The sequence below is a fragment of the Allomesorhizobium camelthorni genome, from assembly GCF_011045125.1.
Taxonomy (GTDB): domain Bacteria; phylum Pseudomonadota; class Alphaproteobacteria; order Rhizobiales; family Rhizobiaceae; genus Allomesorhizobium; species Allomesorhizobium camelthorni.
Window position 1 is genome coordinate 1 of sequence record NZ_JAAKZF010000021.1, and the last position, 56,486, is coordinate 56,486.

At 63.3% G+C, this 56,486-nt stretch carries 52 protein-coding genes and 1 other annotated feature (1 of these 53 running past the window's edge); of the genes, 36 read left to right on the plus strand and 16 right to left on the minus strand.

The window, feature by feature from the left end:
* Nucleotides 1-238: 238 nt before the first annotated feature.
* Entirely contained in the window at nucleotides 239-1,093 is an 855-nt protein-coding gene (locus G6N73_RS16130) for a universal stress protein (protein ID WP_165029321.1), read from the minus strand.
* 10 nt (nucleotides 1,094-1,103) lie between these two features.
* The gene (locus G6N73_RS16135) at nucleotides 1,104-2,588 is read right to left on the minus strand and encodes a SulP family inorganic anion transporter (protein WP_165029323.1); all 1,485 of its coding nucleotides are present in this window, start codon (nucleotides 2,586-2,588) and stop codon (nucleotides 1,104-1,106) included.
* Between the two features lie 70 nt (nucleotides 2,589-2,658).
* Nucleotides 2,659-2,714 (minus strand) — a sequence feature (sul1 is cis-regulatory element that is thought to sense ions involved in sulfur or methionine metabolism; They are found in Alphaproteobacteria).
* A gap of 173 nt (nucleotides 2,715-2,887) precedes the next feature.
* Between G6N73_RS16135 and G6N73_RS16140 the strand changes: the two genes are divergently transcribed.
* The 14 genes from G6N73_RS16140 to G6N73_RS16205 all read left to right on the plus strand — a co-directional run bounded on the left by G6N73_RS16140 (nucleotide 2,888) and on the right by G6N73_RS16205 (nucleotide 18,024).
* Nucleotides 2,888-4,135 carry a Gfo/Idh/MocA family protein gene (locus G6N73_RS16140; RefSeq protein WP_165029325.1) on the plus strand — a complete coding sequence of 416 codons (1,248 nt, stop codon included), beginning with the start codon at nucleotides 2,888-2,890 and terminating at the stop codon, nucleotides 4,133-4,135.
* Between the two features lie 174 nt (nucleotides 4,136-4,309).
* Nucleotides 4,310-5,605 (plus strand): ABC transporter substrate-binding protein, encoded by a 1,296-nt coding sequence (locus G6N73_RS16145; RefSeq protein WP_165029327.1) that lies wholly within the window; start codon nucleotides 4,310-4,312, stop codon nucleotides 5,603-5,605.
* A 15-nt stretch (nucleotides 5,606-5,620) separates the two neighbouring features.
* Nucleotides 5,621-6,592: a carbohydrate ABC transporter permease gene (locus G6N73_RS16150; protein WP_165029329.1), complete on the plus strand. Its 972-nt coding sequence runs from the start codon at nucleotides 5,621-5,623 to the stop codon at nucleotides 6,590-6,592.
* Entirely contained in the window at nucleotides 6,593-7,453 is an 861-nt protein-coding gene (locus tag G6N73_RS16155) for a carbohydrate ABC transporter permease (RefSeq protein WP_425484093.1), read from the plus strand.
* 27 nt (nucleotides 7,454-7,480) lie between these two features.
* Nucleotides 7,481-8,521, plus strand: a complete 1,041-nt coding sequence (locus G6N73_RS16160; protein WP_165029331.1) for a Gfo/Idh/MocA family protein — start codon at nucleotides 7,481-7,483, stop codon at nucleotides 8,519-8,521.
* Complete coding sequence (locus tag G6N73_RS16165; protein WP_165029333.1) at nucleotides 8,518-9,600, plus strand: Gfo/Idh/MocA family protein; 1,083 nt, start codon at nucleotides 8,518-8,520, stop codon at nucleotides 9,598-9,600. The genes G6N73_RS16160 and G6N73_RS16165 overlap by 4 nt, the downstream gene beginning before the upstream one ends.
* Nucleotides 9,600-10,745 carry an ABC transporter ATP-binding protein gene (locus G6N73_RS16170; RefSeq protein ID WP_165029335.1) on the plus strand — a complete coding sequence of 382 codons (1,146 nt, stop codon included), beginning with the start codon at nucleotides 9,600-9,602 and terminating at the stop codon, nucleotides 10,743-10,745. The genes G6N73_RS16165 and G6N73_RS16170 overlap by 1 nt, the downstream gene beginning before the upstream one ends.
* Before the next feature lie 88 nt (nucleotides 10,746-10,833).
* Entirely contained in the window at nucleotides 10,834-11,526 is a 693-nt protein-coding gene (locus G6N73_RS16175; RefSeq protein WP_165029337.1) for a TetR/AcrR family transcriptional regulator, read from the plus strand.
* 142 nt (nucleotides 11,527-11,668) lie between these two features.
* The gene (locus G6N73_RS16180) at nucleotides 11,669-12,820 is read left to right on the plus strand and encodes a Gfo/Idh/MocA family protein (protein WP_165029339.1); all 1,152 of its coding nucleotides are present in this window, start codon (nucleotides 11,669-11,671) and stop codon (nucleotides 12,818-12,820) included.
* Nucleotides 12,820-13,986, plus strand: coding sequence for a dihydrodipicolinate synthase family protein (locus tag G6N73_RS16185; RefSeq protein WP_165029341.1), 1,167 nt, complete (start codon nucleotides 12,820-12,822; stop codon nucleotides 13,984-13,986). The genes G6N73_RS16180 and G6N73_RS16185 overlap by 1 nt, the downstream gene beginning before the upstream one ends.
* Nucleotides 13,987-14,060: 74 nt before the next feature.
* On the plus strand, nucleotides 14,061-15,062 hold the full coding sequence (locus G6N73_RS16190) for a Bug family tripartite tricarboxylate transporter substrate binding protein (protein ID WP_165029344.1): 1,002 nt from the start codon (nucleotides 14,061-14,063) through the stop codon (nucleotides 15,060-15,062).
* Between the two features lie 55 nt (nucleotides 15,063-15,117).
* Nucleotides 15,118-15,624 carry a tripartite tricarboxylate transporter TctB family protein gene (locus tag G6N73_RS16195; RefSeq protein ID WP_165029346.1) on the plus strand — a complete coding sequence of 169 codons (507 nt, stop codon included), beginning with the start codon at nucleotides 15,118-15,120 and terminating at the stop codon, nucleotides 15,622-15,624.
* 8 nt (nucleotides 15,625-15,632) lie between these two features.
* Nucleotides 15,633-17,192 (plus strand): tripartite tricarboxylate transporter permease, encoded by a 1,560-nt coding sequence (locus tag G6N73_RS16200; RefSeq protein ID WP_165029348.1) that lies wholly within the window; start codon nucleotides 15,633-15,635, stop codon nucleotides 17,190-17,192.
* The gene (locus G6N73_RS16205; RefSeq protein ID WP_165029350.1) at nucleotides 17,185-18,024 is read left to right on the plus strand and encodes a sugar phosphate isomerase/epimerase family protein; all 840 of its coding nucleotides are present in this window, start codon (nucleotides 17,185-17,187) and stop codon (nucleotides 18,022-18,024) included. Before G6N73_RS16200 ends, G6N73_RS16205 begins: the two co-directional genes overlap by 8 nt.
* A 15-nt stretch (nucleotides 18,025-18,039) precedes the next feature.
* Here the strand turns inward: G6N73_RS16205 and G6N73_RS16210 are convergent, their stop codons facing one another.
* On the minus strand, nucleotides 18,040-19,083 hold the full coding sequence (locus G6N73_RS16210) for a LacI family DNA-binding transcriptional regulator (RefSeq protein WP_165029352.1): 1,044 nt from the start codon (nucleotides 19,081-19,083) through the stop codon (nucleotides 18,040-18,042).
* A 159-nt stretch (nucleotides 19,084-19,242) separates the two neighbouring features.
* Between G6N73_RS16210 and G6N73_RS16215 the strand changes: the two genes are divergently transcribed.
* The 6 genes from G6N73_RS16215 (at nucleotide 19,243) to G6N73_RS16240 (ending at nucleotide 25,395) form a co-directional block, all read left to right on the plus strand.
* A complete protein-coding gene (locus tag G6N73_RS16215; protein ID WP_165029354.1) occupies nucleotides 19,243-20,277 on the plus strand; it encodes a Gfo/Idh/MocA family oxidoreductase in 1,035 nt (344 codons plus the stop codon).
* A gap of 9 nt (nucleotides 20,278-20,286) precedes the next feature.
* Nucleotides 20,287-21,189 carry a sugar phosphate isomerase/epimerase family protein gene (locus G6N73_RS16220; RefSeq protein ID WP_165029356.1) on the plus strand — a complete coding sequence of 301 codons (903 nt, stop codon included), beginning with the start codon at nucleotides 20,287-20,289 and terminating at the stop codon, nucleotides 21,187-21,189.
* 62 nt (nucleotides 21,190-21,251) lie between these two features.
* Nucleotides 21,252-22,484 (plus strand): ABC transporter substrate-binding protein, encoded by a 1,233-nt coding sequence (locus G6N73_RS16225; protein WP_165029463.1) that lies wholly within the window; start codon nucleotides 21,252-21,254, stop codon nucleotides 22,482-22,484.
* 114 nt (nucleotides 22,485-22,598) lie between these two features.
* The gene (locus tag G6N73_RS16230) at nucleotides 22,599-23,501 is read left to right on the plus strand and encodes a carbohydrate ABC transporter permease (protein WP_165029358.1); all 903 of its coding nucleotides are present in this window, start codon (nucleotides 22,599-22,601) and stop codon (nucleotides 23,499-23,501) included.
* Nucleotides 23,498-24,328 carry a carbohydrate ABC transporter permease gene (locus G6N73_RS16235; protein WP_165029361.1) on the plus strand — a complete coding sequence of 277 codons (831 nt, stop codon included), beginning with the start codon at nucleotides 23,498-23,500 and terminating at the stop codon, nucleotides 24,326-24,328. The genes G6N73_RS16230 and G6N73_RS16235 overlap by 4 nt, the downstream gene beginning before the upstream one ends.
* Nucleotides 24,325-25,395 (plus strand): ABC transporter ATP-binding protein, encoded by a 1,071-nt coding sequence (locus tag G6N73_RS16240; RefSeq protein WP_165029363.1) that lies wholly within the window; start codon nucleotides 24,325-24,327, stop codon nucleotides 25,393-25,395. The genes G6N73_RS16235 and G6N73_RS16240 overlap by 4 nt, the downstream gene beginning before the upstream one ends.
* Before the next feature lie 59 nt (nucleotides 25,396-25,454).
* Here G6N73_RS16240 and G6N73_RS16245 read toward each other — a convergent pair whose 3' ends face one another.
* The 13 genes from G6N73_RS16245 to G6N73_RS16305 form a co-directional block, all read right to left on the minus strand.
* Nucleotides 25,455-26,324, minus strand: coding sequence for an ABC transporter ATP-binding protein (locus tag G6N73_RS16245; protein ID WP_165029365.1), 870 nt, complete (start codon nucleotides 26,322-26,324; stop codon nucleotides 25,455-25,457).
* Nucleotides 26,321-27,385, minus strand: a complete 1,065-nt coding sequence (locus G6N73_RS16250; RefSeq protein WP_165029367.1) for an ABC transporter ATP-binding protein — start codon at nucleotides 27,383-27,385, stop codon at nucleotides 26,321-26,323. The genes G6N73_RS16245 and G6N73_RS16250 overlap by 4 nt, the downstream gene beginning before the upstream one ends.
* On the minus strand, nucleotides 27,382-28,245 hold the full coding sequence (locus G6N73_RS16255) for an ABC transporter permease (RefSeq protein WP_165029369.1): 864 nt from the start codon (nucleotides 28,243-28,245) through the stop codon (nucleotides 27,382-27,384). Before G6N73_RS16255 ends, G6N73_RS16250 begins: the two co-directional genes overlap by 4 nt.
* A gap of 4 nt (nucleotides 28,246-28,249) precedes the next feature.
* The gene (locus tag G6N73_RS16260; RefSeq protein WP_165029372.1) at nucleotides 28,250-29,251 is read right to left on the minus strand and encodes an ABC transporter permease; all 1,002 of its coding nucleotides are present in this window, start codon (nucleotides 29,249-29,251) and stop codon (nucleotides 28,250-28,252) included.
* 90 nt (nucleotides 29,252-29,341) lie between these two features.
* Entirely contained in the window at nucleotides 29,342-31,231 is a 1,890-nt protein-coding gene (locus G6N73_RS16265) for an ABC transporter substrate-binding protein (RefSeq protein WP_165029374.1), read from the minus strand.
* A gap of 211 nt (nucleotides 31,232-31,442) precedes the next feature.
* A complete protein-coding gene (arfA, locus tag G6N73_RS16270) occupies nucleotides 31,443-32,951 on the minus strand; it encodes an arabinosylfuranosidase ArfA (RefSeq protein ID WP_165029376.1) in 1,509 nt (502 codons plus the stop codon).
* A gap of 140 nt (nucleotides 32,952-33,091) precedes the next feature.
* A complete protein-coding gene (locus G6N73_RS16275) occupies nucleotides 33,092-34,066 on the minus strand; it encodes an ArsR/SmtB family transcription factor (RefSeq protein WP_165029378.1) in 975 nt (324 codons plus the stop codon).
* 33 nt (nucleotides 34,067-34,099) lie between these two features.
* A complete protein-coding gene (locus G6N73_RS16280; protein ID WP_343044639.1) occupies nucleotides 34,100-34,597 on the minus strand; it encodes a sarcosine oxidase subunit gamma in 498 nt (165 codons plus the stop codon).
* A gap of 40 nt (nucleotides 34,598-34,637) precedes the next feature.
* Nucleotides 34,638-37,592 carry a sarcosine oxidase subunit alpha family protein gene (locus G6N73_RS16285; protein WP_165029382.1) on the minus strand — a complete coding sequence of 985 codons (2,955 nt, stop codon included), beginning with the start codon at nucleotides 37,590-37,592 and terminating at the stop codon, nucleotides 34,638-34,640.
* Nucleotides 37,589-37,855, minus strand: coding sequence for a sarcosine oxidase subunit delta (locus G6N73_RS16290; RefSeq protein WP_165029384.1), 267 nt, complete (start codon nucleotides 37,853-37,855; stop codon nucleotides 37,589-37,591). The genes G6N73_RS16285 and G6N73_RS16290 overlap by 4 nt, the downstream gene beginning before the upstream one ends.
* A 9-nt stretch (nucleotides 37,856-37,864) precedes the next feature.
* The gene (locus G6N73_RS16295) at nucleotides 37,865-39,121 is read right to left on the minus strand and encodes a sarcosine oxidase subunit beta family protein (protein ID WP_165029386.1); all 1,257 of its coding nucleotides are present in this window, start codon (nucleotides 39,119-39,121) and stop codon (nucleotides 37,865-37,867) included.
* Between the two features lie 9 nt (nucleotides 39,122-39,130).
* Nucleotides 39,131-40,279, minus strand: coding sequence for a M24 family metallopeptidase (locus G6N73_RS16300; protein WP_165029388.1), 1,149 nt, complete (start codon nucleotides 40,277-40,279; stop codon nucleotides 39,131-39,133).
* 37 nt (nucleotides 40,280-40,316) lie between these two features.
* On the minus strand, nucleotides 40,317-41,540 hold the full coding sequence (locus G6N73_RS16305; RefSeq protein WP_425484094.1) for a M24 family metallopeptidase: 1,224 nt from the start codon (nucleotides 41,538-41,540) through the stop codon (nucleotides 40,317-40,319).
* Between the two features lie 191 nt (nucleotides 41,541-41,731).
* On the opposite strand from G6N73_RS16305, the gene ehuB reads away from it, so the two are divergent.
* From ehuB to G6N73_RS16385, 16 genes are all read left to right on the plus strand, one after another.
* Nucleotides 41,732-42,601, plus strand: a complete 870-nt coding sequence (gene ehuB / locus G6N73_RS16310) for an ectoine/hydroxyectoine ABC transporter substrate-binding protein EhuB (RefSeq protein ID WP_165029390.1) — start codon at nucleotides 41,732-41,734, stop codon at nucleotides 42,599-42,601.
* A gap of 52 nt (nucleotides 42,602-42,653) precedes the next feature.
* The gene (ehuC, locus tag G6N73_RS16315; RefSeq protein WP_165029392.1) at nucleotides 42,654-43,382 is read left to right on the plus strand and encodes an ectoine/hydroxyectoine ABC transporter permease subunit EhuC; all 729 of its coding nucleotides are present in this window, start codon (nucleotides 42,654-42,656) and stop codon (nucleotides 43,380-43,382) included.
* The gene (gene ehuD, locus G6N73_RS16320) at nucleotides 43,379-44,038 is read left to right on the plus strand and encodes an ectoine/hydroxyectoine ABC transporter permease subunit EhuD (RefSeq protein WP_165029394.1); all 660 of its coding nucleotides are present in this window, start codon (nucleotides 43,379-43,381) and stop codon (nucleotides 44,036-44,038) included. Before ehuC ends, ehuD begins: the two co-directional genes overlap by 4 nt.
* Nucleotides 44,035-44,814, plus strand: coding sequence for an ectoine/hydroxyectoine ABC transporter ATP-binding protein EhuA (gene ehuA, locus G6N73_RS16325; protein WP_165029396.1), 780 nt, complete (start codon nucleotides 44,035-44,037; stop codon nucleotides 44,812-44,814). The genes ehuD and ehuA overlap by 4 nt, the downstream gene beginning before the upstream one ends.
* Nucleotides 44,811-45,542, plus strand: a complete 732-nt coding sequence (locus tag G6N73_RS16330; protein ID WP_165029398.1) for a GntR family transcriptional regulator — start codon at nucleotides 44,811-44,813, stop codon at nucleotides 45,540-45,542. Before ehuA ends, G6N73_RS16330 begins: the two co-directional genes overlap by 4 nt.
* 324 nt (nucleotides 45,543-45,866) lie before the next feature.
* Nucleotides 45,867-46,445: a Spy/CpxP family protein refolding chaperone gene (locus G6N73_RS16335; protein ID WP_165029400.1), complete on the plus strand. Its 579-nt coding sequence runs from the start codon at nucleotides 45,867-45,869 to the stop codon at nucleotides 46,443-46,445.
* Between the two features lie 43 nt (nucleotides 46,446-46,488).
* Nucleotides 46,489-47,190: a response regulator gene (locus G6N73_RS16340; protein ID WP_165029402.1), complete on the plus strand. Its 702-nt coding sequence runs from the start codon at nucleotides 46,489-46,491 to the stop codon at nucleotides 47,188-47,190.
* 3 nt (nucleotides 47,191-47,193) lie between these two features.
* Nucleotides 47,194-48,438 (plus strand): sensor histidine kinase, encoded by a 1,245-nt coding sequence (locus G6N73_RS16345; protein ID WP_165029404.1) that lies wholly within the window; start codon nucleotides 47,194-47,196, stop codon nucleotides 48,436-48,438.
* A gap of 52 nt (nucleotides 48,439-48,490) precedes the next feature.
* Nucleotides 48,491-48,745: a hypothetical protein gene (locus G6N73_RS38590; protein WP_246252107.1), complete on the plus strand. Its 255-nt coding sequence runs from the start codon at nucleotides 48,491-48,493 to the stop codon at nucleotides 48,743-48,745.
* 32 nt (nucleotides 48,746-48,777) lie between these two features.
* Nucleotides 48,778-49,674 (plus strand): substrate-binding domain-containing protein, encoded by an 897-nt coding sequence (locus tag G6N73_RS16355; protein ID WP_165029406.1) that lies wholly within the window; start codon nucleotides 48,778-48,780, stop codon nucleotides 49,672-49,674.
* Nucleotides 49,671-51,125, plus strand: coding sequence for a sensor histidine kinase (locus G6N73_RS16360; protein ID WP_165029408.1), 1,455 nt, complete (start codon nucleotides 49,671-49,673; stop codon nucleotides 51,123-51,125). Before G6N73_RS16355 ends, G6N73_RS16360 begins: the two co-directional genes overlap by 4 nt.
* Nucleotides 51,115-52,458, plus strand: a complete 1,344-nt coding sequence (locus G6N73_RS16365; protein ID WP_165029410.1) for a sigma-54-dependent transcriptional regulator — start codon at nucleotides 51,115-51,117, stop codon at nucleotides 52,456-52,458. The genes G6N73_RS16360 and G6N73_RS16365 overlap by 11 nt, the downstream gene beginning before the upstream one ends.
* Before the next feature lie 156 nt (nucleotides 52,459-52,614).
* Nucleotides 52,615-53,139, plus strand: coding sequence for an arsenate reductase (azurin) small subunit (locus G6N73_RS16370; protein WP_165029412.1), 525 nt, complete (start codon nucleotides 52,615-52,617; stop codon nucleotides 53,137-53,139).
* Between the two features lie 13 nt (nucleotides 53,140-53,152).
* A complete protein-coding gene (locus G6N73_RS16375) occupies nucleotides 53,153-55,762 on the plus strand; it encodes an arsenate reductase (azurin) large subunit (RefSeq protein WP_165029414.1) in 2,610 nt (869 codons plus the stop codon).
* A gap of 345 nt (nucleotides 55,763-56,107) precedes the next feature.
* Complete coding sequence (locus G6N73_RS16380; protein WP_165029416.1) at nucleotides 56,108-56,440, plus strand: ArsR/SmtB family transcription factor; 333 nt, start codon at nucleotides 56,108-56,110, stop codon at nucleotides 56,438-56,440.
* Between the two features lie 13 nt (nucleotides 56,441-56,453).
* A protein-coding gene (locus G6N73_RS16385) for an arsenate reductase ArsC (RefSeq protein WP_165029418.1) crosses the window boundary here: on the plus strand, nucleotides 56,454-56,486 show its 5' portion. Its footprint extends 477 nt past the window's final position; the window shows 33 of its 510 coding nt (coding positions 1-33); it begins with the start codon at nucleotides 56,454-56,456; its stop codon lies off the right edge, out of view.

Here is a 56,486-nt window from a genome sequence, read left to right on the forward strand (position 1 = left end):
ACGCCGTGCATGCTGATTCTCGGTCAGCGCGTGCACGGAGGGATAATGCGTCGTTACAGCCGCTGGCTGGAGAAACGGGGCCACTCCCTTGCAGAGCCGCCGGCCGGGGAGTAGCGATTTGATCGGCCCACGGTGCCGGGGCTTAAACGCCGCGGGTGTCGCAAAGGCGATGTCGACCCAGACGGCTTCAGTATGTCCCGATGCCTGAACGCACCCGTATCGCGCTCGGCAACACACCTTAACGGAAAAGCATCACCGGCACCTTACATGATCGAATCATCTCGGTCGTCGTAGAGCCGATGACAAGGCTGCGGATGCGCGAATGCCCGTAAGCCCCCATCACCAGGAGGTCGATGCCTTCGGTCTCGACCGTCCGGGCAATGACGGCGTCAGGCTGGCCGGCCACGATGTCGGCTCTGACGGAATATCCGCCGGCCTGAAGGACCGAACCGGCATCCTGAAGCCGCTTTTGGGCCTCCGGTGTGTCTTGCGCGACCATCAGAAGCCGACAGGACTGGTCCTCGAACAACCGGCTTCGAGCGACGTGGTCAACAGCCTTCATGCTGCTCGCGCCGCCGTCGAAGGCAATCAGGAAGCTCTTGATGGGCTTGAACGCTCGCGATGCGACGAAGATAGGCTTACGGCTCGAACGGGCGATGCGCTCAAGGTTCGAGCCCAGGTGCAGTTTTGCGAAATCGGCGCCTTCGCCACGCTTGCCGATCACCACCATAGCGGCTTCGGCTTCCATCTCTACGACCGTTTCGACGATATCTCCAATCCGGAGCTTGGTCGTGACGTCGGTGACGCCGGAAGCCTCGATCGCCTCCTTGGCGTCCTCAAGAATTGCGCGGCCACGCTTCTGGGCGAGCTTTGCCCGCTGCTCGTCGAGCGCGCTCAATTCGGCAAGGAGCGTGCTGCGGGCGCCGAGCGCGATGCTCCCGCTCAAATCCGTCGGCGCGCTCGCGGTTTCGCGACGGCCGAGGACATGTAGAATCTCGATGGACGATCCCGTGCGTTTTGCGATCCAGGCAGCATGGTCGCAAACGCTCTTCGAGTAGATCGATCCGTCTACCAGCGCGATCAGTTTCGACATGTGTTCCTCCTCAATGGCCCATGAGACGTTCGAGCGCGCCCGGCTTGTCGTGAATGGCGAGCCTGTCCACGATCGTCTCGCTCGCCGTGTTCAGTCCGATGATGTCGACAGCCGCCCCCTCGCGGCGGAATTTCAACACGATCATGTCGAGCGCGGCGACGCTGGAGATATCCCAGATATGCGCCCGGCTGACATCGATGGTGACCTTTTCGAGCGCTTCCTTGAAATCGAAGGCGGCGGTGAAGTCGTCGGCCGACGCGAAGAAGACCTGGCCTTCGACGACGTAGGTCCGCGCCGTGCCATCCTGCGACAGCGCGGATGTGACCCGGAAAATCTGCGCGATTTTCCAGGCAAAGAAAATGCCGGACAGAAGAACGCCGACCAGGACGCCGATCGCCAGATTATGGGTGAAGACGACGCAGACGACTGTCGCCAGCATGACGGCGGACGAACTGCGCGGATGGTGCCTGAGATTCTTGATCGACGACCAGGAGAACGTTCCGATCGAGACCATGATCATGATTGCGACAAGGGCGGCCATCGGTATCTGCTTCACCCAGTCGCCGAGAACGACGATCATGAACAGGAGGAATATGCCCGCACAGAACGTGGAAAGCCGCCCACGCCCACCCGATTTCACGTTGATGATCGACTGGCCGATCATGGCGCAACCGGCCATGCCGCCGATGAAACCGGTCGCGGCGTTGGCGATGCCTTGGCCGATGCATTCCTGGTTCTTGTCGCTCGGCGTATCCGTTAGATCGTCGACGATCGAAGCGGTCATCAGCGATTCCAGCAACCCGACAGCGGCTACCGCCGCCGAGTATGGCAGGATGATCATCAGCGTTTCGAGGGTCAACGGAATTTGTGGAATCAGGAAGACCGGAAGCGTCGAAGGCAGTTCGCCCATGTCTCCCACCGTCCTGAGGTCGAGACCAAAAACAATGGCGATCGCCGTCAGCACGAGGATACAGACCAACGGCGATGGAACCGATTTCGTTAGCAGCGGAAACAGGTAGATGATGCCGAGCCCGGCCGCGACCATCACATAGGTCAGCCATGGTACGCCGATCAGTTCCGGAAGCTGCGCCATAAAGATGAGGATCGCCAGCGCATTGACGAAGCCTGTCATTACCGAGCGCGACACGAAACGCATCACGTAGCCCAGACGGAGCAGCCCGGCAGCGATCTGGATGAGCCCTGCAAGAACCGTGGCGGCCAGAAGATACTGAAGCCCATGCTCCTTGACCAGGGTCACCATCAGCACGGCGGTTGCCGCGGTGGCCGCCGAGATCATACCGGGACGGCCGCCGGTGATGGCTACGATCACTGCGATAGAGAAGGAGGCGTAGAGGCCGACCTTCGGATCGACGCCGGCGATGATCGAAAAGGCGATGGCTTCTGGGATGAGCGCCAAGGCGACCACCAACCCTGCGAGGACGTCGCCGCGAATGTTGCCGAACCACTGGTCGCGGTAAGCGGTAAGCGAATGCATAAAGAGTCCATTGAAAACACAAAACCGCTCGGATCGGACGATCCGTTCAAAGGTTCATGATTGGCGGTTGCGTTGTCCGGCGGATCGGCGGCCGGAAGAGCCACCCGGATTCTCACCGGGTCCGATTGAATGACCCTCTATAGAGCGAGATCATCTCGCATTGCAACATGACACGAGGACGGCTCTTCAATTGCCGCTGTGCTGGTTCACAACCATGCACCGACCGTCGCATTCCAAACAACTCTGGGATAGTCTCGCGCTTGAAGCGAAGTCCGGACCAATGGAGGCAATACGATCGGATGAAAGAAGGCGCGCAGAAGCGGCGCGTCGCCTTGGTCGGCACCGGCCATCGCGGCGCTGGCACGTGGGGCAGGGAACTGCTCGCCAATTGCGGGCAATGGGTCGAGTTCGTCGGGCTTTCCGACCGGAATTCCCTGCGGCTGGAGCGCGCCCGGGCGGCAATCGGCACCGCAGCACCGGTTTTCACCGACCCTCACGCCATGCTTTCGGTGACCAAACCGGACATGCTGATCGTCTGCACCCGCGACGACACTCACGCCGAGATGATCGTGGCGGCGCTCGAAGCGGGCGTGGACGTGCTGACGGAAAAGCCCATGACCACGACTGCGCAGATGTGCCGGCGCATCCTGAAAGCAGAGCAGCGCACCGGCCGGCGCGTCGATGTAGGTTTCAACTACCGCTTCTCGCCGACGGCGAAGGTCATCAAGGAAGTGCTGCTGTCCGGCGCGATCGGCGAGGTCGTCTCGGTCGATTTCCACTGGTATCTGGATGTCCAGCATGGCGCCGATTACTTCCGGCGCTGGCACGCCTTTCAGACCCATTCCGGCAGCCTGTTCGTCCACAAGGCCACGCATCATTTTGACCTCCTGAACTGGTATCTGGCGTCCGACCCGCAGGAGGTTTTTGCCCGCGGCGCGCTCCGCCGCTATGGGCGCGCCGGCCCGTTCCGCGGTCCGCGCTGCAAGACCTGCCCGCACGCGTCGATCTGCGATTTCCACATCGACATCGGCCGCGATCCCTGGCTCGACATGCTTTACGAAGACCCGTCGCGCGAGGACGGTTATTTCCGCGACGCCTGCGTGTTTCGCGAGGAAATCGACATTTTCGACACGATGAGCGCGGCGATCCTTTATGAAAACGGCGTCCAGGTTTCGTACTCGCTCAACACCTTCATGCCGATCGAAGGTCACCACCTCGCTTTCAACGGTACGAAAGGCCGCGTCGAGATCCGCCAGTACGAGCGCCAGGCATGGGAGACGCCCGACGAGGATGAGATTTTCGTGATGCGCAATTTCGGCGCGGCGGAGCGCATTCGCATCCCTCACCAGGCCGGCGGCCATTTCGGCGGCGACCTCGCGCTGCAAAGAATGCTGTTTGCGCCTGGCGCGACCGATCCGCTCGGGCAGCGGGCGGACGCCCGCGCCGGCGCGATCTCGGTGCTGACCGGCGTCGCCGCCGTCGAAAGCGCCCACACCGGCCAGCCCGTCAAGGTGAAGCCGCTGCTCGATGAGCCCAATGCGGCCTGATCGGCTCGCGATGCAGCCCGGCAGGTTTCAAACGCAAGGGGATGGCAAATGACCCGCGTGCTTGTTGCAGCGAAGTAACCATTGAGTTACTATCAGCACATGCGGAGGCTCCGCTTTCAGGCGTGGCATCCGTGACCAAGGGCGACGGCCCGAACGCTCAGGGAGGAGCAGCACATGAACAACCGCATTTCTCGGCGGGACTTCGGCCGCCTCACGGCCGCCGGCGCATCGCTTGCAGTTCTCGGTGGAATGATGACGCCGGCTCAGGCCGAAACCCGGCTCCGCCTCATCTGGTGGGGCAACCCGGACCGCGACCGGCGCACCAATGAGGTCGTCGACCTCTACGTGAAGCAGAATGCCGACGTCGTCATTGACCCGGAAACCTACGCCTGGAACGACTATTGGCCCAAGCTCGCCACGCAGGCGGCCGGACGGAACCTTCCCGACGTAATCCAGATGGATTACCGCTATATCTTCGAATATGCGCGGCGCGGCCAGCTCGCCGACCTGACGCCGTTCGTCGGCAAGTCCCTCGACCTTTCCGATTTCGATCCGAACCAACTCGCATCGGGCAAGGTGGATGACAAGCTCTACGGCATCTCGATGGGCGCCAACTCGATGACGCACGTCTACAAGCCGGCGCAACTGGAACAGCTCGGCCTGCCCGTGCCCGATGCCACCAAGTGGACGATCGACGATTACGTCGCGATGGGCAAGGAAGTGAAAGGGAAGCTGCCGGAGGGGCTCTACTTCTCGGAGAACATGGCCTATCGCGAGCCGAGCCTCGAGACATGGGTGCGCCAGCGCGGCAAGGCGCTCTACACTGCCGACGGCAAGCTCGGCTACGACCTCGAGGACCTCACCGACTATTTCGCCTTCTGGTTCCAGATGCAGGAGGACGGGCTGACGCCTCCGGCCGACCTGCAGTCACAGGCTATCGCCTCCGGCAAGATGGAGGACACGATGTTCGTAACCGGGCATGCGGTGTTCGACTTCATCCACTCCAACCAGCTCGTGGCAGTGCAGAAGCTCGTTCCTGACGATCTCGACATCACGATGATCCCCAACCAGAAGGACGGCAAGCCGGGCCAGTACCTCAAGCCCTCAATGCTCATCTCGATGTCTGCCACGGCGGCCGATCCGGAGGCGTCGGCGAAGCTCATGAACTTCTTCGTCACTGACGAGAGCGCTGCCGACATTCTTCTTATCGAGCGCGGCGTGACGGGCGACGCCAGCATCCGCGAGCGCATCCTGCCCAAGCTGTCGCCGACCGAGCAGAAGATCGTCGCCTATCTCGACGTGGTCGGCACGCATGTCGGCGACCTGCCTCCGCCGCCGCCGAAGAATGCCGGCGAACTCGACCGCGCTCTGCAGCCGGCTTGGGAGTCGGTGGCCTTCAAGAAGGTCGACCTGAAAGTGGCGGCAAAGGATTATTACGAGAAGGCGAAGGTGGCGCTCGAACGCGCCTGACGGGATCTGCCCGGCATGGCCACGACCGCCGCTGGCGAAATCGGTGCGGAAGGCCGTCGCGTCGCGGCGGCCTCCAGCCTGTCCGCGCGCCTGGCCCGCTCCTGGCGCCGCAACGGGGCGGGCTACCTGTTTCTCACACCCTGGCTGATCGGCTTCTTCGGCCTCACTCTCGGGCCGACGCTCGCCTCCCTCTATCTCTCCTTCACGGACTACGACCTCCTCACCCCGCCGCGCTGGGCGGGGCTCAAGAACTACGAATACGCCTTCTTCCAGGACGAGCGGCTTCGCCATGCTTTGTGGGTGACGTTTCACTATGTGATCTGGGCGGTGCCGCTGAAGCTCGCCGTGGCGCTCGCGCTCGCCATGGCGCTCGACCGCAGCGTGCGCGGCGTCGGCCTCTACCGTGCCGCCTTCTACCTGCCGTCGCTGCTCGGTGCGTCGGTCGCGATCGCGCTCCTCTGGCGGCTGATTTTCGGCGCCGACGGGCTCGTGAACCACTTGCTGTTCGTGATCCTCGGCATCAAAGGACCGGGATGGGTCACGCATCCCGACTACGCGCTGTGGACGCTGATCGCACTCGCGGTGTGGCAGTTCGGATCGCCGATGATCATCTTCCTTGCGGGCCTGCGGCAGATCCCGCAGGATCTCTACGAGGCCGCGTCGATGGACGGGGCAGGCGCCCCGCGCCAGTTCTTCCGGATCACGCTGCCGCTGCTTGCCCCCGTCATCTTCTTCAATCTCGTCTTCCAGACGATCGAGGCGTTCAAGGCCTTCACACCGGCGTTCATCGTCTCGGGAGGCAGGGGCGGCCCGGTCGACTCCACCCTCTTCTACTCGCTCTATCTCTATATCGAGGCCTTCGAGAATTTTCGTATGGGCTACGCTTCGGCGCTCGCTTGGCTGCTGCTCGTGATCATCGGCATCTTCACCGCGACCGCCTTCCTCACGTCGCGCTACTGGGTCTACTACGAGGACGAGGGCCGATAGATGGCAATGCCCGGCACATCGCGAAAATCCGCCGCCTGGCGATCGGTGAGCCGCCACGTCATCCTGATTCTCGCGGCCTTCGGCATGCTCTATCCGCTGATCTGGATGGCGGCGAGTTCCTTCAAGCCGGACAACCTTATCTTCACGCAGCCGAGCCTCGTCCCGAGCGTCTGGGATTTTTCGAATTATGCCAGCGGCTGGCATGCGCTACGCGTCGACTTCACCACCTTCTACAAGAACTCGTTCCTCATCTCGGCGCTCGCGGTGATCGGCAACCTCATGGCCTGCTCGCTGACGGCCTATGCGTTCGCGCGGCTGAATTTCCGCTTCCGCTGGTTCTGGTTCGCCATGATGATGGGCACGCTGATGCTGCCCTATCACGTGACGCTGGTGCCGCAGTACATCCTGTTCCTCAACCTCGGCTGGGTGAACACCTACCTGCCGCTCGTGGTGCCGCGCTTCCTCGCGGTCGACGCCTTCTTCATTTTCCTGATGGTGCAGTTCTTCCGCGGCATCCCGCGCGAGATCGACGAGGCAGCGATCATGGACGGCTGCGGCCCGTGGCGCATCTACTGGCGCATCATGCTGCCGCTCTCCTCGCCGGTGCTTGCCACCGCCGCGATCTTCTCGTTCATCTGGACCTATGATGATTTCCTGGCGCCGTTGATCTATCTGAATGACATGCGGCAATACACGGTGCCGCTGGCGCTGCGCGCCTTCATCGACTCGAGTGGCGGTGAATCCCTCTATGGCGAAATGTTTGCCATGTCGACGCTGTCGCTGCTGCCGGTCTTCATCGTCTTTCTGGTCTTCCAGCGACTGATCATCCGCGGCGTCGCGTTGGGGGCGCTGAAACGTTGAGCCGGCTACAGAAATGAAAGGATAGTGATGGCATCGCCTGGATTTGCATTCGCGGCAATCGGCCTGAACCACGGCCATATCTACGGCCAGACGGAGGTGATGATCAGAGCCGGCTGCCGGCTGAAAGCTTTTTTCGCGCCGGAGGACGATTTGGCCGCCGCCTATAGCTCAAAATTCCCGGACGCCAGGCGGGTGGCGGATGAGCGCACGATTCTCGATGATCCCGAAATCCTCCTCGTGATCGGCGCCGGCATCCTGGCCGACCGTACGCCGATGGCGGTCAGGGCAATGCGCAGCGGCAAGGACGTGATGCTCGACAAGCCGGGCGCAACGACGCTGGAGCAGCTCGCCGAACTGCGCCGGACTCAGGCCGAGACCGGCCGCATCCTGTCCATCCTCTATTCCGAGCACTACACCCAGCCGGCCACCATCGCGGTGGGCGAACTGGTCAGGGCCGGCGCGATCGGCCGCGTTGTCCAGACGCTGGGTCTCGGTCCACATCGGATCGGCAATTATCAACGCCCGGACTGGTTCTGGAAGCGCGACCGGACAGGCGGCATCCTCACCGACATCGGCTCGCACCAGGTCGAGCAGTTCCTGTTCTTCACCGGCAGCAGCCAAGCGGAAATCGTCGCCAGCCAGGTCGCCAATTTCGATCATCCGGATACGCCGGAGTTCGAGGATTTCGGCGACATCATGCTGCGCTCCGACACCGCCGCCGGCTATATCCGCGTCGACTGGTTCACCGCAGACGGCCTGCCCACCTGGGGCGACGGACGGCTGTTCATCCTCGGCACGGAAGGGACGATCGAGCTACGCAAATATGTCGACATCGCCGGCCGACCGGGCGGCAATCATTTGTTCCTCGTCGACCGCACGGGAACGCGTCACGTCGACTGCTCCGACACGAAAATCACCTATGGCGAGCAGCTTCGCGACGACGTGCTCAACCGGACCGAGACGGCGATGCCGCAAAAACATTGCTTTCTCGCCACCGAACTCGCCCTGACGGCGCAGGCCAAAGCCCAGCGTATCGACGGCGGCAGACCTCCGGAGAAAACCGCATGAGCAGACGTCTGAAGGTCGGCGTGGTCGGCTGCGGCGTCGGCGTTGGCCACATCAAGGGCTACCAGGAACTGCCGGATCTCTACTCTGTCGAGGCGCTCTGCGACATTGACCCGGCCCGAGCGTCAGCGATCGCCGGTGAGCACGGCGTTCGCGCGTCCATCGGCGATTTTGATGCGTTCCTGGAACACGACCTCGATATCGTGGATATCTGCACGCCGTCGGCACTGCATTTCGAGCAGGCGAAGAAGGCGCTGCTCGCCGGTCGTCACGTGGTGGTCGAAAAGCCCTTCGCCAGTTCGCTCGCCGAAGCCGATGCGCTGGTCGAACTGGAGCAACGGAGCGGTAAGCGGCTCTGCCCGGTGTTCCAGTACCGTTTCGCCAACGGCATCGCGCAATTGTTCCACCTGCGCCAGCGGGGTTTTGCCGGCAATGCCTATGCGGCGACGGTGGAGACGCATTGGCGACGCCTGCCGGCCTATTACGACAATCCATGGCGCGGCCGCTGGGCGACCGAACTCGGCGGCTGCATGATCACTCATGCCATCCACAACCACGACATCCTGACACATGTGCTAGGACCGGTCCGCAGCGTCTTCGCCCGCACTTCGACGCGGGTGAACCCGGTCGAGACGGAGGACTGCGCGGCGGCCGTACTGGAGATGGCGGACGGCTCGCTTGCCACTTTGTCAGTCACGCTCGGCGCGGAGGAGGACATGTCGCGGTTGCGCTTCTGCTTCGAGGGGCTGACGGCGGAGAGCAATCGCAGCCCGTACAATCCCGGCACGGCGCCGTGGCGCTTTATTGCCGCCGATCCTGAGCGCCAGCGGGCCATCGACGCGGCGGTCGCCGAGGTCGAGCCTGCGCCGGAGCGCTATGCCGGCCAGTTCCTGCGGCTGCACCGGGCGCTGACCGAAGGCGGCGCACTGCCGGTCTCCATCGCGGATGCGCGGCCGTCGCTGGAACTGATTACAGCCGCCTATCATTCGGCGCGGACGGGCGAGGCGGTGCATCTGCCGATCGGGCGGGATCATCCGCTTTATGCCGGCTGGCTGCCCCGGCCGGACAGGGAGGTGGCGTGATGGCAAGCCTGGAACTGCGCAACGTCGTCAAGCGGTTCGGCGCGGTGGAAATCATCCACGGGGTCGACCTGACGATCGAGGATGGCGAGTTCGTGGTCTTTGTCGGCCCGTCCGGCTGCGGGAAATCGACGTTGCTCAGGATGATCGCGGGACTCGAAGGCATTTCTGCGGGCGAGGTCTATATCGACGGCGAACTGGTCAACGACGTAGCTGCAGCCAAGCGCGGCCTCGCCATGGTCTTCCAGTCCTACGCGCTCTATCCGCATATGACGGTGCGGAAAAACCTCTCCTTCGGCCTTGAGACGATGGGCGCCTCGCGCGAGGAGACGAAGCAGCGGGTGGCGCAAGCCGCCGAAATCCTACAGATCGATGCGCTTCTCGACCGCAGGCCGGGGCAGCTCTCCGGCGGGCAGCGCCAGCGCGTCGCCATCGGCCGCGCCATCGTGCGCGAGCCGCGGATATTCCTGTTCGACGAGCCGCTCTCAAATCTCGACGCCGAGCTTCGGGTGCAGATGCGGGTGGAGATCAACAAACTGCACCGCAGGCTCGGGACCACGATGATCTTCGTCACGCACGACCAGGTCGAGGCGATGACGCTTGCCGACCGGATCGTCGTGCTGCGCGCCGGGGTGATCGAGCAGGTCGGCACGCCGCTCGACCTCTACAACCATCCCGCCAATCTGTTCGTGGCCGGCTTCATCGGCTCGCCGCGCATGAACTTCCTTGCTGCGGAGATGGTGGCCGGCGAAGGCGGCGAGACGCGAATCCGCGGGAAGTCCGGGCTCGATCTAGTCTTTCCGGCGGTCGATCCTCGCCAGGAAAAAGTAACCTTCGGTGTCCGGCCGGAGCATCTCGGGATCGTCGATCCGGCTGGCGCCATGCTCACCGGCGAGGTGCAGATCGCCGAGCACCTCGGCGGCGAGACTTTTCTCTATGTGGCGCTGCCCTCGGGAGAGACCATCGTCGTTGAGATCAAGGGCCAGGCTGCGGTCCAATCCGGCGAGCGGGTGGGCATAGAAGTGGATGCGGCCGCCTGCCACGTTTTCGGTGGCGACGGGCTCTTGATCGGCCGCGTCGCCGGTTCCGAATTGCCCAGTTCCGCCGCCCGCATCGAACAGGCGTCGGCCCAGGCGGCACGGTTATGAATTCGGACCTCGACCCGCTAAGCCGGCTCATCGACGGAAACCTACCTTTGCGGGTTCATGGTGGAGGGGTAACCAGGCAGGGTGGGGCATGACACAGACGGATGAGGCGGCGGCCGCCGCCGGGGACAAGCCGGCAAAGAACCGCCGCGGTTCAAGCGCTGCCGGGTCGGCGCGCGATCCGGAGCGCACCCGCGCGGCCATCCTCGACGCGGCGGTCCGCGAATTCGCGACCGAAGGCTTTGGCGGCGCCCGGGTCGACGCGATCGCGGCGCGGGCCAAGATCAACAAGCGGATGCTCTATCACTACTTCGGCAACAAGGGGGATCTCTACCTCGCAGTGCTGGAGGAGACCTATCGGGGTATCCGCGTTGCGGAGCGCAAGCTGCACCTCGAGGACCTGCCGCCGGACGAAGGCATGCGGCGGCTGGTGACTTTCACCTGGGAGTATTTCCTGGAACATCCGGAATTCCTGTCGCTGCTCAACACCGAAAACATGATGCGGGCGCGCCACCTGAAGCGCTCGAAGCGCATTCAGGAGCTTCATTCGCCGCTGATCGGCCTGATCGACGAACTGCTCACGCGCGGGGCGCGCGAAGGCCTGTTCCGTTCCGGTGTCGACCCGGTCCAACTCTACGTGACGATAGCGTCCATCGGCTTCTTCTACCTATCGAACCGCTGGACCCTGTCGACCATATTCGGCCGCGATCTCAACGCGGACGCCGCCCTCAAGGAGCGCGGCGCGCACATTGTCGACGTCGTGCTCGGCTATCTGAAGCCCTGACGCAAACTGCTGCGAAGGACCCTTGACCGTGGTGGATTTCCGAGTCAATCTTGTAACCGGATAGTTACTTGAAGCCAGGCCAAACTGGCCGGTTGATAGCAGCAGGCGTGTCACGGGCGCCTGGCGCGAGGGAGGCGCGAAGATGGCTGAGCGGCGCATCGGCATCATCATGCACGGCATTACCGGCCGCATGGGTCTCAACCAGCATCTGATTCGCTCGATCGTGGCGATCCGCGCGCAGGGGGGCGTGGCGCTGTCGAACGGCGACCGGCTGATGCCCGATCCAATCCTCGTCGGGCGCAATGCCGACAAGGTCGAGGCGATCGCCAGGGCGCACGGCGTCGAGCGCTGGACCACCGACCTCGCCGCCGCTCTCTCCAACCGCTCGGACGAGATATTCTTCGACGCCGCGACCACCCAGATGCGCGCCGAGCTCATTGGCCGCGCCATCGACGCCGGCAAGCACGTCTATTGCGAAAAGCCGATCTCGGACAAACTCCATGTCGCCCTGGCCCTCGCCAGAAAAGCCAGGGCAGCCGGCATCAAGCACGGCGTCGTGCAGGACAAACTGTTCCTGCCAGGCCTGAAGAAGCTCGCAATGCTGCGCCAATCCGGCTTCTTCGGCCGCATGCTCTCGGTGCGCGGCGAATTCGGCTACTGGGTGTTCGAAGGCGACTGGCAGGCGGCGCAGCGCCCGTCGTGGAACTACCGCAAGAAGGACGGCGGCGGCATCATCCTCGACATGCTGTGCCACTGGCGCTACGTGCTCGACAACCTGTTTGGCGAGGTGAAATCCGTCTCCTGCCTCGGCGCGACGCACATCCCGACGCGCGTCGACGAACAGGGCCGTAAATACGAGGCCGATGCCGATGACGCGGCCTACGCGACCTTCGAGCTCGACGGCGGCGTTATCGCGCAGGTGAACTCGTCATGGACGACGCGGGTGCGCCGCGACGATCTCGTCACCTTCCACGTCGACGGCACCCACGGCTCGGCGGTCGCCGGGCTGACGAAATGCTGGACCCAGCACCGGGTCAACACGCCGAAGCCGGTGTGGAACCCAGACATCCCGCAGACCATCGACTTCTTCGACACCTGGGAGGAGGTACCGGACAACTGGCCTTCCGGCAACGGCTTCAAGGAGCAATGGGAAATGTTCCTGCGCCATGTTGCCGAGGACGGCCCGTGGAAATACGATCTTGTCGAGGGCGCCAAGGGCGTGCAGCTCGCCGAACTCGGCCTGAAAAGCTGGCGGGAGCGGCGCTGGCTCGACGTTCCGGCGCTGGAAATATGATGACCGAAATCCGGCTGCCCACCGCCGACCGGCGGATCGAGCCCTACGCCATGACCGGCGAGCCGATCCGGATCGAACGGTGCGACGCCGGCTCCTTCCCGCGTATCGCATTCGCCGCCGCCCATGTCGTCGCCGATCCCCTGGCCGACAATGATCCATGGCTGACGCCGGCTATCGATTGGGAGAAGACGCTTCGCTTCCGCCACTATCTGTGGGATCTCGGCCTGGCGGTGGCGGAAGCCATGGACACCGCCCAGCGCGGCATGGGGCTCGGCTGGCCGGAGGCGCGCGAGCTTATCACCCGCTCGGTGGCCGAGGCCAAAACCCGGCCCGGGGCGGTGATCGCCTGCGGCGCCGGCACCGACCATCTCGCTCCCGGCCGCGATATCACGATCGACGATGTCATCCGCGCCTATGAGGAACAGGTCGAGGCGGTTGAGGCCGCCGGCGGGAGTATCATCCTGATGGCGAGCCGGGCGCTCGCCGCAGCCGCCAAAGGCCCCGACGACTATGCTCGCGTTTACGACCGCGTGCTCGCCCAGGTGAAGGAGCCGGTGATCATTCACTGGCTCGGCGAGATGTTCGACCCCGCCCTCGAAGGCTATTGGGGCTCCGCCGACCACTGGGCGGCGATGGACACCTGCCTCGACGTTCTGGCGGCGCATGCGTCAAAGATCGACGGCATCAAGATCTCGCTCCTGTCGAAGGAAAAGGAAATCGCTATGCGCCGGCGTTTGCCCAAGGGCGTGCGCATGTACACCGGCGACGACTTCAACTACGCCGAACTGATCGCCGGCGACGGGGAAGGTCATTCCGACGCCTTGCTCGGCATCTTCGACGCCATCGCGCCGGCTGCTTCCGCCGCTCTCGCAGCGCTCGGGCGCGGCAGCCGGGACGAGTTCTTCGGCATACTGGAACCGACCGTTCCGCTGTCGCGGCATGTCTTCAAGGCGCCGACGCGCTTCTACAAGACCGGCGTCGTCTTCCTCGCCTATCTCAACGGGCTCCAGGATCATTTCGTCATGATTGGCGGCCAGGAGAGCGCCCGTTCGCTGCTCCATCTCGCCGATCTCTTCCGTTTCGCCGACCGCGCTAGGGTGCTCCATGATCCGGAGCGTGCCGCCGCGCGAATGGCCAAGGTACTGGCGGTGCATGGCGTCGGATGACGTTGGAACAATGCCAGGCTGGTCCGTTCGGGAGCGCTCCCGTCGAGCCGGCATAACAACAAGGGAGGAAGACCATGTTGAAAAGAACAGTGCTTGCCGCCTTCGTCGCGGCGTTTCCGCTTGCCGCTTCGGCCCAGGATTATCCGTGGAAGCCGGACCGCCCGATTACCGTGATCGTGCCATGGGCGGCGGGCGGCTCGACCGACCAGGTGGTGCGCGTCACCGCGGGGGAGATCGAGAAGGAGCTCGGCCAGAAGGTTGTTGTCGTCAACACGCCAGGCGCTTCCGGCTCGATCGGCACCAAGGCGGTCATCGACGCTCCCAAGGACGGCTACACCTGGGGCTCCGGAGCCGCCAAGGACCTAGGAACCTACGTCGTGAGCGGCCTGGCCGACACCAAGGTCGAGGACTGGCAGCTTTATCTCAGCGTCATCAACGTATCAGTGCTCAGCGTCAATCCGGACTCGCCGTACCAGACCGCGGCCGAGCTGGTCGCCGCCATGAACGAGAAGCCCGGTGCGGTTTCGGTCGCGACCGCCGGCATCAACTCGTCCGGCCATGCCGCGGTGGAAGCCCTCACCCAGGCGCTCGGCCTCACCTACAAGCATGTCAGCTACGATGGCGGCGCGCCTGCGGTGAACGCGACGGTCGCCGGTGAGACCGAGGTTACGACGCAGCTCGCCGTCGAGCAGGCGGCGATGCTGCGCGCCAAGCGGCTGCGTCCGCTGGCGGTGCTGTCGGACAAGCCGCTCGAACTCGACGGCTTTGGCACGATACCCCCGATCACCGAAGCGGTCGCCGGCTTTACCCCGACGGACAATTATTTCGGCATTTTCGTGCCGAAGGGCGTTCCTGCGGAAGTCACCCAGACGCTGGACATGGTCTGGGAGAACGTCATTTCCAAGTCGGAGGCGATAAAGGCCTACGCGACCAAGAACGGCGCCATCTTCGCAGCGCCCTATGGCGAGAAGGCGATGGAAGCGGTCATGCCGGCGATCCGCGTCACCGCCTGGCAGCTCCATGCGGCCGGCAAATCGAAGGTCGCGCCGGACACGGTGGGCATTCCGAAGCCCTGATATCGACGACTGAGGGCGGGCGGCTTCCGCGGCGGCCCGCCATTTCGGAGTTTCAATGGACGATCGCAAGCCTTCCGCCTTCGCCGATCTCGTCTCCGGCTCCTGCTGGGTCGCTCTCGCCGCCGCGATTATGATCGGCTCTTGGCGGATGGACCGCCTGGAGCATCTGCAGGCGAGCATTTATTCCGCACCGGGCATCGTTCCCGGCCTGATAGGGGTCGCGCTCGCTCTCATGGGGCTGGTGCTGATGCTGCGCGCCTGGTGGGCAGGCGCGCTTGCCGGGGCCGGCCGGCCGCGCTTCGCGTGGAGCGAACACGCGCGGCTTCTCACTGCGGTCGCGCTCTGCCTCGCCTTCGCGATCGGTCTTGTCGGCCGCGGCCCACCGTTCTGGCTCGCCGCTGCTATCTTCATCGCGGTCACCGTTTTCGCGTTCCAGTTCCCCGAGCGCCGCGCCGCCCGGACGCTCCTGCGCGGCGCGCTCATCGCCGTCGTCTATGGCCTCGTGTCGGGCTATGCTGTCCATTACGTCTTCCAGGAGCTGTTCCTGGTCAGGCTGCCGTGAGCATGGGCATGTTCGACGGCCTCATCATGTTCGGCCATTCGATCGCGAGCTTCGCTACGCCGACGACCATTCTTTACGCTCTCGTCGCAACGCTGGTCGGCCTCGTCATCGGCGCGCTACCGGGCCTAACCGCCACCATGGGCGTCGCGCTCATGACCACCATGACGCTGACGCTGCAGCCCAACGACGCCATCCTGATCCTGATCTGCACCTATGTCGGCGCGATCTACGGCGGCAGCCGCAGTGCGATCCTGCTCAACATTCCGGGCACACCGGCCTCCGCCGCCTCTTGCCTCGACGGCTACGCGCTGGCGAGGCAAGGGCTGGCTGGCCGCGCCATGGGCATCGCCACCACCGGCTCGGTGCTAGGCACCTGGATCGGCATGTTCTTCCTCGCGACGCTGACGCCCGTGCTCGGCGAAGTGGCGCTGAAGTTCGGCGCATACGAGTTCTTCTGGCTCGCAGTCTTCGGCGTGGTGATCTCCGGCAATTTGACCGGAAACGATCCGCTGAAAGGCTGGATAGCCGGCTTCCTCGGCCTGTTCATCGCCACGATCGGCCAGGAAGGGCTCTACGCCCACGACCGCTTCACCTTCGGCTATCACGATCTCTCGGGCGGCATCGCGCTTTTACCGGCGCTGGTTGGCGCCTTCGGCTTCGCCGAAGTGCTGACGGTGATGCGCGACAAGCCGCGCGATGTGATCCTGAACAGCTTCGATGCAGTCATCCCCCGCATCCGCGACGTGTTGCAATACTGGCGCACCATCATCCGCTCGGGCGTGATCGGCACCGGCATCGGCATCATCCCCGGCGTCGGCGAGGACGTCGCGGCATGGAGTTCCTACGCCGCCGCACGCCGCGCCAGCAAGGAAAAGGAAAAATTCGGCAAGGGCTCGGTCGAGGGGCTGATGGCGGCCGAGACAGGTGACAACGCCTGCGTGCCGGGCTCGGTGATCCCGGTGCTGACGCTCGCCGTGCCCGGCTCTGCGCCCGCCGCCGTGCTGCTTGCCGCCATGCTGATCCACGGCGTCCAGCCGGGACCGCTGATCATGGTCAATTCGCCGCAATTCGTCTTCGACGTGGTGGCGATGATGCTTATCGCCAGCGTCGCCATCCTGATCTACGGGCTGACGCTGACCCGCCTGCTGGTGAAGATCCTGCAGGTGCCGCAGACGCTAGTGATGCCGGTGATCTTCGTGCTCTGCGTCGTCGGCTCCTTCGCGCTCGCCTCGCGCGTCTTCGACATCTACGTCATGCTGTTTTTCGGCATCGCCGGCTTTCTCTTGCGCCGGCTAAACTATCCCATGGCGCCGCTGGTGCTCGGTATCGTGCTGGGCGACCTCCTGGACAAAAACCTGCGCCGGGGACTCGTGCTTTCCGACGGCGACCTGACGCCCTTCTTCACCCGGCCGATCAGCGTCGTGCTGTTCCTGTTGATAGCGGGGACCGTCCTGCTCAATATTCCTGTGTTCCACCGCGCCGCCGTGAGCCTCTGGGCGTACGTGAGCGCTCCCTTCCGCCGGACGAAGCGCCCGGACCAACCGACATCGCGGAGGCCGCATGACTGAAACCGTCGAGGGACTGTCGATCAATCTCGCGACCGTGCGCCAGCAATGGGGGTTTGCCGAGGCGGTGGAGGGCTGTCTGCGCCATGGCATCCACGCCATCGCGCCCTGGCGCGACCAGATTGCCGCCATCGGGCTGGATCAGGCAGCGCGCATCGTGCGGGAGGAGGGACTGCAAGTTACCGGCCTGTGCCGCGGCGGCTTCTTTCCGGCCTCCGACGCCGCGGGCCGCCGAGCGGCGATAGACGACAACCGCCGCGCCGTCGAGGAAGCCGCCGCACTGCGGGCCGATTGCCTGGTTCTGGTGGTCGGCGGACTGCCTGCCGGCTCGCGCGACATCGCTGGCGCCCGCGCCATGGTAGTAGAGGGCATTGCTGCGGTGCTGCCTGACGCGGTTGCCGCCGGCGTGCCGCTCGCCATCGAGCCGCTGCATCCCATGTATGCCGCCGACCGGGCTTGCGTGAACACGCTTTCCCAGGCGCTCGACATCTGCGATGCGCTCGACCCACCACAGACCGGCGCGCTCGGCGTCGCGCTGGACGTCTATCACTGCTGGTGGGATCCCGAACTGGAGGCACAGGCCTTGCGCGCCGGGCCGAAACGCCTGATGGCCCACCACATCTGCGATTGGCTGGTGCCGACCCGCGACATGCTCACCGATCGCGGCATGATGGGCGACGGCGTCATTGACCTGCCGGCGATCCGCCGCATGGTCGAAGCCGGGGGCTTTTCGGGTCCCCAGGAGGTCGAGATCTTTTCGGCCGAACACTGGTGGAAGAAACCCGGCGACGAGGTCCTGGCGACCTGCGTGGAACGGTTCCGCACGGTCTGCTGAACGCCTGTGCCAGGGTCAGTACGGCTGCTGTTTCGGAGAAAAGGCGTCGCTTTCGCCGGGAACGAAATCCAAGGGCCAAAGCCGGCGCGAAGGGCCTTGCGGATACGATTCAGCATAAAGCGGCATGGTGGCCAGCAGGGTTTCGGCCAGCGAGATGCCCAGATCGCGCAAATTGAGGCTGAAGGACGTAAGTGACGGCGACAGGAAGCGAGCATGCGGACTGTGGCGTCCGATGACGGCAATGTCCCGTCCGGGCTTCACCCCGGCTTCCTCCAGCCCGCGGTAGAGGCCAATGGCGATCGTCTCGTTCACGAGCACGACGGCAGTCGGCCGTTCCTCGCAGGCGAGGATCGCGCGAGCGATCTGGTAGCCACCAGCCTCGCTGGGCATCGAACGGAAGATCAGGTCCTCCTCGAGCGCGAGCCCGTGGTTTGCCAGTGCCTCCCGGCAGCGCTCGACGAAAACATAGCCAAGATTCGTGTCGTCGTGGGGACGGGTTACCGCGATCCGCCGATGCCCCTTGGCCACGAGGCGGTCGATCGAGGCCTGGGCCATACCCTCGAAATCGAGATCGATCCAAGGCTGGCCGACATCGGTCAGGCTGCGGCCGAGCGAGATGAACGGGATCTTGCGCTTCGCCAGGAAGTCGAAGCGATGGTCGATCCGCCTGGTCGAAGACAGGATGAGGCCATCGGCGAACCCGCGCGCGACTATGCGCCTGAGATAGTCGTAGGGATCCTCTTGCGATGAGCAGAGCAGGGCGACCAGATCAAGCTTGTGGCGCGCAAAAACCGTCTGCACGCCGTCGAAAACGCTCATGAAGAACGTATCGCCATGCCCGGTGATCTCGCTTCCCGTCTGCATCATGAAGCCGATCACGCCCGTTGCCCCCTTGCGCAGGGCGCGTCCCGACTGGTTCGGGACGTATCCGAGCTCCTCCGCCGCCTCCAGCACGCGCTTGCGCGTTTCGGCATTGACGTCCGGCTTGCCGTTCAGGGCTCGCGACACGGTCCCGATCGACACATTCAGATGTTTGGCAAGCAGGTGGATGCCCTTCATTTCCTAGATCTTTCTCCCGTTATTCCCGATTCCGGCGATTCACCCATTGACACAGTTATCAGCGTCAAACTACTATCGTAAACGTTTACGGAAGCTAAATCGGTTCTTCGTAATCGTTTCCGGTGAAGATCTTTGCGCCGCCGGTTAGGGAGGAGCATCGTGCCGATGAAGGCAGTGGTTTGTGGCTGCGGAGCTATGGCCAAGGGCTGGCTGAGAGCGCTTGCCGAAACTCCGGCCCTGAAGGGTGCTGTCGAGATCGTCGGGCTGGTCGACGTCGACCTTTCGGCCGCCGAGGCTCTGGCCGAAGAATTCTCCCTTACAGATGCAGTCACCGGAAGCGATCTGAACGCCGTGCTTGAAGCGACGCGGCCCGATCTCGTTTTCGACGTAGTCGTGCCGTCCGCGCGGCACCATGTCGTCGGCACCGCGCTTGGCTATGGTTGCCACGTGCTCAGCGAGAAGCCGATGGCGGCCTCGCTGGAGGAAGCAGAAGACCTCATAGTCCTTGCGCGCCAGGCCGGGCGCATCCACGCGATCGTGCAGAACAGGCGCTTCATCTCCGGCGTGCGTCGCATGCGCCGGGTCGTCGAGACCGGCGCTCTTGGCGATCTCACCGGCATCCACTGCGATTTCTTCATAGGGCCGCACTTTGGCGGCTTCCGTGAGCAGATGGACAACGTGCTGCTGCTGGATATGGCGATCCACACATTCGATGCAGTGCGTTTCGTTTCCGGAAAGGCGCCGCTGGCGGTTTACTGTCACGAAAGCAATCCGCCTGGTTCCTGGTATCGCCATGGCGCGGCCGCCAACGCGATTTTCGAGTTTTCCGACAATGTCGTGTTCACCTATCGCGGCTCCTGGTGCGCAGAGGGCGCGCGCACGAGTTGGGAAAGCGCGTGGCGTGTCATCGGCACAAAGGGGACCTTGCTCTGGGACGGCGCCGACAAGCTCGACGCCCATGTCGTTTCCGGCGAGACGGGGTTCCTGCGTGAGGTGAGCGAGATCGAAGTGCCGGGCCCTTCACGCGAGGCGGATACCCACGGCCATGCCAGCGTCATTCAGGGTTTTCTGAGCGCAATCCGCGCCGGCGTCGCGCCGGAAACGGACGGCAACGACAACATCAAGAGCCTTGCCATGGTTTTCGGCGCCATCGAAAGCGCCCGCCGGCGCGAGCGCGTGACCATCGCGGCTTAAGGAGCATCAATGACTGACCTGGCAAAATCTATCCGCATCGGCACCATGGTAAACGCCACCAAGGGCGGTGCGGCCAAGCGCATCGGCGAAATAGCCGATCTGGGTTTCGAAAGCTTCGAACCATTTTTCTGGCAAACGACCAACGGCCAGGATCTCGCCGAACTCGGCAAGCGCTGCGCGGACGCGATCGGCGATCGCGACATCACCATCTCCACGCTCGGCATGTTCGGCAATCCGCTCGAGGAAACGGAGATCGACCTTCAGACGCTGCAGGGCTGGAAGGATTGCATCGACAACGCCCATCATTTCGGGGCGAATTGTGTAGCCGGCTTCACGGGGCGCATCCGCAACAAGCCGCTGACGGACAGCCTTCCCCGCTACAAGGAGGTCTGGAGCGAACTCGCCAGGCGCGCCGCCGACAAGGACGTGAAGATCGCCTTCGAAAACTGCGCCATGGACGGCAATTGGGTGAGCGGCGACTGGAACATCGCGCACAATCCGGACGCCTGGGAACTGATCTTCAACGAGACGCCTGATGACAATATCGGCCTCGAATGGGAGCCGTGCCACCAGATGGTCTATCTCATCGAGCCGCTGCCCCAGATCCGCAAATGGGCGGACAAGATTTTCCACGTCCATGGCAAAGACGCCACCATCCGGTGGGACGTGATCCGGGAGCACGGAATTTTCGGCAAGGAGAAATTCGTCTTCATGCGCACGCCGGGTTTCGGCGACAGCAACTGGACGGACATCATTTCGGAGCTTCGCCTGGCGGGCTGGAGCGGATCCATCGACATCGAGGGCTGGCACGATCCCGTCTACCGCGACGGGCTCGAAATGACGGGCCAGGTCTTTGCGCTCAATTATCTCAAGAATGCCAGGGGAGGCGCGTTCGTCGCCGACCCGGGATGACGTGCATGGTGACCGGCATGGAGGAAGTTGCCGGTCACGAAGACAACGAAACGGAGGAGAAGATGAGTTTCCGCAAATATGCGATTATCGGCGCGCTGGCACTCGCAACCAGCTCATTTTTCGGCCTGAACGCGCAGGCCGAGGACGTAACCCTGACGCTCTGGTCCCTCGACCGGGATATCCAGCCCGCTCCCAACTTGATCAAGGAATTCAACGCCCAGAACAACGGCATCAAGATCGAATACCGCCAGATCCAGTTCGATGACGTCGTTACCGAGGCAATGCGGGCCTATGCCTCCGGCCAGGCCCCCGACATCATTACCGTCGACAACCCCGAGCATGCGTTGTTCTCGTCACGCGGCGCATTCCTCGACCTCACCGACATGATCGCAAAATCCTCTGTCGTGAAGCCGGAGAACTATTTTCCCGGGCCGCTTGCCTCGACCATGTGGGATGGCAAGAACTTCGGCATTCCCAAGGCGACCAATACGATCGCGCTCTACTACAACAAGGACATGTTCAAGGCGAAGGGGCTCGATCCCGCCAACCCGCCGCAAACCTGGGACGAACTCGTCGAGGCAGCGCGCAAGCTGACCGATCCGGCCGCGAACGTCTACGGTCTTGCCTTCTCCGCCAAGGGCAATGAGGAGGGCACATTCCAGTTTCTGCCCTGGGCCCAGATGGGCGGTGGCAGCTATGACAATATCAACGCCGAAGGCGCGGTGAAGGCGCTGGAGATCTGGAAGACGATCATCGACGAGAAGCTGGCCTCGCCCGATACGCTGACGCGCGGCCAGTGGGATTCCACCGGCACCTTCAATTCCGGCAACGCCGCCATGGTGATCTCCGGCCCATGGGAACTCGACCGGATGGTGCAGGAGGCAAAATTCGATTGGGGTGTGGCGCTGCTGCCGATTCCCCATCCAGGTGCGGAACGTTCGTCGGCCATGGGCGACTTCAACTGGGCGATCTTCGCCACCACCAAGCACCCCGAGGAGGCGTTCAAGGCGCTGGAGTTCTTCGTCTCTCAAGACGATAAGCTGTTCCAGAATTTTGGCCAATTGCCTGCACGATCGGACATCTCGATCCCGAAGACCGGCCAACCCTTGAAGGACGCGGCTCTCGAGGTCTTCCAGGAGCAGATGAAATACGCCAAGCCGCGCGGCCCGCACCCGGCATGGCCGAAAATTTCCAAGGCCATCCAGGACGCCATTCAGGCGGCGCTCACGGGTCAGATGAGCGCCAAGGACGCTCTCGACCAAGCGGCCGAGAAAATCAAGGGCGTCGAGGGATAGCTGCAGGTGTCGCGCTGGAAGGCCGCCGAGGCGGTCACCACAGTTCCTCCCGGCAGGGCCGTTTCCTCGACTTCTAGCAGGAGGCGGCCCTCGTCGGAGAGTGGCGGAGGATGGATGAAAAGTTTCTTTTCGAGCATGCGGGACGGCCTGGGTTTCGACATTGCCCTTGTTGCCTTCGCGCTCGGTTTCCTGCTCCTGATGTCCGGTTTGCCGCTCGTCTACAATGTGGTGATGAGCTTTCAGGAGGTTGACATGTTCAGCCTCGGCACTTTCTCGCGCCCTTTCGTCGGGCTGAGAAACTACATTGATCTCTTTGCCCAGCCTGAAACCTATCCCATCCTGCTCAACACGCTGATTTTCGTCGTCGGCTCGATCGCCGGCCAATTTCTGATCGGATTCGGGCTGGCGCTCTTTTTCTGGGTCAATTTCCCGGGCGCCTCATGGCTGCGCGGTCTGTTCCTTGTTTCCTGGGTCATGCCGGGCCTGGTCGCCGGCGCCATTTGGAACTGGATACTGTCCGGCGATTTCGGCGTCCTGAACTTCATCCTTCGCGAAACCGGGCTGATCGACGCGAACATCTTCTGGCGCTCGGACCCGGATTATTCGCTCTATGCAGTGATCCTGGCGAATATCTGGCTCGGCACTTCTTTCAACATGATCCTGCTTTCAGTCGGGCTGTCGGGCATTCCGGGCGACCTCTACGAAGCGGCCGAACTGGACGGCGCCAACGCCTGGCAGCGCTTCTGGACCATAACGCTGCCGATGATGCGCTCGACGATCGGCGCCATCATTGCGCTTGGGCTCATTTTTACGCTGCAGCAGTTCGACCTTTTCGCCGCGATAACCTCCGGCGGGCCGAACAACGCGTCGAACGTCACGCAATACTGGGCGTGGGAGCTGTCGTTCCGCCAGTATGATTTCGGCAAGGGGGCCACGGTGTCGGTCGTCATGATCGTCTTCGTCATGCTTGCGGCTGTGGTCTACGTTCGCTCCACGCGGCATGAGGTGCGCGGATGAACGGGACCACCACACGCGACCGTCTGATGCTCGCGGTCGCCGTCGTCATGGCGGCGATCTACCTGTTCCCGCTCTACTGGATGTACATCACCGCGTTGAAGAGCGGCTCGGAAGTATTCGCGACACCGCCGAGTTTCTGGCCGGCCGCCCCGCAATGGAGCACCTACGCCTTCGTCTGGGAAAGCCGGAACATGGGGCGGTATCTGTGGAACTCGCTGGTCATCGCGGTCGGCTCGGTCGCGCTGATTTCCGTCCTGGGTGTCGGCTGCGCCTATGTGCTGGCGCGTTACCGCAATGCGTGGGTGGATGTCGGGCTTTTCCTGATCCTGATGCTGCAGGTTCTTCCAGCGTCCTTGATGATCACGCCGATCTTTGTCGGGTTTTCGCAGCTCGGCGTGTTGGAATATCCACGCCTGGCGGTCGTCATCGCGATTGCGGCAAAGAGCATGCCCTTCTTCGTCGTGCTCGTGCGCGCCACCTTCATGAGCGTTCCGCAGGAACTCGAGGAAGCCGCGCTTGTTGACGGCAATTCCCGGATCGGGGCTTTCTTCAGCATCGTTCTGCCGCTTGCGCGAAACGGCATCCTCGTCAGCGCCCTTCTCATCTTCATGCAGGCCTTCGGCGAATTCGTTTATTCGAAATCGATCATTCAGGCCGCCGAGCTTCAGCCGGCAAGTGTCGGGCTGAACTCCTTCATGGGGCCGAACACCAACGAGTGGAACAACATCATGGCCTACGCCACGATGTATGTGACGCCTATCCTGGCCATCTTCGTCCTTCTGCAGCGACGCATCGTGTCCGGCCTCACTTCTGGAGCCCTCAAATGACGATTCAGATCGAACTGCGTGGCGTCAACAAACATTACGGCTCGTTTCATGCGCTGAAGGATATCGATCTCTCGATAGCTGAAGGCACTTTCGTCGCGCTCGTTGGCCCGTCGGGTTGCGGCAAATCGACCCTGCTTCGGTCGCTGGCCGGACTTGAGAAGATTTCGACCGGCGACCTTAAAATCGCAGGCCAGCAGATGAACGGCGTGCCGCCTCGCAAGCGCGACGTCGCGATGGTCTTCCAGTCCTACGCGCTTTATCCGCACATGACCGTGGAGGAGAACCTCACCTACAGCCTTCGTATCCGAGGTGTCGCCAAGGCGCAGGCCAAAAAGGCTGCCGCAGACGTAGCGGCGACCACCGGCCTGTCCCACCTTTTGGGTCGCTATCCAAGGGAGCTTTCCGGTGGCCAGCGTCAGCGAGTCGCAATGAGCCGCGCCATCATCCGCCATCCGAAAGCCTTTCTCTTCGATGAGCCGCTCTCCAACCTCGACGCGGCCCTGCGGGTTCACATGCGCAAGGAAATTCGAGCGCTCCACGATCGTCTGCATGCCACCTCAGTCTATGTCACGCACGATCAGATCGAGGCGATGACAATGGCCGACCACGTCGTGGTCATGCGCGACGGCATAATCGAGCAGCAGGGCAAGCCGCTCGACCTTTACGACATGCCGGTCAACAAATTCGTTGCCGGGTTCATCGGATCGCCGGCCATGAACTTCATTCCGGCGACGGTCGGCGATGACGGCAAAACCCTGACACTGGACCTCGGTACCGTCAGAGGGACACTGGCCGTTAGCCGGACGCTGCAGCCCGGCCGCAAGATAACGGTAGGCATTCGCCCCGAACACATCGGCATCGCCGCATCAGGGCAGGGCAGCTTTGACGTTCCTGTCGCTGTCGTCGAATCCACGGGTTTCACGGCCTTCATCACCGCCGCAACGACACCGGAACTCATCGTGGTGGAAACGGGACGCAGTGCGGTCCGTCCCGGCGACATGGTTGGAGTGCGGATATCGCCAGACCAGCTACATCTCTTTGATGATGTGACCGGCGTCAGGGTGTGAAATGCAACTGGCGGGTTCGCCTGTCCATGACCCGAGGTGGTGTCGAACCATGACGGCGCTCAGACACTCCGGACATTGACCGGCACGGTATTGGGATCGGAGGCGTGCGTAGCTGCCTGCGCATCGATTCCCGCATTGTCGGGTGAAAGCACCGCGCTCTTGAGAAGCTTCGAATACGGGTGTTGCGGATTGTCGAGCACCGTTCGGGCATCGCCGCCCTCCACCACACGGCCCTTCTGCATGATGATGATGCGGTCGCTGATATGATAGGCGGTGGCGAGGTCGTGTGTGATGTAGACGATCGACACGCCGAGTTCGTCCCGAAGCGCCTTGAACAGTTCTACGATGGACATCCTGAGCGACGCGTCGACCATCGAGACAGGCTCGTCGGCGACGAGCAGCGCGGGACCGGAGATCAGCGCGCGGGCGATCGCGGTGCGCTGCAACTGGCCGCCGGACAATTCGTGCGGAAAGCGCCCGCGCACCTCCGCCAGCGACAGGCCGACCTTGCGCAACGCCTCGTCGCACACGCGATCAACCTCCTTCCGGCCGACGCCCGCCAGGCGGCGGGCTGTGGCGTAGAGGTAGCGGTCGACGCGCTTCAGCGGATTGAAGGCCTCGTAAGGGTTCTGGAAGATCGGCTGCACCTGGCGCATGAAATCGAGTCGCGCGCGCCGGCCGCGGATTGTCGCCAGCGCCTTGCCGCGGAAGCGGATCGCGCCTGCGCTCGCCGCAACCATGTTGAGGATCATGCGGGCGAGCGTCGTCTTGCCGCTACCCGACTCGCCAATAATCGCGAAGATCTCGGGGCGCGACGCATCGAGCGCGAAACTCACGCCGTCGACTGCATTGAAGGTCCTGCGCGCAAGCAGCCCGCCCGACGCGTAGCTTTTTGTCACCCCTTCGAGGTTCAGAAGATCGCCCGTCATTGAACGAGCCCGGTCCGTTGTTTCGCAGTTGCTCCGAACACGCCATCCGGCCGGACGGCCGGGCTTACGGCGTGGCAGGCGACGCGATGGCGAGGATCGATGCTGACCAGCTCGGGATGCGTCTCGCGGCAGATGTCCATGGCGAGCGGGCAGCGCGGATGGAACCGGCAGCCGCTCGGCGGCTCCGCCAGACTGGGCGGCGCGCCGGTGAGCGCCCGCTTGGCCGAGAGGTCGCCGATCCGCGGCAGGCTGGCGATGAGATGCTGTGTATAAGGGTGCTTCGGGCTCCTGAAGATCTCGGCCGTCGGCGCCTCCTCTACCAGGCGCCCGGCATACATGATGCCGAGCCGATCGGAGATGTTGGCGTGGACGGCCATGTCGTGGGTGACGAAGATCATCGACGAGGCGATTTCCCGCTGCGCCTCGCGGATCAGTTCGAGAACGCTTTTCTGCACGACCACGTCGAGCGCCGTCGTCGGTTCGTCGGCGATGATGAAATCGGGCCGGCAGACGGTGGCGAGCGCAATCGCGATGCGCTGGCGCATGCCGCCCGAGAGCTCGTGGGGATAGGCGTCGAGCACGCCCGGCGCGAGCTGGAGACGCTCCAGATGCGCGACGATGGCCGCGAAGAATCGCTGCTTCGGCAGGTCCATATGGGGAAGCGCGAAATCAATGAAGGATTCGCGCACGCGCCGGACGGGATTGAGCACGTTCATCGAGCCTTGCGGAATGTAGGAAAGATGGCGCCAGCGGATCGCCGACAGCGCCGCACGGTCGAGCCTGTAGATGTCGCGGTCAAGGAAGCTGTAGCGGATGGAGCCGCCGACGACGGTGAGCGGCGGCCGGATGGCCGCGGCGATGGTCTTGATGAAGGTGGTCTTGCCGGAACTGGATTCGCCGGCGAGGCCATAGATCTCGTTCCTGCCGACCCGCAGCGAAATATCGTCGACGGCGCGCACCTCGCGCTGCGTGCCGAAATACTTCATCACGTAATAGGCGCGGAGATTCTTGACGTCGAGCATGACATCCGCCGACCCGTCCGCGTGCGGCCGCGCGTTCATGCCTGGCCTCCCATGCGGGTCAGGCGGCTTCTTGGATCGATATACTCGTTCATCGAAACCGAAAGCAGGTAGAGCCCCAGGAAGGTCATAATGACCAGGACGACGGGGAAAAAGATCCACCACCAGACGCCGGCGACCATCGCGGTGTGCTGGTTGGCCCAGTAGATCATCGTGCCGATCGTCGGCGTCTCGATATTGGTGAAGCCGATCACCGAAAGCGTCACCTCCAGGCCGATCGACCAGTTCATATTGTTGAGCGTGGTCGAGAAGACGATGGGCAGGACATAAGGCAGATGCTCCTCCACGAGGATCTGCCGCGTGCTCATGCCTGAAAAGACGCTCATCGCGGTGAACTCGCGCGTCCTGAGGCTGAGCGCCACCGAGCGAATGAGTCGCGCGTCGTACGGCCAGCCGAGCGACGCCATGGCGATGGCCAGCATCGGCCACGACATGTTGTCGCGCATCATGAAGAAGAACAGCACCAGGATAGGAAACAGCGGGATCACGACGAAGGTGTCGTTGATCGTCATCAGGATGCGATCGGTAATGCCGCCGGCATAGCCTGCGACCAGCCCGATCAGCAGCGACAGGACGCGGCTCATCAAGGCGACGGAAATGCCGAAGAGCAGCGAGTTGCGGATGGCCACCGTAAGCTGCCAGAACACATCCTGCCCGCGCGAATTGGTGCCGAATGGATACGCCCAAGATGGAGGTGCGTCAGGCGCGACGACATAAATGTCCATCGGTGGATAGGGCGAGAATAACGAGGCGGCCGCGAAAGCGAAAACAATCAGGATCAGGATCGCGCCGAGCGCGAATTCGAGATTATAGCGGAAGAGGTCGCGGACTGTCTTCAGCATCAGGTCAGCTCCGCGCCACGCGGGGATCGAGCAGCGGGTAGATGATGTCTATGACCAGGATTGCCGCCGCCACCGCGATGATCGACACGGATGTGATGCCGAGCACCAGGCTGTAGTCGCCCGAATTCACGGCCCGCACCAGCAGCGTGCCGATGCCGGGGTAGCCGAAGACGAATTCGGTGATGATTGCGCCGTTGAAGATGGCGCCAAGCGACAAAGCCAGGCCCGTCACCTGCGGCGAAAGCGCATTGCGCATGACGTAGGAGAACAGGATGCGGCGGCGGTCGACGCCGCCGAGCTCGGCATAGGTGACGTAGTCTTCCGTCACGATGTTGGAGACGAGCGAGCGCATGCCGATGAACCACGCGCCTAGCCCGACCAGCACGAGCGACAGCGCGGGCAGGATGGAATGCTTGACGATGCTGGCGGCAAAGGCAAGGCCTTGCCGGTCGATGTTCATCTCGGCGCCGCCGCTGATCGGAAGGATCGGCCAGAGGAAGCCGAAGACGACGAGGAGAATGAAGGCAACGATGTAGTAGGGAATCGGCTGCAGGCTCATGGCCAGAATGCCCAAGGCCTTTAGCAGGCTGTTCTTGCGATAGTAGCCGGCGAGGCCGCCGAGAAAATTGCCGACTACCCAGGCGATAAGCGTCGAGCAGACGAGCAGGCCGAGCGTCCATGGCAGCGCCTGCCAGATCAGCGTCGAGACCGGCGTCGGAAACGCCGACAGCGACGGCCCGAAGTCGCCCGTCGCCATGCGCCTCCAGAAGGAGACGTACTGCTCCCAGGCCGAACCTTCGAGACCATAGAGCTCGCGCAGCGTCTTGCGCATCACCTCGACCATCTCGGGGCTGGACTGGCCGAACATTGTGACGGAACTGATCGCCTGCTCGACGGGATCGACCGGCGTGAGGTGGGTGATGAGATAGGCGATGTTGATGCCGATGAAGACGACCAGAATGAACTGCGCGAAGCGTCTGACGAGATAGAGCGCGTAGGTTCTCATCGCTTCGACCGTGCCGCGGCTTGGATCATGTCATCTTGCACCTGTTCGCGAGCGAGGCGGGGGAGTGCCGCCTCGCTCGCCTGTCCGCCGCTACTGGGCCTTGGCGGGCTTCAGCCTGACGAACATGTATTTGGTGTTCGCCCAGTTCGAGACCGGGTTGGTGTAGGGATCATCCGCGCTCGGGTATCCCGTCCAGTAGGTCGTATCCATCATCGTGAACACATTGTACGACATCAGCGGGATGATAGGCATCTCCCTGACCGCGAGCTTGATGTATTCCTGGCCGAGTTCCTTCACCTTCGGATCGTCGAAGTCGATCGTGCGGATCTCCTCGATGATCTTGTCGAGCTCCGGATGCGTCCAGCGCTGGCGATTGCGCGGCGGCTGACGCTCGCCGCGCGGCTTCAGGAATTCCGAGTGCCAGCTGTCGAGGAAGAAGGACAGGTCGGGGTGGCCGCCCCAGGTCTCCACGCTCCAGGCGATCGCGGCCTCGAAGTCGCCCGATTCGACGCGCGGGAAGAAGTCGGATGGATAGGCCTGCGTCTTGGCGTCGATGCCGAACTGACGCCATTGCTGCACGATCATGGTGCCTGCGCGCGTCATTACCGGCCGCTGGTCGCCTTCGACCAGAAGCGTGATCGAGAAGGGCGTGCCGTCCGGCTTCAGCCATTGGTCGCCCTGCTTCGTGAAGCCGGCGCGCTCGAGAAGCTGGGTGGCGGCCTCCGGGTCAGGTTTCCACCAGCCGCGGCCGATGGCCTTTGCGATCTCCTTGGGATCGGTCGGGATCTGCTCGCCCATCGACGGCCGCAGCATGTCGGCGATCTGCTGGCCGACGGTCGGGTCGTAAGGCTTGTATTTCTGCTTGCCCGTGTCGATCTCGAAGTCGGTCAGCCACTGCTCCAGCGGATCGAAATAATACTCGCCGTAAAGGCCGGTCGGCGGAACACCGATCGCCGAGATCGTCGCCGCGCCGCGGTAGGAGGCCATCGACACCGCCTTGATGTCGATGAGCAGCGCCAGCGCCCAGCGCACGTCGGCGTTCTGGAACGGCTCGACCTGATGGTTGAACATGACCGCCGGAAGCGTCGGATCGGGATGGGCGTAGGGGAAGCCCTTGAACCAGCCCTGCGAGGTCGGCGACTGCTTGATCAGCGTGAACACGCCTTCGGGCGAAGTGTCGTGGATGATGTCGAGCTGGTGGTTGAGCTGCAGGATCACGCGCTTGTCGGGCGGGCCCGGGTCGATATAGGCGGCATATTTCGGGCCCGGTTCGCCATGGCGGGCAAGCGACGTGCGTTGCCAATCCTCGCGTTTTTCCCAGATGTACCATTTGCCGTTCGGGTCGAAGCTGTGAAGCTTGTAGGGACCAATCGTGACCGGCGGATTGAAGTCGAACTTGGTCGGGTCTTCCACCTTTTCGAACACATGCTTCGGCATGATCCAGGCTGCGTTCCAACGCACCGTGAAGGTGGCGTGGAAGCGGGAATTGGGCCGCTTCAGCTTGAACACCACGGTGCGCTTGTCCGGCGCCGTCACGGTGTCGACGCTCGCCAGGAAGACGGGACCCCAGATCATGCCGGGATTCTTCATCTGTGTCTGGACCGTGAAGACGACATCGTCGGCGGTGAACTCCACGCCGTCGCTCCAGAAGATGCCGTCCCGGAGCTTGACCGTCATCTCGGTGAAATCGGCATTGTATTGCGGCTTGTCGGCGGCGAGCGAATTGTCCCACACGCCGTCAAGCCCGGCATCGGGATCGATATACCAGAGCGTATCCATGCCGAGCTGCTGCAACCCGTTGGAGTTGCCGCCGCGCGCCACCATCCAGATGTTGAACCAGGGCGGGTTGGTGATCGTGCCCTGCGGGTTTTCGATGATGATGGTCTCTTCGCGCGGCAGGTTCGAGATGCCTTGAGCAAGCGCGGAAGTTGCCACCAACCACGCGCTCGCGAAGAACGCCAAGACTCGCATGATGCGCATCGTCATTCCTCCCTTTGCCAGTCGCACCGGTGATGCGATGGCTTGTTGTCGTTGGGGAAGGAGGCTAACCCGGGGACCATAGCTGGTCAATAGAACCTGATACATATCGTAATGTCTGATATGAACTCAGTGACAATCCCGGATTGTTACTTCCTTCCGTTCGAGTGCCGCCGGGCGCGCCGTCGAAGGCACGCGGCGTGGCGAGAAAAAATCACACCGACAGCCGGATGAGGTTGTAGGAGCGCGGCTTGAGGCGACACAAAACCCGGCCCTCCTCGACCACCGAGCCGTTCTGCAATTGCGGTTTCACCACATCCGGTGCGTCGGCGCTGTTCACCGCCTTCAGGTCCGGATGATGGATGAGGATGTGCTCGATCAGCCGGGCCGACGGAAAACCTGCAAGGTCGACCGTGAGTTCGGCTTCCTCGTCCGGATGCTTGTTGACGACAAACAGCGCTATCGTCTTGCCCGCCTGGTCATGAACCGCCGCGACATCGATATACGGCACGTCGTCGGCCGCCTTGGCGTCGTAGCGCGGCGCATCGAGCGCGACAGCTAGGCTTTCGCCGCGCCCATGCCGCGAGGCGAGCAGGTAGGGGTAGTAGATCGTGTGCCGGAAGGCCCGCCCGCCGCGCTCGGTGGTAATCGGGGCGATGGCGTTGACGAGCTGAGCTATGCAGGCGATCCGCACGCGGTCGGCGTGGCGGATGAAGGTGTTGAGAATGCAGCCGACGACGAGCACGTCCTCGAAATTATAGACCTCCTCGAGCAGCGCCGGCGCCGCCGGCCAATCCCAGTTCTTGAAATTGTCGTTGTCCTGGCGGCGGCAGTGATACCAGACGTTCCATTCGTCGAAGGAGATGTAGATGTCCTTCTTCGACCGCTTCTTGGCCTTCACATAGTCGATCACGCCGCTGACCGTCTGGATGTAGCGGTCGAGGATCACCGGCTTGGCGAGGAAATTGAGATAATCGTCCTCGTAATTCTCGAAATACATATGCAGCGACAGGTAATCGACATTGTCGTAGCACTCGTCGAGGACGTCGGCTTCCCATTGCGGATAGGTCGGCATGAATGAGTGCGAACTGCCGCAGGCGACAAGCTGCAGCGTCGGGTCGAACGCCTTCATCGCCTTCGCCGTCTCGTTGGCGATGCGGCCGTATTCGTAGGCTGTCTTGTGCCCGACCTGCCACGGCCCGTCCATTTCGTTGCCGAGGCACCACAGGCGCACGTCATACGGTTCGCGCCGGCCGTTCTTGATACGCAGGTCACTCCAGCGGCTGCCGCCCGAGTGGTTGCAGTATTCGAGCAGACCGCGCGCCTCATCGAGACCGCGCGAGCCGAGATTGACGGCAAGCATCAGCTCGGTGCCCGCCGCCTCGCACCATGCCGCGAACTCGTCGATGCCGACCTCGTTGGTCTCCTTCGTTCGCCAGGCATAGTCCAGCGTGACTGGCCGTCTCTCCTTCGGCCCGATCCCGTCCTCCCAATTATAGGCGGAGACGAAATTGCCGCCGGGGTAGCGCGTGACCGGGACGTTCAGCTCCCGCACCATCTCGATCACGTCGCGGCGGAACCCGTGCTCGTCGGCGGCAGGATGGCCGGGCTCGTAGATGCCGGTGTAGATCGCCCGCCCGAGATGCTCCAGAAACGCGCCGTAGACGCGGTCGTCGATCCGGCCGATGCGAAACTCCTTGTGGACGACAGCTTTCGCCTTCATCGCGTTCCCCTGACTGTATCAAATATTCGGATATGTACCCGCAATATCTGATCCTGAACAGGGTGGGTGAGTCAACCCGTCTTAGCCGGGTCGCGGAAGACAGAAGGAGCAATCGAGCGGCGGTGCGCCGTTCAGTCAGTTCAGGCGGGGGCGTTGGCGCGTTCGGAGTCCCGCCGAATGTGCAGGCGCAGGATGATGTCCTGATCGTGATTACCGAAACCCTTGCCGAAGATGTTCACGCCGCCCGGATGCTCGGCGTGTTCGTCGATGCCGACCCGCAGGCGGATTGAATGGTGCTCCGCGAGGTGAAGCTGATTGAGCGTCACGTCCGAGGTCTTTTCGCCGTCGAGGTAGCTCCCATCGGCGGTGATCTTCCATGTCTTCAGATGGCCGTATTGCGAGCCTTCGAGCTTCCACCAGCGCGGCGTGTAGATGCCGCGCTTGTCGCCGAAATCGCCGGGCGAGGTCCAGGTGCCGACCAGCACGTCGTTTACCCAGACACTGACGTCGGAAGGCCAGTTGGCGTTGGTGCCGGGCACTTCCGAGGACAGTTCCATGCTGAACTCGAGCGCCTCGATCTCGGCCTGCAGGATTTTTGCGTTGTTCGGAAACTTGTACTCGACATGGCCGCGCTCGAACCAGATCAGCCCCGCTTTCATCCGGTCCGGGTCGAGGAAGAAATCAGGCACGTCAAGGAGGCCGATGATGGCCTCGCTCGAGCACAGGCCGCAGGGCGGCGATACGCTGCAATTGGTGTAGAGGCCGAGCGGCATCGAGAGTTCGATGACGTTCGACCTGGTCTTGAGATCGTAGTCGTCGAAGCGCAGCACGATTTCGTCGAAGCGCGCCGCGCAAATCTTTTGCTGGCCCTTGGTCGCCTTCACCGTCTCGGTGCGGATCAAATCGCAGCTTTCCAGCACCTGAACGTTGGTCGCGACCGTCGACTGCGGCAGCGACAGCGCGTCGCTGATCTCGTTGACGTTGAGCGGTCCGCGCGAATGCAGGAGCTTGAGGATGCTGATCCGTACAGGAGACGAAAGGCCCTTCAGCACCTCCAGCCCGTCCTCGGCATTGATCGTCAGGAAGTTGCGGTTGTTCTTGAGCGGAAGGTCCATGGCGCATCCAAAGCGCGTTGCAGCGCAACTGTATCAGAATTTCGGATGCATACCAGAATTGTCCGATCCTTCAAGTTCAACTCCCCCGGCACTGTCCTTGAGCCAGTCCAGAATGCTTCGGGAGAAGCTTCGCGGGACGATAAGTTCGCACTCGGCTTCGCCCGTTCGGACGAAAAGCACCGGGACGCCGTGGAACGAGGTCTGTATAGCTTTGCCAGGCGCCACGGCCTGTGAGCGCCAGTCGACGGCGATGCAACCGGCGAGAACACCCGGTAGGCGGTCACCGCACAGCCGAACTCGTATGCGGCCCTCGCCGAGGTGGGTCAGCGCACCCAGATCCGGATCCACCTCGACCGATGGCCCGCCGGAGGTGTCGTAGAGCAGCCAGAATCGGCGCGGCGCAACCTTGATCGCTCGCAGGCTTGGCTGGCGAACCGTTTCGCCGACCGTAGCGGGGAGCGCAATCCCGAACGTCCGCGACAGGTCCGATTGGAATTGCTCAAACGTGCCATCCCACGCCTCGATCTGCACGAGCAGACAGTCCGCAACCGAAAGCTCCAATGCGGAAACTTCAGCCACGGAGACGTTTTCCTTCCGGGTCGAGGAACACCGGCGAGACAATGCGGGCCCGCACCTGTTCCTTTTTCATAGGATAAGCCGCGAGCACTTCGGTTCCTTCGATCGCCAGATCTCCGGCGAAAAGCCCCAGGCCGATATATTTGCCCAGAGTGGGACTGTAGGTCACCGATGTGATGCGGCCGTGGCCATGGCCCTGTATGGCTTCACCCAGCTTGAACAGTATCGCGCCTCCGCGCAGGCGCTGTCCCTCCTCGACGCATTCCAGCCCGACCAGACGGTGGCGGTCGGCTGCCTGGAAGGCCGGGCGCCGGCGGAGCACATCGCCGACGAAGCCCGTGCGCTTTCCCGCCATGCGTCCCAGTCCGAGATCGTCGAGCGTCGTCCGCCCGTCGATTTCGGGGCCGGCGACATGGCCTTTTTCCACACGCAGCGCGCCAAGCGCCTCGACCCCGTAGGGTTTCAGGCCTAATGGTTCTCCTGCTGCCAGAAGGTGGGTCCAGAGCCGTTCCCCGGCGCTCGCGCCGACATAAACCTCATAGGCGCGCTCGCCGGAATAGGAGAGGCGCAGGATGCGTAGCGACTTTCCTTGCCAGGCGCTCTCCAGCAGGCTCATATGTGGCAGGGCTTCGTTAGAGACGTCGATGCCCGGCAATGCGGCCGAAAGCAGATCGCGGCTTTTTGGCCCGGCAATCGACATGGCCGCCCATTCATCGCTCACCGAGGTGACCGCGACACGTAGCTCCGGCCAAGCCGTGTCGAGCAGGAATTCGAGCCGCGACAATACATCGGCTGCTTTGGCGGTCGAGGTGGTCATGAAAAAGCTGTTCTCGCTTAGCCGCGTCGTGGTTCCGTCGTCAAAGACTATGCCGTCGTCGCGCAGCATGACCCCGTAGCGGGCGCGCCCGACCGGCAGTTTCGCAAAGCCATTCGCATAGACCCGGTCGAGGAAGATGGCTGCGTCTGGACCCTGCACGTCGATCTTGCCGAGGGTGGAGATGTCCATCAGCCCCGCCGCCTCGCGCACCATGCGCATCTCGGCGACATAGGCCTCGTTCACGTCGCGGCCGGAGTTGCGGTAGAACCAGGGCCGCATCCACAGCCCGACTTCCAGCATCTCGGCGCCGTTGGCCTGGTGCCAGTCGTGCATGGGCGTTCGGCGGAACGGCTTGAAATGGTGGCCGACCGCGCGGCCGGCGAGCGCGCCGATGGCGACCGGCGTATAGGGCGGGCGGAAAGCGGTGACACCGGTCTCAGGGATCGTTGCATCGCACAGCGCGGCCATCGCGGCAAGTGCGGAAAAATTGCTGGTCTTGCCCTGGTCCGTTCCCATGCCGAGCGTGGTGTAGCGTTTCAGATGCTCGACGGATTCGTAGCCCTCGCGATGGGCGAGCGCGATGTCGGCGACGGTCACGTCCATCTGGAAATCCACGAAGGCCTTGCCGCGCCCGGCCGAGCCGGGATCGCGAAACGGGGTCGAGACTGTGTCGCGGAGGTCGAGCTTCGCGGGGGCGCGCGCTGGCTTTGACTTGCCGCAGAAGGATGCGGCTTCGACGCCGGCGCGATGGCCGGCCTCGACCGCCTCGGCCGTCGCGTATTGCCCGGCAATCGAGCCCGCCACGAACTGGCTGGCGGGCAATGCGCCCGGAATGAAGCCGTCGATATCGCCCCTGTAGATGGGCCTGACGCCGAGATGCGAGGTGAGGTGCACGGTCGGTGACCAGCCGCCCGACACGCAGACGAGATCACACGCGATGTCGGCTTGCGTTTTCGGTCCGGCCAGCGTGACAGCATTGACCCGATGGGCGCCGCGGATACGGGCAATGCGCGCGCCGGTCCGCACGGACACGCCGAGGCGCGCGGCTTCGGCTAGGAGGTAGGAAGCGGGCACCGGGCGCAAATCCGCCACCGTTACCTCTGCGCCCGCGACGGCGAGATCGAAGGCCGCGCGCCAGGCGCTGTCGTTGGTGATTGCGACGACCACGCGTTTTCCGGGCAGGACGGCGAAGCGGTTCAGGTAGGCGCGGGCTGCGGAGGCGAGCATGACGCCAGGGCGGTCGTTGTCGGGAAACACCAGTGGCCGCTCGATCGCGCCTGCGGCAAAGACGATCGAACATGCGCGAAGCATGGTGAAGACCTGCCGCGGCGAGCCAGCCCGGTCCGGATCGACATTGCCTTGCTGCCCGACCAGCCCAAGAACGCCGCCGTCATAGACGCCAAAGGCGGTGGTGCGCGCCATCATCGTGACGTTTTCGAAACCGCGCAACTCCGCTTCGATCGTCGCCAGCCACGCGGCCGCTCCGCCGTCCGTCCGTTTGGAAAGCAACTGGCCGCCGAACAGGAAGTCCTGCTCGATGAGCGCGACGCGCGCTCCGGCGGTTGCTGCGGCACGCGCGGCCGAAAGCCCAGCCGGGCCGCCGCCAATGACGGCTACGTCGCAGAAGGCGTGCCGGACCTCGTATTGGTCGGGATCGGCATCGACGCCAGCGCGGCCGAGACCTGCCGCCCTGCGGATGAAATGCTCGTAGAACATCCAGGCGCGCCGCGTCGGGCCCATAAAAGTCTTGTAGTAGAAGCCGGCCGAAAGGAACGGCGCGAACAGCCCGTTGACGCTCTGGATGTCGAAGCCGAGCGACGGCCAGCGGTTCTGGCTTTCCGCGGCCATGCCGTCGGCAAGCTCCAGCGTGGTGGCCGGCAGGTTTGGCTCCCGCCGCCCGCCGGTTCCCAGCGTGACCAGCGCGTTCGGCTCCTCGGGGCCGGCGGAAAAAATGCCACGCGGACGATGATATTTGAAGCTGCGCCCGACAAGGGCAACGTCGTTGGCAAGCAGCGCCGAGGCGAGCGTGTCGCCATGGAAGCCGCACAGCTTTTTTCCGTCGAAGGTGAAGTCGACGGGCCGTGCGCGATCGATGCGGCCGCCGGAAGGAAGACGCTTGTTTCGAGAATTCATGCGGGCGACTTCCTGGCGAAGCTGACGGAAGCGATGAGGTGGGTTCGCGTGTCGCGCTCGACCACCAGCCATTGCCGGCAGCCCGTAACGTGCTGCCAGAATTCGCGGTGCGGACCGACCGGGTTCTTCCGCACATAGACGTAGCGGTACCAGGCTTCCGGGACTGGGTCGTCGTGGGCCGGTCGGACCAGTGACGCGTCCCCGCCATAGCGGAACTCGTCGTGATCGCGCGGACCGCAGCAGGGGCATTCGATGCGCAGCATGGTTTGCCCCTATTGCAGCCAGGCGGAGGGGCCGGCGCCGGCCTCATCGAGCGTGTGACCGGTGCGGAAACGATCGAGGCCGAAGGCGGCGATCAGCGGATGCGGCTTGCCGGTCGCGATGGTGTGCGCAAAGCACCAGCCGGAAGCGGGCGTCGCCTTGAAGCCGCCATAGCACCAGCCGCCATTCAGGTAGAGGCCTTCGATCGGCGTTGGGCATATGATCGGACTGGCGTCGGGCGTCATGTCCATGACGCCGCCCCAATGGCGCAGCAGCCTGATACGCGAGATGGAGGGCATCAGCGCGATAGCCGCCTCCGCCACCTCGCGCACCACGCCGAGATTGCCGCGCTGGGCGTAGGAATTATAGCCGTCGAGATTGCCGCCAAAGACCAGCCCGCCCTTGTCGGACTGGCTGACATAGAAGTGGTCCGCGCCATAGGCGACGACATGGTCGACCAGCGGCTTCAGCGGTTCGGTGACGAAGGCCTGTAGCACGTGGCTCTCGATCGGCAGTTCCAGGCCGGCTTTCTGTCCGAGCACGGACGTGTGGCCGGCCACCGCCAGCCCCACCCTGCCGGCGCCGATCCGGCCCTTCGTCGTTTCGACGCCGACGATCTTTTCGCCATCACGGACGAAGCCGGTCACTTCGCAATTCTGGATGATGTCGACGCCGTGGCCGTCGGCGGCGCGCGCATAGCCCCAGGCGACGGCATCGTGGCGCGCGGTGCCGGCGCGGCCCTGGAAAATCGCGCCGTGGATGGGGAAGCGCGCCGTGTCGGAAAAGTCGAGATAGGGTGTAAGCTGGCGCACGTCGTCGCGGTCGAGAATGTCGGCGTCGATGCCGTTCAGCCGCATGATATTGGCGCGATGGCTGAAGCTGTCGAGCTGGTCGGCGGAATGCGCGGTGACGAGCTGGCCACGCTGCGAGAACATGACGTTGAAATTCAGCGCCTGCGACATGCCCTCCCAGAGCTTCATCGAAAACTCGTAGAACTGGGTGTTGCCGTCGAGCAGGTAGTTGGATCGGATGACGGTGGTGTTGCGGCCGACATTGCCGCCGCCGACATAGCCCTTCTCCAGCACGGCCACGTTGCGTATGCCGTGGTTCTCGGCGAGGTAGAAGGCGGTGGCGAGGCCATGCCCGCCGCCACCGACAATCACCACGTCGTAAGCGGGCTTCGCTTCCGCAGCGCGCCAGGCGCGCTGCCAGTTCCTTTGACCGGAGAGCGCATTGCGGAAAATAGAAAATGTCGAGTAGCGGGCCATGACGCGGCTTCAGCGGACGATCGGGCCGGTCGGCGTGCGCGTCAGCACCTCCGCGCCAGCGTCGGTCAGGAGGACCGTGTTGGAGATGAAGTCATCTCCGCGTCCGGTATGCATCAGCCAGGACAGAACGTGGAAGCTCATGCCGTTCTCGATCTCCAGGTCGGAATCGTGCCGCAGGCCGGTGACCGAGTTGCCGCCGGTCCAAGATGGCGGCTGGCCGATGCCGACCAGATAGCCGCAGTGGTGGCGGCGGTAGTGGGAAAGGCCGGCCTCGTCGACCACGCCTTGCCATGCTGCGTAGACATTGCGCGCCCTGGCTCCCGGCCGCAGCGCCTTCACGACGGCGTCGAACGCCTTGGCGGTCACTTCGGCCATGACAGCGTCTTCATCGCTGATGTAGCCGATGCGGACAAGCCGCCCGAGCGGCGCGTGATAGCGCGAGACGCAGCCGGAGAGCTCAACGAAGACCGGCTCGCCCTTGCGGTAAACGCCCGAGCCCCAGGTCGTATGCTCTTCGCCAAGGCGCGCCGCTGGCCGTATGAAGGGCCCGAAGCCCGGCGCATGACCGCCGGCGCGGATCATCGCCGCCACGCATTGCGCGGCGACCTCCTGCTCGGAGGCTTGGTCGGAAATCGCCGCGATGGCAGCGCCCGCGGCGGCGTCCGTGACCTTCGCGGCCTCGCGCATCAGCGCCTGCTCCTCGGCGCTCTTCACCCACCGGATCCTGTCAACCAGCCCGGAGACATCGCTCCAATTCGCATCGGCCTGCGCCTTGAGTTTTTCGGCGAGACCGTGGCTTAACCCGGACGTCCAGTATTCGAGCCCGATCCGCTTTCCCGGCAGGCCAAGCTCGGAAAGCACGCGCGCGGACAGATCCGCCGCGGTTTCGCTATCGGAATGGCCGCGAAATTCCGCCGCCTTCACCTGCTTCTCAATCGTCACTTTCTCCATCGAGCGGGTTATCAGGACCGGCTTTCCGTCGAGCGGAACGATCAGCAGATGCGGAGCGAAATAACCCCAATGGTCGAGACCGGTGAGATAGAAGACGTTTTCCGGCGAGGCGAAGATCGCGGCGTCGAGCCTGCGCCGCGCCAGTTCCGTCTGGACCCTGAAGAGGCGGCCGTCGATCTCGGCATCGGAAAAGGGATTGCGATCCATAAGATATCCTTGAAATGCACGGTTCTCGCCGGCGTGGTCAGTCGATGACGATAAGTTCGCGCGGCACGTCGCACAGGCGTTCGCCGCCGCGTTCGGTGATGACGAAGGATTCCGAGATCGAGATGCCGAAATCATCGAGCCAGACGCCGGCCATGAAGTGGAAGCACATGCCGGGCAGCATCTTGGTGGTGTCGCCGGGCCTGAGGCTCGCGGTGCGCTCACCCCAATCGGGTGGGTAGGCGAGCCCGACCGGATAGCCGACGCGGCTTTCCTTCTTCAGGCCATTCTTGCGCAGCACCGCCTGCCAAGCAGCTTCGACCTCTTCGGCGGTCTTGCCGGGCTTGGCCAGTTCAAGGCCGGCGTCGACGCCGGCGACGATGGTCTTGGCCATATCGACCATGGCCTGCGGCGGCTTGCCGAAATGCACGGTCCGCGTCAGCGCCGCATGGTAGCGATGCCGCACACCGGCGATCTCGATGATGGCGAGGCCATTGTCCGGCAACGGCGCGTCTGACCAGGTCAAATGCGGCGTGCTTGTCCCTTCGCCGACCGGCACGAGAGGGCAGATAGCGGCATAGTCGCCGCCGACGCCCGGCAGGCCCATGATCTGCGCGTGGTAGATCTCGGCGATGACGTGGTTTTGGGGCACGCCCGGCCGCATCTTTTCGATGCCGCGCTTCATGGCGTGGCTGCAAATGGCGCCCGCGTCGCGGATCAGCGCCAGTTCCGCGTCCGACTTCACCAATCGCGCCCAGTTGACGAGGTCGTGGTTGTTGGCGAAGCGCGCGCCGGGCAGACCCCGGGTGAGATGGGCGTGGCAGCGCGCGGTGTAATAGTGAGCGTCCATTTCGACGCCGATGCGCGCGTTTGCCCAGCCGCGCGCCCGGATCAGTTCCGCGAGTTCGTCGTAGGGATGTTCAAGCGGCTGCTGCACCAGGCGCTCGGAGAACGGAACGACGTTGCGTTCGGGCAGGCCGGTCGTCATGCGCGCGCTCTTTGCGTCCTGCGCCCTGCCGAACCAGATCGGCCGCTCCTCCTCCAGGTGAACCAGCACGCATTGCGGTACGTAGAACGACCAACCGTCATAGCCGGTCAGCCAGCACATATTGGCGGGATCCTGGCAGACGATCAGGTCAAAGCCGCCCTTTTCCATGCGCCCCTTCACGTCGGCCAGGCGCCGTGCGTGTTCCGCGTCCGTGAATATCCCGAAGCCGCTCATGTTCCTCCCGGCGCCGCCATGTTCCAGGCACGAGGTTCTCATTGTAAGTTCAATTGTGCACAACTATTCGACAATCTGGCTCTTAAACTCGACGGATATCCAGATTTTCGGTCGATGTAACATCTTAGCTTGTCAGATGTCTAGCGGAGTTGTATACGTCATGTGAGCTTGGCGACGGCTTCGCGAGAAAAGCCGATCCAGGTAATCGCGCAAATCACAAAAAAGGGGAACTCATGTTCAAGTCACCGATATCCCGCCGTTCGGTCGTCAAGGCGGCCGCTGTTCTGGCTCTCGCAGGAGCGGCATTCACATCGCTGCCGGCTCAGGCGCAGTCGACGCTCGAGAAGGCCAAGGCGGAGGGCTTTATCCGCGTCGGCTTCGCCAACGAGGCGCCGTTCGGTTACGCCACGCCTGACGGCAAGCTGACCGGCGAAGCGCCGGAAGTCGCCAAGGCGGTGCTCGCCAAGATGGGCATCGCGCAGGTCGATGGCGTGCTGACCGAATTCGGTTCGCTCATTCCCGGGCTCAAGGCCGGCCGCTTCGACATTATTGCAGCCGGCATGTTCATCAACCCGAAGCGCTGCGCCGAGATCAATTTTTCCGAACCGTCTTACGGCATCGGCCAGGCCATGCTGGTGGCGAAGGGCAACCCGAAAGGGGTCAAGGACTATTCCAGCATCAAGGACAATGCCGACCTCAAGCTGGCCGTGATGGCCGGCGCGGTCGAGGGCGGTTATGCGAAGGACGCGGGCGTTGCAGCTGAGCAGATTGTTTCCTTGCCCGATCAGTCCAGCCTTGTCGCGGCCGTCCAGTCGGGCCGAGCGGATGCTGCCGCGCTCACCGCCCTGTCGATCGCCGACATGGCCAAGAAGGCCGACGGCGTCGAATCGACCACGCCATTCGGCGAGGTTGCCGGCAAGTCGGTGAAAGGCCACGGCGGTTTCGGTTTCCGCAAGGAGGACACGGATCTGCTCGAGGCGTTCAATGCCGAACTGAAGACGTTCCTCGGCTCGCCGGAGCATATCGCGCTGGTCGAACCGCTCGGCTTCGGCAAGGACTATCTGCCGAACAAGACCACAGCCGAGCTCTGCGCCGGCCAATAAGTTCCCAACTGCTGGCGGCGCGAGAGCGCCGCCCCTTTTTTTGGAGGCGCAGATGGGAATCGGTACACTGGTTGGCATGCTCGTCGCAGCACTGGCCGTGATCGGCGTGCTGGCGACGCAGGAAGAATATAGCCTGTTCCTGCCGGGACTTTTGCAGGGCGCGGTCCTGACGATCGAGATCGCCGTCCTCGGCAGCCTGCTCGCTGTCGTCATGGGCGTGCTCGCCGCGCTGGCGCGGATGTATGGCCCGGCGCCGCTCCGATGGCTGGCGACGGTCTATGTCGAGATCTTCCGCGGCACTTCGGCGCTGGTGCAGCTGTTCTGGCTGTTTTTCGTCCTGCCGCAATTCGGCCTTTCGATCGATGCGTTTCCCGTCGCTGTCCTGGCGCTGGGCCTGAACGTCGGGGCATATGGATCGGAGTGCGTGCGCGGCGCGATCCAGGCTGTCGCGCGCGGCCAGTGGGAGGCGGCGACCGCGCTCAACATGAGCCGCTCCCAGATGCTGCGCCGGATCATCCTGCCGCAGGCTTTCGTCGCCATGATCCCGCCCTGGGGCAATTTGTTCATCGAGCTGTTGAAATCGACCGCGCTCGTCTCGCTGATCACGCTTTCGGACCTCGCCTTCAAGGCGCAGCAGATGAACCAGAACACGTTCAAGACCATTCCGATCTTTACCCTCGTCCTGCTGATGTACCTCGCCATGTCGCTGGTGCTGACCATCGGCATGAGATTTCTCGAGAAGCGCGCGTCGCTCGGGCTGGCGCGGGGGAAGGCAGCATGATCTGGGACTGGGCATTCGCCTTCGAAATCATTCCGGTCCTCGCCCGCGCGGCCATCGTAACCATCGAGGCGACGGTGCTTGGCTTCGCGATCGCCGCGTCGCTGGGTCTCGTGCTGGCCGTGGTCCGCATCGCCGTGCCGTGGACGGGCTGGACGATCTCGGTGCTCGTCGAACTGGTCCGCTCGACGCCTCTGCTCATCCAGATATTCTTTATCTATTTCGTCTTCCCGAAATTCGGCGTCGTGCTCGACGCCTTCACGGCCGGCGTGCTCGCCATCGGCATCCACTATGCGGCCTATTGCTCCGAGGTCTACCGCGCCGGCTTCGACAATATCCATCGCGGCCAGTGGGAAGCCTCGATCGCGCTCAATCTCTCGCAATGGACGACCTTCCGCGATATCATCATCCCGCAGGTCATCCCGCCGATCGTGCCGGCGCTCGGCAACTATCTCGTAGCGCTGTTCAAGGAGACGCCGCTGCTTTCCGCGATCGCGGTCCTGGAACTCATGCAGACCGCCAAGATCATCGGCTCCGAGACGTTCCGCTACACCGAGCCGATCACGCTGGTCGGCCTGTTCTTTCTTGCGATGAGCCTGGTTTCGGCCGCGCTTATCCGCTCCCTTGAAGGCGTGCTCAACCGGAGGACCATGCGATGACGGAACAACCAATGGTCCGCTTCGAGAACGTCTCGAAACGCTACGGTGCGCTGACCGTTCTCGACGGGCTCAATCTCGATGTGCCCCGCGGCGAGAAAGTTTCCGTCATCGGCCCGTCCGGCTCGGGCAAGACCACGGTGCTGCGCATGCTGATGACGCTCGAGACTATCAACGATGGCGTCATTTGGGTCGAAGGCGAGCCGCTCACGCACATGGAGAGGAACGGCAAGCTGGTACCCGCCGATCTCGCCCATATCCGCAAGATCCGAGCCAAGATCGGGATGGTGTTCCAGTCGTTCAATCTGTTCCCGCATATGACGGCGATGCAGAACTGCATCGAGGCGCCGATAACAGTGCTCGGCATGAAACGGGCGGAAGCGGAAGAACGCGCCGCCGAGCTTCTGGACATGGTCGGACTATCACAGAAGAAGGGTCACTATCCCTCCCAACTCTCCGGCGGCCAGCAGCAGCGCGTTGCGATTGCCAGGGCGCTCGCCATGAGGCCCAAGATCATGCTGTTCGATGAGGTGACGTCGGCGCTCGACCCCGAACTTGTCGGTGAAGTGCTGGAGGTCATCCGGAAACTCGGCAGGGAACATGACCTGACCATGCTGATGGTTACCCACCAGATGGGCTTCGCCAAGGAATTTTCGGATCGCGTCTGCTTCTTCCATGCGGGCAAGATCTGCGAACAGGGTCCGCCAAGCGAACTCTTCGGCGCGCCCAAGAACGAGCGGACACGGCAATTCTTGCACGCTGTACTGGAGGCCGGATGACGCTTGGAGCGGACGCCGCGATCGTAACGGAGGCTGCTCCCGCGCCGCGCCCGCTTTCGGCGCGGGAACGGTTCGAGCGAATCTATCGTATTTTGCGCGACCGCATCTGCCTGCTTGACTACCCGCCGGGGAGTCACCTCTCCGAGGAAGAGTTGGCGCAGGAGTTCCAGATCAGCCGCACTCCGGTTCGCCGTGTTCTGGCGCGGCTTGAATCCGAAGGTCTGGTTCAGTCCGTCCATGGCGTCGGCACGCTCGTAACCGACGTCGACATCGAGGAATTGCAGCAGGTCTACGATCTGCGCCTGGAACTGGCGCTGCTGATCGGCAGGCTTTCGCCGATCCCGCGGACGGCGGCCGATCTCGACCGAATTCGGGCGCTCATTGCGCGCTGTGATTCCGACCTCCTCAATCCCGATCAGCGTGCCTTCCTGCGTCTCAACATGGATTTTTTCCACGAGTTGACCGCGATGACCGGCAACCAGCCGTTGCGCGAGATCAGCGAGCGCCTGTATTTCCAGGTCGCGCGTGTGGTCCTGAAAATGATGCCGCGGCTAGGTCTTGTGGAAGAGTTCACCGCGTTCCGCCGCGAAATGGAGGAGGTGCTTGCCGCCGCAGAGATCGGCGACTGGGAATCGATCGGGCATATAAGGCGCGCTCATATCTCAATGAGCTTCCACCGCATGATGCGCCATTCGAGCAAGCATGAAGAGGCGGACCGGCGGCGCTAGTTGGCCTGGCGCGGACCGCAGCCGATGGCGTCACCGCCTTAGGACGCCGATCTCGGGATTGCTCACCTCAAACGATTTCAATTGTGATGCCGCTTGGGCTCTTCGTGACTGAAACGCATTTCCCCCGATCTGTCAGAGATCAAGCGGAAGACATGGGATTTCAGGTAGGGTGGAGAGCCTGCCGCCGCATTCCCGCCTCCCGCCGCAATAGCGCCTTGCCGGCTTCACACAACTTTACATTCGCCCGCAACGGCCGAAACGTTGCGCTCCTAGTCTGGCCCAGCCGCGGCAGAGATGCCGCTTTTAGCTAAAAGGACCAGCATCATGGAAACGAACCATCCGGAACCGGCCGGCCTCTCCGGCGCCCCGCGGAAGAAGAGCTGGGGCAAGCGCATCGCCATAGGCGGCATTGCGATAGCGGCGCTTGCCGGCGTCGGCGTCGCCGGCGCGCTCAGCCAGGATTACGAGCGCATGCAGCGCTTCGGCATGGGCTGGGGCGACGGCGGACCCGGCATGCACATGCAGGCCAATTTCCGCCACCACATGGGTTTTGGCGGCCCGGGTTTTGGCGGGCGCCACTTCGAGCGCATGCTTGAGGAGATCGACGCCACACCCGAGCAGGAAGAGAAGCTGGAGGCGATCATGGACAAGCTCCATGACGATGTCCGCCCGATCATGCGCGGCTTCCGCGATACGCGAGACGATGTCGCCAAGCTGCTCGGCGCAGCAACCATCGACCGCGAGGCGGCGGAGAAGCTGCGGGCCGAGCGTGTTGCGGCGGTCGACGAAGCCTCGCGCAAGCTGACAGCGGCGCTGCTCGACGCCGCCGAGGTGCTGACGGCCGAGCAGCGCGCGGAACTGGTCGAGCATTTCGAGGATCGCGGCTGGCACCGCCGCTGGTAAGCTCTGTACCGGCGCAGTTTCGAATCGGAGCGAATAAACGGACATGGCGGACCAGGTTCTCATCGTCGACGACGACAGGCGCCTGTCCGCCATGCTCGCGGAATATCTGACGGGCAACGGCTTTCGTGTGCAAGCGGCGGAGACGGCGGGCGCAGGCATTGCCGAGGTCGCACGGCTGTCGCCTGATGCCGTGGTTCTCGACGTGATGCTGCCCGACATGGACGGCTTCGAGGCGCTCAAGCGTATCCGCGCGAGCTCCGATGTGCCGGTGCTGATGCTGACGGCGCGAGGCGACGAGACTGACCGCATCGTGGGGCTGGAGATCGGCGCCGACGATTATCTGCCGAAACCGTTCAATCCGCGGGAATTGCTGGCGCGGCTGAAGGCGATCCTGCGCCGCCGCAACGCCGGCGCGAACGCCTCCCCGCGCATTCTGCGCTTCGGACAGCTGGAGATCGACCCTTCGTCGCGCTCGGCCCGCGTCGACGGGCGCGATTGCCCGATGACCAGCTACCAGTTCGACCTGCTGGTGGCGCTTGCCGAAAATGCCGGACGCACGCTGTCGCGCGAACAACTCATGGACATGGTCAAGGGCGAAGAACTGGAAGCCTTCGACCGGTCGATAGATGTGCATGTCTCGCGCATCCGCGCCGCGATCGAGACTGATCCGAAACATCCTCGCCGCATCATCACCGTGCGCGGCGCAGGCTATGTCTTTGCCCGTTTTCAGGACGGTGACAGATAGGCCATGCTCAACAGCCTTTTCGTCAAGATCTATCTCACCGTGCTGGCCAGCCTCGCGGTCGTGGCTATCGCAAGCGGGGTCTTCGTGCGCATGGGCATGGAACGCGAACATGCCGGCTGGAGCGGCCGGCGCGACGCCTTCATCGCGGCGATGCTGCCGGCGGATTCCGACCCCGCTATGCTGCAGGCGACGGTGCAGCGCCTCTCCGCCGCCTTCGATGCCGACATCTCCGTCTACGGCCCCCAAGGCCGGCTGCTTGCAGCGGCCGGCCGCCCGGTCCCCCAGGACGAGATCGGATTCCGGCGCAGGATGCACCCTGGCGGGCATCACCTGCTGGTCAGTCGGCTGCCGGACGGAAGGGTGGTCGCGGCGCGGATGAGAATGCCATTCGGCCCGGTCGGTCGCACCCCCCTTGCCTATCTCGCGCTGATCGCCGCGGCGATAGGGCTTGCCGCCTTTCCGGTCGTACGCCACCTCACGCGCCGCCTTGAAGCGTTGCGCCAGGGCGTGGATCGCTGGGGCGAGGGCGCTCTCGACACGCGCGTCGCCGTGAGAGGCAAGGACGAGGTGGCGGCGGTGGCGGCGAGCTTCAACCGCGCCGCCGAGCAGATCGAGCAGCTGCTTGCCGCGCACCGGTCGTTGCTTGCCAATGCCAGCCACGAGTTGCGCTCGCCGCTCGCGCGCTTGCGCATGGCGATCGACCTCGATGCAGCCGGACAAAGCGGCCTGGTGCGAGACGAGATCGTGCGCGACCTCGCCGAGCTCGACGCGCTGGTAGAGGAGATCCTGCTAGCCAGCCGGCTTGACCATATCGAGAAGCTTGAACGGATGGAGCCGGTGGATCTGCTGGCGCTCACGGCCGAGGAAGGTGCGCGCTCCGGCGTCGACGTCTCCGGCGAACCCGGCGTGGTGTCGGGCGACCCGAAGCTGCTCACGCGGCTGGCTCGCAATCTCATGCAGAACGCGCAGAGACATGGCAGCCCGCCGGTTAGCGCGCATGTGGGGGCCGAAGGCGGCACGGTGGTGCTCAAGGTGTGCGATCACGGGCCTGGCCTGCCGGAAGGAACCGGCGAGCGCGTCTTCGAGCCGTTCTTCCGGCCACAGGGCCGCAGCGAGACGGCCGGCGGCTGGGGTCTCGGCCTGTCGCTGGTGCGCCAGATCGCTTTGCATCACGGCGCAACCGTGCACCATGAATCGCCATCCGACGGCGGCGCCTGCTTCGTCGTCACGTTTCCAGCCACATCTTGATACGGCGGGCACATACCCATGTGAAAGCTGCCCCAAGCGGGACGGGAGGATGATGAACGCACGAATCCTCAACTGCGAGATTATCGAACCAGGCTGGACGACGCGCGTCTATGGCGGCGAGCTGACGCGTCGCGTAAGAGCGAGCGCATGCTGCCAGCTGGATCCGAAACAATACGGCACGCACTCAATGAGGCGGACCAAGGCGTCGCAAATCTACAAGAAGACGGGCAATATCGTCGAAAATCAATTGACACCCTCGACACGGAGAAAAATTAGCCCGGTCGCAATCCGCTCGGGCGTGGAATAAGCTGCTTAAGCGGCAAAGACGGGGAGGAACTGATGGTGCGTTGCGGCTCGCACGGTGTGGGTATCGGCCGACTGTCCCGTCGTGACTTCTCGAAATTGGCGTTGGCCAGCGCGGTCGCGCTCGCTTTGCCGAGGCTCGCACGCGCACAGGACGAACCCTTCAAGTTCGGCCTGACGCCTGTTTTCCTATCAAGCGACCTGGAGTTGCTCAGTCACCTGCGCAGCTATCTCGTTTCGAGGATAGGCGGTGCGGTCGAACTGGTCACGCGGCGCACCTATCAGGAGATCACGGCGCTGCTTGTTTCGGGGCAGATCCACGGCGCATGGATTTGCGGCTATCCCTATGTCCAGTTCAAGGCCGACCTCGACCTCGTCGCCACGCCTGTCTGGCACGGCAAGCCGCTTTACCAATCTTACCTGATCGCCGCCTCAAACCGACCGGTCGACGACTGGACCGGGCTTAAGGGTGATATTCACGCTTTTTCCGATCCGGATTCCAATTCCGGGTTCCTGGTGACGCGGGCGCTGCTTGCCGAAAACCAGCTTCGAACCAACCAATTCTTCTCGCGCAATTTCTACACCTACGGCCACCGCAACGTGATCAGGGCGGTTGCGTCCGGCCTCGCTCAGTCTGGAAGCGTGGACGGCTATGTCTGGGAGGTGATGCGCGAGATCGAGCCGGAGTTGGTGAACCGGACCATGATCGTGCGGAAATCGGAGTGGCTGGGATTTCCTCCGGTCGCCTCCCCGAAATCATCGGCTGGCGACCCAAGGATTGCCGCGCTCCGGGACGCACTGGTCTCGATGTTCGACGATCCGGAAGGCAGAAAGGTGCTCGACATGCTGCGCCTCGACGGCTTCGCCGTCACGCCACCGGAGATTTTCGATACCATCGCCGCCAAGGTCGAAACGGTGAGGCAGTTCGGATGAGCCCGTTCCGCTGGCAGGCGATCCCGCTCTCCTTCCGAGTCCCTGCCATCGTTGCCCTGCTGATGGTGGTGATCAGCGCAGCCATCTCCGAGAGGGTCCTCGACCGTCTGTCGCGCACCCAGGAAAGTTATCTCGACGGACTGGCAGGGACTTATCTGGACGGTCTGTCTTCGTCAGTGTTGCCCGCTGTGCTACGCGGAGATGTATGGGAAGTCTTCGACGCGCTCGACCGCTCCTCGTCCGTATATGAGTCCCTAGTACCGATCGAAACAGTTGTCACCGGCTCGGACGGGCGCGTGCTTGCTGCGACCGATCCCGACAAGATCAAGGCATATTCAGAACTCTCTGTCGAATACGCATCGCGATACGGTGCTGAGACCGTGACGATTGACGAAGACAGGAAGACAGGATTCGCACGCCGCGAACTCGTCTATCAAGGCCAGCCAATCGGTGCGATCCACGCGACGTTCGACGTATCGCACCTGTTTGCCGAGCGGCGCGAAGTCCTGGTCACGCTCCTGGTGACGAACGCGATCGTTGCCGGTCTTTTCGCATTTGGCGGCTTCTTGCTTGTCCATCGCATGATCGGTCCGATCCGCGTGCTGGAGAGCCATATGCGCTCGGCGGTTCACGGCGCGACCGAGCCAATATCGCCGGGTGAGATACCGCCAGGCGATGGCGAGGTCGCGAGCCTTTTTCATGGCTACAATACGCTCGTGTATGCCGAGCGCGATCGCGCGAACCTTGCTATGCGCCTTGCCGAAGAGGAGAAGCTGTCGAGCCTCGGGAGACTTGCTTCCGGCATGGCGCACGAGATCAACAACCCGCTCGGCGGCCTGTTCAACGCCATCGACACGTTGAAGAACCACGGGCAGACACCCGGGGTCCGAGACACGTCCATCAGCCTGATCGAGCGCGGGCTAGCCGGCATCCGCGACGTTGTCGAGGCGGCGCTTGCCACTTACCGCCCGGAGCGCTCGCGGCGTCCCCTCACGGCCGACGATTTCGACGATGTCCGGTTGCTGCTCAAGCCCGAACTGCGCCGCAAGCGACAGCAGCTCAAGTGGGACATCTTGTGGGACGGCGCGCGTGAGTTCCCTGTAAGGGGCGGCCCGGTGCGTCAGGCGGTGCTTAACCTCCTTCTCAACGCGGCGGCTGTCACACCCGAAGCAGGCGTCGTTTCGTTGCGGGCAAAGGGCGCAGGAAGAAGTCTTACAATCGAAATCGGCGACCAGGGTCCGGGGATGCCGCAGGAAATTGCGGGCATACTCGTCGACCGGGATCCTGGCCCCGCGGTGCGCGCCGGACGCGGCCTCGGTCTCTGGATGGTCAGACGCGTGGTTGACGAACTCGGCGGAAGTGCCAGTATCGCACCCAAGAACGACGGAGGGACGGCGGTGACGCTGGAAATTCCCTTCGACAGGGAGGATGCCGAAGCCGATGCTGCCTGACCGCTCAAGGATAGGGCTTGTGGAGGACGACCCGGTCATGGGCGGTTCGATCGTCCAGCGGCTCGAACTCGAAGGTTGGGCGGTCACCTGGTGGCAATCGGGCCGCGAGGCCATCGCTGACATTCCCGCGGCAGCGCACGCGCTCGACGTCGTCATCTGCGACATCCGGCTCCCGGACATGTCTGGCGAGACCGTCTTCAACGAACTCGCCAGACAGCCCAATGCGCCTCCCTTCCTGTTCGTCACCGGCTTTGGCGAAGTTGATCAGGCCGTGCGGCTGATGCGCTCGGGCGCGGTCGATTTCATGACCAAGCCTTTCGAGATGGACGACTTTCTGAAGCGCATCGAATCCGGCCGCCGGACTACAAGTTCGGGAGTCAGGCTGAAGGGCTATTATCTCGGCGAATCTCCGGCCATCCAGCACGCGGAAGATTTGATCCACCGCTACGCAAACCACGACCTGCCCGTGCTCATCACCGGAGAAACCGGTTCCGGAAAGGAAGTGGCGGCCAGGCTGCTGCACCAGATTTCCCCTCGCGCCGCGGAGCCGTTCATGGCGGTCAACTGCGCGGCGATCCCCGCAGAGCTTCTCGAGAGCGAGATATTCGGCCACGAGAAAGGCGCGTTCACCGGAGCCGGGCGCCGGCATCTCGGCTATGCCGAGCGTGCGGGCAAGGGCACGCTCTTCCTGGACGAGATCGGCGACATGCCCCTGCCTCTGCAGGCCAAGCTGCTTCGACTCATCGAGGATAGAAGCCTGGTGCGCGTCGGCGGCGAGACACTGATCCCGTTCCGCGCCCGCATCGTGTCAGCCTCGCATCGCGAACTCGCAACTCGAGGAGGAACGAGCGGATTCCGGGAAGACCTCTATTTTCGTATCAACGTCCTGCCCGTAGAGATCCCGCCGCTTCGTCAGCGGCCGGAAGACATTGCGTGGCTTCTCGACAGGTTTCTCGCGAACGCCGTCAGCCGCTCGGAAACGCGCATCCGCGGGTTCAGTGCGCTCGCGGAAGAGGCCGCGCTTACATATGCGTGGCCCGGCAACGTCCGTGAACTTCGCAACCGTGTCGACCGCGCCGCCGCGCTTTCGACAAGCGAATGGATCATGCCGGGCGACCTGTTTCCCGAACACGCTGCCAAGGCCGGCAGCGCTGGATTCGTGCCGCTGGCCGACGTCAGGGATGCGGCCGAACGCCGTCAGATCGAGCGCGCGCTCGAAGAGACCGGCGGCCAGATTGCCAAGGCCGCGGGTTTGCTGGCTGTCTCGCGAACCACCCTGTGGGAGAAGATGACACGGCTTGGTCTTGCCGAGCGGGCGCGTTCGGATTCCTGAACCCTCGGCAGTGCAACATGTTCGGATTTCCGAACGTCATTGGCTCCAGAAACCAGGCTGGTGTCGCTTTCCTCAACGCTAACAAACACTTACGTATCTGGCACGTCTGTTGCTTCGCATAGGACGACCTTTGTCGTTTCATATGGGAGGAACAGGATGGAACGCTGCAACAGGCTGGTCGATGTCGGCCGTCGCCAATTCTTGAGGGGAAGCGCCTTCGCCGCTGCCGGAGCGGCCGCTGCGGTATCGCTGCCAGTAACTCCGGCGAGAGCCGCACCTGGACTAGCTCTGGTCGAATACCCCTCCAACAGGCTGGCAAACATCGCCGACCTGAAACCGAACGAGCCGCTCGACGTCGGCTATCCCGATGACAATGCCCCCGGCGTCCTGCTGAAGCTCGGCACGCGCGTCGAAGGCGGAGCCGGACCCGATGGCGATATCGTCGGCTTCTCGACCGTATGCCCGCATAAGGGCTTTCCGCTGAACTACAACGCAGAGGACCGCACGCTGAACTGCCCCGGCCACTATTCCCGCTTCGACTGCGAGGCCGGAGGCCTTCAGATCTGGGGCCAAGCGACGCAGAACCTGCCGCAATACCAGCTTCGCGTGGACAAGAAGGGCGACATTTTCGCGGAGGGGCTCGACGAGCTCATCTACGGTCGCCTGTCGAACGTGCTCTAGGGGAGGACCAGTCATGGCTTACAAACGTCAGATCGACCGCCTGCCCATCATCCCAGCAGATGCCAAGGTTCACAATGTCGTCTGCCACTATTGCATCGTCGGCTGCGGCTATCACGCCTATACCTGGGACGTGAATCGCCAGGGCGGCACAGCGCCCGACCAGAACGTCTTCGGTGTGGACCTATCGCAGCAACAGGAGGCGGAAACGCCCGCCTGGTATTCCCCGTCGATGTACAACATCGTCAAGCAGGACGGAAAAGACGTTCACATCGTCATCAAACCGGATACCGAATGCGTCGTGAACTCCGGCCTCGGCTCGATCCGCGGCGCCCGCATGGCCGAAATGAGCTTCAGCCGGGCGCGCAACACCCAGCTTCAGCGCCTGACCGACCCGATGGTCTGGCGCTACGGCCAGATGCAGCCGACCTCCTGGGATGACGCGCTCGACCTCGTCGCGCGCGTGACAGCGGCCGTAATCAAGGAACAGGGCGATGACGGAGTGTTGGTCTCGGCCTTCGACCACGGCGGCGCCGGCGGCGGCTACGAGAACACCTGGGGCACTGGAAAGCTTTATTTCGGCGCCATGAAGGTCAAGAACATCCGCATCCACAACCGCCCGGCCTACAACTCGGAGGTTCACGCCACGCGCGACATGGGCGTGGGTGAACTCAACAACTGCTACGAGGACGCAGAGCTCGCCGACACGATCATGGTCGTGGGCGCGAATCCTCTGGAGACGCAGACGAATTACTTCCTCAATCACTGGATACCGAACCTACGCGGGACCTCAACTGAGAAGAAGAACGCTGAGCTGCCGGACGAGCCACACGAGCCCGCCCGCGTGATCATCGTCGATCCGCGCCGGACCGTGACGGTCAATGTCTGCGAGGTCGAGGCGGGCAAGGATCGCGTCCTGCACCTGGCGATCAACTCCGGCACGGATCTCGCGCTCTTCAACGCCTTGTTGACCTACATCGCCGAGCAGGGCTGGACGGACCGGGAGTTCATTGCCGCCTCGACCAATGACTTCGACAAGGCGCTCGCCGGCAACCGGACGACGCTGGAGCAAGCCGCTGAGATAACCGGCCTCACCGTCGAGCAGATCAAGCAAGCGGCAGCCTGGATCGCTGAACCAAAGGAAGGAAAACGGCGGCGGACGATGTTCGCCTACGAGAAGGGACTGATCTGGGGCAACGACAACTACCGGACCAACGGCGCACTCGTAAACCTCGCCCTGGCGACGGGAAACATCGGCCGCCCCGGCGGTGGTTGCGTCCGCCTTGGCGGCCACCAGGAGGGCTATTCGCGGCCCTCGGACGCGCATGTCGGGCGACCCGCCGCTTACGTCGACCAGTTGCTGATCCAGGGCAAAGGCGGCGTACACCACATCTGGGGATGCGACCACTACAAGACGACGCTCAACGCGCACGAGTTCAAGCGACGGTACAAGGAGCGAACCGACATGGTGAAGGACGCCATGTCATCTGTCCCCTATGGGGACCGCCAGGCGACCGTGGACGCGATCATGGGCGCAATCCGCGAAGGCGGCTTGTTCTCGGTCGACGTGGACATCATCCCGACCAAGATCGGCCAGGCGAGCCATGTCTGGCTGCCTGCCGCGACCTCGGGCGAGATGAACCTCACCTCAATGAACGGCGAGCGGCGCATGCGGCTCACCGAGCGGTATATGGACCCGCCTGGCCAATCGATGCCGGACTGCCTGATCGCCGCGCGGCTGGCCAACAACCTCGAACGGGTTTTCCGCGAGGCGGGCGACACTGCGGTTGCCGACCAGTTCAAAGGCTTCGACTGGAAGTCCGAAGAAGACGCCTTCATGGATGGCTACCACCAGCACGAGAAGGGCGGCGAGTTCGTCACCTATGCCCGTCTGCGTGCGATGGGAACCAACGGCTTCCAGGAGCCGGCGACTGGACTGGAAACCACCGGTCCCGTGGCGGCTGGAACTTCGACCGGTGAACCCGGTGAGGTCCTCGGCGGCCCGACCATCGAGGGCGCACGTGGGAAGGAGCCGGTGCAGGAGGCGGCACCGACCAATGCCGGGGCTGCGCCGACGCCGCCTGCCGGAAGCGAGCGTATCGTCGGAACCAAGCGACTTTACGCCGACGGCAAATTCAACAAGGAGGATGGCAAAGCTGTCTTCATGGAGACGCAGTGGCGGGGCCTGCAGGCAGCTGGCAAGCAGGCGGAGAAGGACAAGTTCGCCTTCCTGATCAACAACGGCCGCACCAACCATGTCTGGCAGAGCGCCTACCTCGACCAGCAGAATGAGCTGGTCATGGACCGCTGGCCCTATCCCTTCATCGAGATGCATCCCGCCGACATGGAGGAGTTGTCGCTAAAGCAAGGCGATCTGGTCGAAATTTACAATGACAACGGCTCGACCCAGGCAGCTGTGTATCCGACACCGACGGCGAAGCGGAAGGAAACCTTCATGCTGTTCGCTTATCCCACCGGGGTGCAAGGCAACGTCGTGTCGGCTGGGGTAAACGAGTTCATCATCCCGAACTACAAGCAGACATGGGCGAACATCCGGAAAATCTCCGATGCACCGGAGAGCGTGAAGCACCTCTCGTTCAAGTCGCAGGAATACCCAGCGACCTGACGCCGTCTCACGCGATCCCGCCGCGGCCCCAAAGGCTTCGGCGGGATCGTCTTGTCAGGACGGCGCAACGCCCGAGGAGGCCGACATCGAAACCGCCACCGCCGCCCTCGCAAACGAAGCTGCGGCGCAGGTGCCGACGGCAGGGTCATCCCGTTGATATCGCCGCCGCCAATTGTCGCCCTCTAGAGAAGGCCGATCTCGTAGCGGCCAACCCGCATCAAATCACCCGACCTCATCCAAACGGTTCGCAGGCCTGGATGCGCGCAGGCCCCGTGGTCTCCCTTTTTCCTTTCTCGGCTGTCTCAATGTCACAATGCTGTCTCGAATATCGTTGATTATGGATATATGGATAAGAAACTCGCATTGGCGGCACTGGCATCACTTGGACAGGAAACTCGCCTGGACATCTTCCGGCTTCTCGTCAAGGCGGGCGCGGAGGGCGTGCCTGCCGGCGAGGTCGCGTCCCGGCTGGGGGCAGTTCAGAACACCACTTCCGCGCATTTGAAAATCCTCCATCACGCAGGCCTGGTCCGTGCCGAGCGGGACGGCCGCATCGTGCGCTACGTCGCCGACATGACCGGATTCCGCGACCTGCTCGCCTACCTGATGGAAGATTGCTGCAACGGTTCGCCGGAGCTTTGCCGTCCTGTGATCAACGCTGTCACCTGTGAGTGTTAGAAAGGATCCGCCAATGAGCGACCAACCATTCAACGTGCTTTTCTTG

What these genes read in the sequence shown, in the direction of transcription:
- G6N73_RS16260 (WP_165029372.1), bottom strand. Translation starts at nt 29,251, where the DNA reads ATGAGAACCTACGCGCTCTATCTCGTCAGACGCTTCGCGCAGTTCATT.
- G6N73_RS16190 (WP_165029344.1), top strand. Translation starts at nt 14,061, where the DNA reads ATGTTGAAAAGAACAGTGCTTGCCGCCTTCGTCGCGGCGTTTCCGCTT.
- G6N73_RS16370 (WP_165029412.1), top strand. Translation starts at nt 52,615, where the DNA reads ATGGAACGCTGCAACAGGCTGGTCGATGTCGGCCGTCGCCAATTCTTG.
- G6N73_RS16210 (WP_165029352.1), bottom strand. Translation starts at nt 19,083, where the DNA reads ATGAAGGGCATCCACCTGCTTGCCAAACATCTGAATGTGTCGATCGGG.
- G6N73_RS16185 (WP_165029341.1), top strand. Translation starts at nt 12,820, where the DNA reads ATGACCGAAATCCGGCTGCCCACCGCCGACCGGCGGATCGAGCCCTAC.
- G6N73_RS16340 (WP_165029402.1), top strand. Translation starts at nt 46,489, where the DNA reads ATGGCGGACCAGGTTCTCATCGTCGACGACGACAGGCGCCTGTCCGCC.
- G6N73_RS16200 (WP_165029348.1), top strand. Translation starts at nt 15,633, where the DNA reads ATGTTCGACGGCCTCATCATGTTCGGCCATTCGATCGCGAGCTTCGCT.
- G6N73_RS16150 (WP_165029329.1), top strand. Translation starts at nt 5,621, where the DNA reads ATGGCCACGACCGCCGCTGGCGAAATCGGTGCGGAAGGCCGTCGCGTC.
- G6N73_RS16365 (WP_165029410.1), top strand. Translation starts at nt 51,115, where the DNA reads ATGCTGCCTGACCGCTCAAGGATAGGGCTTGTGGAGGACGACCCGGTC.
- G6N73_RS16375 (WP_165029414.1), top strand. Translation starts at nt 53,153, where the DNA reads ATGGCTTACAAACGTCAGATCGACCGCCTGCCCATCATCCCAGCAGAT.
- G6N73_RS16140 (WP_165029325.1), top strand. Translation starts at nt 2,888, where the DNA reads ATGAAAGAAGGCGCGCAGAAGCGGCGCGTCGCCTTGGTCGGCACCGGC.
- G6N73_RS16335 (WP_165029400.1), top strand. Translation starts at nt 45,867, where the DNA reads ATGGAAACGAACCATCCGGAACCGGCCGGCCTCTCCGGCGCCCCGCGG.
- G6N73_RS16165 (WP_165029333.1), top strand. Translation starts at nt 8,518, where the DNA reads ATGAGCAGACGTCTGAAGGTCGGCGTGGTCGGCTGCGGCGTCGGCGTT.
- G6N73_RS16300 (WP_165029388.1), bottom strand. Translation starts at nt 40,279, where the DNA reads ATGGATCGCAATCCCTTTTCCGATGCCGAGATCGACGGCCGCCTCTTC.
- G6N73_RS16235 (WP_165029361.1), top strand. Translation starts at nt 23,498, where the DNA reads ATGAACGGGACCACCACACGCGACCGTCTGATGCTCGCGGTCGCCGTC.
- G6N73_RS16355 (WP_165029406.1), top strand. Translation starts at nt 48,778, where the DNA reads ATGGTGCGTTGCGGCTCGCACGGTGTGGGTATCGGCCGACTGTCCCGT.
- G6N73_RS16250 (WP_165029367.1), bottom strand. Translation starts at nt 27,385, where the DNA reads ATGAACGCGCGGCCGCACGCGGACGGGTCGGCGGATGTCATGCTCGAC.
- ehuD (WP_165029394.1), top strand. Translation starts at nt 43,379, where the DNA reads ATGATCTGGGACTGGGCATTCGCCTTCGAAATCATTCCGGTCCTCGCC.
- G6N73_RS16230 (WP_165029358.1), top strand. Translation starts at nt 22,599, where the DNA reads ATGAAAAGTTTCTTTTCGAGCATGCGGGACGGCCTGGGTTTCGACATT.
- G6N73_RS16285 (WP_165029382.1), bottom strand. Translation starts at nt 37,592, where the DNA reads ATGAATTCTCGAAACAAGCGTCTTCCTTCCGGCGGCCGCATCGATCGC.
- G6N73_RS38590 (WP_246252107.1), top strand. Translation starts at nt 48,491, where the DNA reads ATGAACGCACGAATCCTCAACTGCGAGATTATCGAACCAGGCTGGACG.
- ehuC (WP_165029392.1), top strand. Translation starts at nt 42,654, where the DNA reads ATGGGAATCGGTACACTGGTTGGCATGCTCGTCGCAGCACTGGCCGTG.
- arfA (WP_165029376.1), bottom strand. Translation starts at nt 32,951, where the DNA reads ATGAAGGCGAAAGCTGTCGTCCACAAGGAGTTTCGCATCGGCCGGATC.
- G6N73_RS16360 (WP_165029408.1), top strand. Translation starts at nt 49,671, where the DNA reads ATGAGCCCGTTCCGCTGGCAGGCGATCCCGCTCTCCTTCCGAGTCCCT.
- G6N73_RS16170 (WP_165029335.1), top strand. Translation starts at nt 9,600, where the DNA reads ATGGCAAGCCTGGAACTGCGCAACGTCGTCAAGCGGTTCGGCGCGGTG.
- G6N73_RS16265 (WP_165029374.1), bottom strand. Translation starts at nt 31,231, where the DNA reads ATGCGCATCATGCGAGTCTTGGCGTTCTTCGCGAGCGCGTGGTTGGTG.
- G6N73_RS16305 (WP_425484094.1), bottom strand. Translation starts at nt 41,540, where the DNA reads ATGAGAACCTCGTGCCTGGAACATGGCGGCGCCGGGAGGAACATGAGC.
- G6N73_RS16330 (WP_165029398.1), top strand. Translation starts at nt 44,811, where the DNA reads ATGACGCTTGGAGCGGACGCCGCGATCGTAACGGAGGCTGCTCCCGCG.
- ehuB (WP_165029390.1), top strand. Translation starts at nt 41,732, where the DNA reads ATGTTCAAGTCACCGATATCCCGCCGTTCGGTCGTCAAGGCGGCCGCT.
- ehuA (WP_165029396.1), top strand. Translation starts at nt 44,035, where the DNA reads ATGACGGAACAACCAATGGTCCGCTTCGAGAACGTCTCGAAACGCTAC.
- G6N73_RS16255 (WP_165029369.1), bottom strand. Translation starts at nt 28,245, where the DNA reads ATGCTGAAGACAGTCCGCGACCTCTTCCGCTATAATCTCGAATTCGCG.
- G6N73_RS16345 (WP_165029404.1), top strand. Translation starts at nt 47,194, where the DNA reads ATGCTCAACAGCCTTTTCGTCAAGATCTATCTCACCGTGCTGGCCAGC.
- G6N73_RS16180 (WP_165029339.1), top strand. Translation starts at nt 11,669, where the DNA reads ATGGCTGAGCGGCGCATCGGCATCATCATGCACGGCATTACCGGCCGC.
- G6N73_RS16155 (WP_425484093.1), top strand. Translation starts at nt 6,593, where the DNA reads ATGGCAATGCCCGGCACATCGCGAAAATCCGCCGCCTGGCGATCGGTG.
- G6N73_RS16145 (WP_165029327.1), top strand. Translation starts at nt 4,310, where the DNA reads ATGAACAACCGCATTTCTCGGCGGGACTTCGGCCGCCTCACGGCCGCC.
- G6N73_RS16175 (WP_165029337.1), top strand. Translation starts at nt 10,834, where the DNA reads ATGACACAGACGGATGAGGCGGCGGCCGCCGCCGGGGACAAGCCGGCA.
- G6N73_RS16290 (WP_165029384.1), bottom strand. Translation starts at nt 37,855, where the DNA reads ATGCTGCGCATCGAATGCCCCTGCTGCGGTCCGCGCGATCACGACGAG.
- G6N73_RS16225 (WP_165029463.1), top strand. Translation starts at nt 21,252, where the DNA reads ATGAGTTTCCGCAAATATGCGATTATCGGCGCGCTGGCACTCGCAACC.
- G6N73_RS16205 (WP_165029350.1), top strand. Translation starts at nt 17,185, where the DNA reads ATGACTGAAACCGTCGAGGGACTGTCGATCAATCTCGCGACCGTGCGC.
- G6N73_RS16380 (WP_165029416.1), top strand. Translation starts at nt 56,108, where the DNA reads ATGGATAAGAAACTCGCATTGGCGGCACTGGCATCACTTGGACAGGAA.
- G6N73_RS16220 (WP_165029356.1), top strand. Translation starts at nt 20,287, where the DNA reads ATGACTGACCTGGCAAAATCTATCCGCATCGGCACCATGGTAAACGCC.
- G6N73_RS16135 (WP_165029323.1), bottom strand. Translation starts at nt 2,588, where the DNA reads ATGCATTCGCTTACCGCTTACCGCGACCAGTGGTTCGGCAACATTCGC.
- G6N73_RS16295 (WP_165029386.1), bottom strand. Translation starts at nt 39,121, where the DNA reads ATGGCCCGCTACTCGACATTTTCTATTTTCCGCAATGCGCTCTCCGGT.
- G6N73_RS16240 (WP_165029363.1), top strand. Translation starts at nt 24,325, where the DNA reads ATGACGATTCAGATCGAACTGCGTGGCGTCAACAAACATTACGGCTCG.
- G6N73_RS16275 (WP_165029378.1), bottom strand. Translation starts at nt 34,066, where the DNA reads ATGGACCTTCCGCTCAAGAACAACCGCAACTTCCTGACGATCAATGCC.
- G6N73_RS16130 (WP_165029321.1), bottom strand. Translation starts at nt 1,093, where the DNA reads ATGTCGAAACTGATCGCGCTGGTAGACGGATCGATCTACTCGAAGAGC.
- G6N73_RS16195 (WP_165029346.1), top strand. Translation starts at nt 15,118, where the DNA reads ATGGACGATCGCAAGCCTTCCGCCTTCGCCGATCTCGTCTCCGGCTCC.
- G6N73_RS16245 (WP_165029365.1), bottom strand. Translation starts at nt 26,324, where the DNA reads ATGACGGGCGATCTTCTGAACCTCGAAGGGGTGACAAAAAGCTACGCG.
- G6N73_RS16160 (WP_165029331.1), top strand. Translation starts at nt 7,481, where the DNA reads ATGGCATCGCCTGGATTTGCATTCGCGGCAATCGGCCTGAACCACGGC.